At 71.5% G+C, this 53,504-nt stretch carries 68 protein-coding genes (2 of these 68 only partly in view); 4 read left to right on the forward strand and 64 right to left on the reverse strand.

Annotated features, from left to right (window positions below):
- From rplO to J3P30_RS04785, 62 genes are all read right to left on the reverse strand, one after another.
- Positions 1-31, reverse strand: the 5' end (the start) of a protein-coding gene (rplO, locus tag J3P30_RS04480) for a 50S ribosomal protein L15 (protein ID WP_210479760.1). The gene continues 542 nt to the left of window position 1, outside the view; the window shows 31 of its 573 coding nt (coding positions 1-31); it begins with the start codon at positions 29-31; its stop codon lies off the left edge, out of view.
- Positions 31-216: a 50S ribosomal protein L30 gene (gene rpmD / locus J3P30_RS04485; RefSeq protein ID WP_210479761.1), complete on the reverse strand. Its 186-nt coding sequence runs from the start codon at positions 214-216 to the stop codon at positions 31-33. The genes rplO and rpmD overlap by 1 nt, the downstream gene beginning before the upstream one ends.
- On the reverse strand, positions 216-923 hold the full coding sequence (gene rpsE, locus J3P30_RS04490) for a 30S ribosomal protein S5 (RefSeq protein WP_210479762.1): 708 nt from the start codon (positions 921-923) through the stop codon (positions 216-218). Before rpsE ends, rpmD begins: the two co-directional genes overlap by 1 nt.
- Positions 920-1,291, reverse strand: coding sequence for a 50S ribosomal protein L18 (rplR, locus tag J3P30_RS04495; protein ID WP_210479763.1), 372 nt, complete (start codon positions 1,289-1,291; stop codon positions 920-922). The genes rpsE and rplR overlap by 4 nt, the downstream gene beginning before the upstream one ends.
- Positions 1,292-1,293: 2 nt before the next feature.
- Entirely contained in the window at positions 1,294-1,830 is a 537-nt protein-coding gene (rplF, locus tag J3P30_RS04500) for a 50S ribosomal protein L6 (RefSeq protein ID WP_210479764.1), read from the reverse strand.
- Between the two features lie 6 nt (positions 1,831-1,836).
- Positions 1,837-2,235, reverse strand: a complete 399-nt coding sequence (gene rpsH / locus J3P30_RS04505; protein WP_210479765.1) for a 30S ribosomal protein S8 — start codon at positions 2,233-2,235, stop codon at positions 1,837-1,839.
- 148 nt (positions 2,236-2,383) lie between these two features.
- Complete coding sequence (gene rplE, locus J3P30_RS04510; RefSeq protein WP_210479766.1) at positions 2,384-2,986, reverse strand: 50S ribosomal protein L5; 603 nt, start codon at positions 2,984-2,986, stop codon at positions 2,384-2,386.
- The gene (rplX, locus tag J3P30_RS04515) at positions 2,986-3,345 is read right to left on the reverse strand and encodes a 50S ribosomal protein L24 (RefSeq protein WP_210479767.1); all 360 of its coding nucleotides are present in this window, start codon (positions 3,343-3,345) and stop codon (positions 2,986-2,988) included. Before rplX ends, rplE begins: the two co-directional genes overlap by 1 nt.
- Before the next feature lie 3 nt (positions 3,346-3,348).
- A complete protein-coding gene (rplN, locus tag J3P30_RS04520; protein WP_210479768.1) occupies positions 3,349-3,717 on the reverse strand; it encodes a 50S ribosomal protein L14 in 369 nt (122 codons plus the stop codon).
- A gap of 31 nt (positions 3,718-3,748) precedes the next feature.
- Positions 3,749-4,099 (reverse strand): 30S ribosomal protein S17, encoded by a 351-nt coding sequence (rpsQ, locus tag J3P30_RS15355; protein ID WP_210479769.1) that lies wholly within the window; start codon positions 4,097-4,099, stop codon positions 3,749-3,751.
- Positions 4,099-4,428 carry a 50S ribosomal protein L29 gene (gene rpmC, locus J3P30_RS15360; RefSeq protein WP_210479770.1) on the reverse strand — a complete coding sequence of 110 codons (330 nt, stop codon included), beginning with the start codon at positions 4,426-4,428 and terminating at the stop codon, positions 4,099-4,101. Before rpmC ends, rpsQ begins: the two co-directional genes overlap by 1 nt.
- A complete protein-coding gene (gene rplP, locus J3P30_RS04535; protein WP_210479771.1) occupies positions 4,428-4,847 on the reverse strand; it encodes a 50S ribosomal protein L16 in 420 nt (139 codons plus the stop codon). Before rplP ends, rpmC begins: the two co-directional genes overlap by 1 nt.
- A 2-nt stretch (positions 4,848-4,849) precedes the next feature.
- Positions 4,850-5,623 (reverse strand): 30S ribosomal protein S3, encoded by a 774-nt coding sequence (gene rpsC, locus J3P30_RS04540; RefSeq protein ID WP_210479772.1) that lies wholly within the window; start codon positions 5,621-5,623, stop codon positions 4,850-4,852.
- The gene (rplV, locus tag J3P30_RS04545; protein WP_210479773.1) at positions 5,623-6,015 is read right to left on the reverse strand and encodes a 50S ribosomal protein L22; all 393 of its coding nucleotides are present in this window, start codon (positions 6,013-6,015) and stop codon (positions 5,623-5,625) included. Before rplV ends, rpsC begins: the two co-directional genes overlap by 1 nt.
- Before the next feature lie 25 nt (positions 6,016-6,040).
- On the reverse strand, positions 6,041-6,322 hold the full coding sequence (gene rpsS, locus J3P30_RS04550; RefSeq protein ID WP_210479774.1) for a 30S ribosomal protein S19: 282 nt from the start codon (positions 6,320-6,322) through the stop codon (positions 6,041-6,043).
- 12 nt (positions 6,323-6,334) lie between these two features.
- Entirely contained in the window at positions 6,335-7,171 is an 837-nt protein-coding gene (gene rplB, locus J3P30_RS04555) for a 50S ribosomal protein L2 (RefSeq protein ID WP_210479775.1), read from the reverse strand.
- A 19-nt stretch (positions 7,172-7,190) separates the two neighbouring features.
- Positions 7,191-7,490, reverse strand: a complete 300-nt coding sequence (gene rplW, locus J3P30_RS04560) for a 50S ribosomal protein L23 (protein ID WP_210479776.1) — start codon at positions 7,488-7,490, stop codon at positions 7,191-7,193.
- The gene (rplD, locus tag J3P30_RS04565; RefSeq protein WP_210479777.1) at positions 7,487-8,137 is read right to left on the reverse strand and encodes a 50S ribosomal protein L4; all 651 of its coding nucleotides are present in this window, start codon (positions 8,135-8,137) and stop codon (positions 7,487-7,489) included. Before rplD ends, rplW begins: the two co-directional genes overlap by 4 nt.
- Before the next feature lie 5 nt (positions 8,138-8,142).
- Entirely contained in the window at positions 8,143-8,796 is a 654-nt protein-coding gene (gene rplC / locus J3P30_RS04570; RefSeq protein WP_210479778.1) for a 50S ribosomal protein L3, read from the reverse strand.
- 28 nt (positions 8,797-8,824) lie between these two features.
- Positions 8,825-9,133, reverse strand: coding sequence for a 30S ribosomal protein S10 (gene rpsJ, locus J3P30_RS04575; protein WP_210479779.1), 309 nt, complete (start codon positions 9,131-9,133; stop codon positions 8,825-8,827).
- A 1,093-nt stretch (positions 9,134-10,226) separates the two neighbouring features.
- Positions 10,227-11,135 (reverse strand): hypothetical protein, encoded by a 909-nt coding sequence (locus J3P30_RS04580; protein ID WP_210479780.1) that lies wholly within the window; start codon positions 11,133-11,135, stop codon positions 10,227-10,229.
- A gap of 631 nt (positions 11,136-11,766) precedes the next feature.
- Positions 11,767-12,750 (reverse strand): DNA topoisomerase IB, encoded by a 984-nt coding sequence (locus J3P30_RS04585; RefSeq protein WP_210479781.1) that lies wholly within the window; start codon positions 12,748-12,750, stop codon positions 11,767-11,769.
- Complete coding sequence (locus J3P30_RS04590; RefSeq protein WP_210479782.1) at positions 12,750-13,196, reverse strand: hypothetical protein; 447 nt, start codon at positions 13,194-13,196, stop codon at positions 12,750-12,752. Before J3P30_RS04590 ends, J3P30_RS04585 begins: the two co-directional genes overlap by 1 nt.
- 180 nt (positions 13,197-13,376) lie before the next feature.
- Positions 13,377-14,939, reverse strand: coding sequence for a Mur ligase family protein (locus J3P30_RS04595; protein WP_210479783.1), 1,563 nt, complete (start codon positions 14,937-14,939; stop codon positions 13,377-13,379).
- Between the two features lie 236 nt (positions 14,940-15,175).
- The gene (gene tuf, locus J3P30_RS04600) at positions 15,176-16,369 is read right to left on the reverse strand and encodes an elongation factor Tu (RefSeq protein ID WP_210479784.1); all 1,194 of its coding nucleotides are present in this window, start codon (positions 16,367-16,369) and stop codon (positions 15,176-15,178) included.
- Between the two features lie 121 nt (positions 16,370-16,490).
- Complete coding sequence (gene fusA / locus J3P30_RS04605) at positions 16,491-18,605, reverse strand: elongation factor G (RefSeq protein ID WP_210479785.1); 2,115 nt, start codon at positions 18,603-18,605, stop codon at positions 16,491-16,493.
- A 93-nt stretch (positions 18,606-18,698) separates the two neighbouring features.
- Entirely contained in the window at positions 18,699-19,169 is a 471-nt protein-coding gene (gene rpsG, locus J3P30_RS04610; RefSeq protein ID WP_210479786.1) for a 30S ribosomal protein S7, read from the reverse strand.
- Positions 19,169-19,543 (reverse strand): 30S ribosomal protein S12, encoded by a 375-nt coding sequence (gene rpsL, locus J3P30_RS04615; RefSeq protein WP_210479787.1) that lies wholly within the window; start codon positions 19,541-19,543, stop codon positions 19,169-19,171. The genes rpsG and rpsL overlap by 1 nt, the downstream gene beginning before the upstream one ends.
- Positions 19,544-19,821: 278 nt before the next feature.
- Complete coding sequence (locus tag J3P30_RS04620; protein ID WP_210479788.1) at positions 19,822-20,616, reverse strand: alpha/beta fold hydrolase; 795 nt, start codon at positions 20,614-20,616, stop codon at positions 19,822-19,824.
- An 87-nt stretch (positions 20,617-20,703) separates the two neighbouring features.
- The gene (locus J3P30_RS04625; RefSeq protein WP_210479789.1) at positions 20,704-21,804 is read right to left on the reverse strand and encodes a Gfo/Idh/MocA family protein; all 1,101 of its coding nucleotides are present in this window, start codon (positions 21,802-21,804) and stop codon (positions 20,704-20,706) included.
- 210 nt (positions 21,805-22,014) lie between these two features.
- Positions 22,015-22,503 (reverse strand): DUF6121 family protein, encoded by a 489-nt coding sequence (locus tag J3P30_RS04630; RefSeq protein ID WP_210479790.1) that lies wholly within the window; start codon positions 22,501-22,503, stop codon positions 22,015-22,017.
- A 4-nt stretch (positions 22,504-22,507) separates the two neighbouring features.
- Positions 22,508-22,762: a carbon storage regulator CsrA gene (gene csrA / locus J3P30_RS04635; RefSeq protein ID WP_210479791.1), complete on the reverse strand. Its 255-nt coding sequence runs from the start codon at positions 22,760-22,762 to the stop codon at positions 22,508-22,510.
- Positions 22,763-22,771: 9 nt separating this feature from the next.
- Positions 22,772-23,758, reverse strand: coding sequence for a hypothetical protein (locus J3P30_RS04640; protein WP_210479792.1), 987 nt, complete (start codon positions 23,756-23,758; stop codon positions 22,772-22,774).
- Positions 23,733-25,781 carry a flagellar biosynthesis protein FlhA gene (locus tag J3P30_RS04645; RefSeq protein ID WP_210479793.1) on the reverse strand — a complete coding sequence of 683 codons (2,049 nt, stop codon included), beginning with the start codon at positions 25,779-25,781 and terminating at the stop codon, positions 23,733-23,735. The genes J3P30_RS04640 and J3P30_RS04645 overlap by 26 nt, the downstream gene beginning before the upstream one ends.
- A 13-nt stretch (positions 25,782-25,794) precedes the next feature.
- The gene (locus J3P30_RS04650) at positions 25,795-26,877 is read right to left on the reverse strand and encodes a flagellar biosynthesis protein FlhB (RefSeq protein ID WP_210479794.1); all 1,083 of its coding nucleotides are present in this window, start codon (positions 26,875-26,877) and stop codon (positions 25,795-25,797) included.
- Entirely contained in the window at positions 26,877-27,635 is a 759-nt protein-coding gene (locus J3P30_RS04655; protein ID WP_210479795.1) for a flagellar biosynthetic protein FliR, read from the reverse strand. Before J3P30_RS04655 ends, J3P30_RS04650 begins: the two co-directional genes overlap by 1 nt.
- Positions 27,635-27,910: a flagellar biosynthesis protein FliQ gene (gene fliQ / locus J3P30_RS04660; RefSeq protein WP_210479796.1), complete on the reverse strand. Its 276-nt coding sequence runs from the start codon at positions 27,908-27,910 to the stop codon at positions 27,635-27,637. Before fliQ ends, J3P30_RS04655 begins: the two co-directional genes overlap by 1 nt.
- A 2-nt stretch (positions 27,911-27,912) precedes the next feature.
- Entirely contained in the window at positions 27,913-28,704 is a 792-nt protein-coding gene (fliP, locus tag J3P30_RS04665; RefSeq protein ID WP_307807396.1) for a flagellar type III secretion system pore protein FliP, read from the reverse strand.
- A 35-nt stretch (positions 28,705-28,739) separates the two neighbouring features.
- On the reverse strand, positions 28,740-29,222 hold the full coding sequence (fliO, locus tag J3P30_RS04670) for a flagellar biosynthetic protein FliO (protein ID WP_210479798.1): 483 nt from the start codon (positions 29,220-29,222) through the stop codon (positions 28,740-28,742).
- A 6-nt stretch (positions 29,223-29,228) separates the two neighbouring features.
- Entirely contained in the window at positions 29,229-29,933 is a 705-nt protein-coding gene (gene fliN, locus J3P30_RS04675; protein ID WP_210479799.1) for a flagellar motor switch protein FliN, read from the reverse strand.
- The gene (locus J3P30_RS15530) at positions 29,930-30,832 is read right to left on the reverse strand and encodes a FliM/FliN family flagellar motor switch protein (protein WP_307807397.1); all 903 of its coding nucleotides are present in this window, start codon (positions 30,830-30,832) and stop codon (positions 29,930-29,932) included. The genes fliN and J3P30_RS15530 overlap by 4 nt, the downstream gene beginning before the upstream one ends.
- Before the next feature lie 67 nt (positions 30,833-30,899).
- Complete coding sequence (locus J3P30_RS04685; RefSeq protein WP_210479800.1) at positions 30,900-31,799, reverse strand: flagellar motor protein MotB; 900 nt, start codon at positions 31,797-31,799, stop codon at positions 30,900-30,902.
- Positions 31,796-32,593: a motility protein A gene (locus J3P30_RS04690; RefSeq protein ID WP_210479801.1), complete on the reverse strand. Its 798-nt coding sequence runs from the start codon at positions 32,591-32,593 to the stop codon at positions 31,796-31,798. The genes J3P30_RS04685 and J3P30_RS04690 overlap by 4 nt, the downstream gene beginning before the upstream one ends.
- Positions 32,593-32,877, reverse strand: coding sequence for a flagellar FlbD family protein (locus J3P30_RS04695; protein WP_210479802.1), 285 nt, complete (start codon positions 32,875-32,877; stop codon positions 32,593-32,595). The genes J3P30_RS04690 and J3P30_RS04695 overlap by 1 nt, the downstream gene beginning before the upstream one ends.
- 164 nt (positions 32,878-33,041) lie before the next feature.
- Entirely contained in the window at positions 33,042-33,998 is a 957-nt protein-coding gene (locus J3P30_RS04700; protein ID WP_210479803.1) for an SMP-30/gluconolactonase/LRE family protein, read from the reverse strand.
- A 108-nt stretch (positions 33,999-34,106) separates the two neighbouring features.
- On the reverse strand, positions 34,107-35,282 hold the full coding sequence (locus tag J3P30_RS04705) for a flagellar hook protein FlgE (RefSeq protein ID WP_210479804.1): 1,176 nt from the start codon (positions 35,280-35,282) through the stop codon (positions 34,107-34,109).
- A gap of 29 nt (positions 35,283-35,311) precedes the next feature.
- Entirely contained in the window at positions 35,312-35,731 is a 420-nt protein-coding gene (locus J3P30_RS04710; protein WP_210479805.1) for a flagellar hook capping FlgD N-terminal domain-containing protein, read from the reverse strand.
- Between the two features lie 12 nt (positions 35,732-35,743).
- Positions 35,744-37,093: a flagellar hook-length control protein FliK gene (locus J3P30_RS04715; RefSeq protein ID WP_210479806.1), complete on the reverse strand. Its 1,350-nt coding sequence runs from the start codon at positions 37,091-37,093 to the stop codon at positions 35,744-35,746.
- Positions 37,090-37,770 (reverse strand): C40 family peptidase, encoded by a 681-nt coding sequence (locus tag J3P30_RS04720; RefSeq protein ID WP_210479807.1) that lies wholly within the window; start codon positions 37,768-37,770, stop codon positions 37,090-37,092. Before J3P30_RS04720 ends, J3P30_RS04715 begins: the two co-directional genes overlap by 4 nt.
- Positions 37,767-38,195 carry a flagellar FliJ family protein gene (locus J3P30_RS04725; protein WP_210479808.1) on the reverse strand — a complete coding sequence of 143 codons (429 nt, stop codon included), beginning with the start codon at positions 38,193-38,195 and terminating at the stop codon, positions 37,767-37,769. Before J3P30_RS04725 ends, J3P30_RS04720 begins: the two co-directional genes overlap by 4 nt.
- Entirely contained in the window at positions 38,188-39,519 is a 1,332-nt protein-coding gene (locus J3P30_RS04730; RefSeq protein WP_210479809.1) for a FliI/YscN family ATPase, read from the reverse strand. The genes J3P30_RS04725 and J3P30_RS04730 overlap by 8 nt, the downstream gene beginning before the upstream one ends.
- Positions 39,516-40,106 (reverse strand): FliH/SctL family protein, encoded by a 591-nt coding sequence (locus tag J3P30_RS04735; protein WP_210479810.1) that lies wholly within the window; start codon positions 40,104-40,106, stop codon positions 39,516-39,518. The genes J3P30_RS04730 and J3P30_RS04735 overlap by 4 nt, the downstream gene beginning before the upstream one ends.
- Positions 40,096-41,106 (reverse strand): flagellar motor switch protein FliG, encoded by a 1,011-nt coding sequence (fliG, locus tag J3P30_RS04740; protein WP_210479811.1) that lies wholly within the window; start codon positions 41,104-41,106, stop codon positions 40,096-40,098. The genes J3P30_RS04735 and fliG overlap by 11 nt, the downstream gene beginning before the upstream one ends.
- Positions 41,103-42,725, reverse strand: coding sequence for a flagellar basal-body MS-ring/collar protein FliF (gene fliF, locus J3P30_RS04745; RefSeq protein WP_210479812.1), 1,623 nt, complete (start codon positions 42,723-42,725; stop codon positions 41,103-41,105). The genes fliG and fliF overlap by 4 nt, the downstream gene beginning before the upstream one ends.
- Positions 42,725-43,030, reverse strand: a complete 306-nt coding sequence (fliE, locus tag J3P30_RS04750; RefSeq protein ID WP_210479813.1) for a flagellar hook-basal body complex protein FliE — start codon at positions 43,028-43,030, stop codon at positions 42,725-42,727. The genes fliF and fliE overlap by 1 nt, the downstream gene beginning before the upstream one ends.
- Positions 43,030-43,422, reverse strand: a complete 393-nt coding sequence (locus J3P30_RS04755) for a flagellar basal body rod protein FlgC (protein ID WP_210479814.1) — start codon at positions 43,420-43,422, stop codon at positions 43,030-43,032. The genes fliE and J3P30_RS04755 overlap by 1 nt, the downstream gene beginning before the upstream one ends.
- A complete protein-coding gene (locus tag J3P30_RS04760) occupies positions 43,422-43,763 on the reverse strand; it encodes a flagellar basal body rod protein FlgB (protein ID WP_210479815.1) in 342 nt (113 codons plus the stop codon). Before J3P30_RS04760 ends, J3P30_RS04755 begins: the two co-directional genes overlap by 1 nt.
- 146 nt (positions 43,764-43,909) lie before the next feature.
- Positions 43,910-44,179, reverse strand: coding sequence for a hypothetical protein (locus tag J3P30_RS04765; protein ID WP_210479816.1), 270 nt, complete (start codon positions 44,177-44,179; stop codon positions 43,910-43,912).
- Positions 44,172-44,585, reverse strand: a complete 414-nt coding sequence (gene fliS / locus J3P30_RS04770; protein ID WP_210479817.1) for a flagellar export chaperone FliS — start codon at positions 44,583-44,585, stop codon at positions 44,172-44,174. Before fliS ends, J3P30_RS04765 begins: the two co-directional genes overlap by 8 nt.
- A 1-nt stretch (position 44,586) precedes the next feature.
- Positions 44,587-45,969 carry a flagellar filament capping protein FliD gene (gene fliD, locus J3P30_RS15375; protein ID WP_210479818.1) on the reverse strand — a complete coding sequence of 461 codons (1,383 nt, stop codon included), beginning with the start codon at positions 45,967-45,969 and terminating at the stop codon, positions 44,587-44,589.
- A gap of 84 nt (positions 45,970-46,053) precedes the next feature.
- Entirely contained in the window at positions 46,054-47,247 is a 1,194-nt protein-coding gene (locus J3P30_RS04780) for a flagellin (RefSeq protein ID WP_210479819.1), read from the reverse strand.
- 105 nt (positions 47,248-47,352) lie between these two features.
- Entirely contained in the window at positions 47,353-48,171 is an 819-nt protein-coding gene (locus J3P30_RS04785; RefSeq protein WP_210479820.1) for a sigma-70 family RNA polymerase sigma factor, read from the reverse strand.
- 315 nt (positions 48,172-48,486) lie between these two features.
- On the opposite strand from J3P30_RS04785, the gene flgN reads away from it, so the two are divergent.
- Genes flgN through J3P30_RS04805 form a run of 4 tightly spaced genes read left to right on the forward strand, consistent with a single transcriptional unit; the run spans position 48,487 to position 51,707 of the window.
- Positions 48,487-48,972 (forward strand): flagellar export chaperone FlgN, encoded by a 486-nt coding sequence (flgN, locus tag J3P30_RS04790; RefSeq protein ID WP_210479821.1) that lies wholly within the window; start codon positions 48,487-48,489, stop codon positions 48,970-48,972.
- Between the two features lie 4 nt (positions 48,973-48,976).
- Entirely contained in the window at positions 48,977-50,401 is a 1,425-nt protein-coding gene (gene flgK, locus J3P30_RS04795) for a flagellar hook-associated protein FlgK (RefSeq protein ID WP_210479822.1), read from the forward strand.
- A gap of 5 nt (positions 50,402-50,406) precedes the next feature.
- The gene (gene flgL, locus J3P30_RS04800; RefSeq protein ID WP_210479823.1) at positions 50,407-51,306 is read left to right on the forward strand and encodes a flagellar hook-associated protein FlgL; all 900 of its coding nucleotides are present in this window, start codon (positions 50,407-50,409) and stop codon (positions 51,304-51,306) included.
- A 5-nt stretch (positions 51,307-51,311) separates the two neighbouring features.
- Complete coding sequence (locus J3P30_RS04805) at positions 51,312-51,707, forward strand: flagellar assembly protein FliW (RefSeq protein WP_210479824.1); 396 nt, start codon at positions 51,312-51,314, stop codon at positions 51,705-51,707.
- Between the two features lie 171 nt (positions 51,708-51,878).
- On the opposite strand, the gene J3P30_RS04810 is transcribed toward J3P30_RS04805, so the two are convergent.
- Positions 51,879-53,447: a hypothetical protein gene (locus tag J3P30_RS04810; RefSeq protein WP_210479825.1), complete on the reverse strand. Its 1,569-nt coding sequence runs from the start codon at positions 53,445-53,447 to the stop codon at positions 51,879-51,881.
- Positions 53,448-53,496: 49 nt separating this feature from the next.
- Positions 53,497-53,504, reverse strand: the final stretch of a protein-coding gene (locus J3P30_RS04815; protein ID WP_210479826.1) for a type 4a pilus biogenesis protein PilO. Its footprint extends 577 nt past the window's final position; only the last 8 of its 585 coding nucleotides appear in the window; the start codon falls outside the window, past its right edge; it ends in the stop codon at positions 53,497-53,499.

The following is a 53,504-nucleotide window of genomic DNA, read 5'->3' on the forward strand; positions in this document are numbered from 1 at the left end:
CGCCGGTCTCCTGAGTGGTCTCGTCGGCCATCAGTCGATCTCCTCAACCTTCACGAGGTGAGCGACGGTGCGGACGTAGCCGCGGTTCTGCTCGGTGTCCTCGCGCTCGACGCTCTGGCCGATGCGCTTGAGACCGAGCGACCGCAGCGTGTCGCGCTGGTTCTGCTTCTCGCTCACCGTGGACTTGATCTGGGTCACCTTCAGTCGGGCGGCCATCAGGCACCTACCTTCACGTCGGCGGCGTGCGCGGCGGCCTCGGCCTCGGCGCGCTGCAGCTGGGCGGGGATCACCCGGTCGATGTCGAGCCCGCGGCGCGCGGCGACGGAGCGGGGCTCCTCCAGGCGCTTCAGGGCGTCGACCGTCGCGTGCACGATGTTGATCGTGTTGCTCGAGCCGAGGGACTTCGAGAGGACGTCGTGGATGCCGGCGCACTCGAGGACGGCGCGGACCGGGCCACCCGCGATGACGCCGGTACCGGCGGCGGCGGGACGGAGGAGGACCACACCGGCGGCCGCCTCACCCTGCACGGGGTGCGGGATGGTGCTCGCGACGCGGGGGACGCGGAAGAAGTTCTTCTTCGCCTCCTCGACGCCCTTGCTGATGGCGGTCGGAACCTCGCGGGCCTTGCCGTAGCCGACGCCGACGAGTCCGTTGCCGTCGCCGACGATCACCAGGGCGGTGAAGCTGAAGCGGCGGCCGCCCTTGACGACCTTCGACACGCGGTTGATCGTGACGACGCGCTCGAGGAACTGGCTGTCCCGGCCTCCGTCACGGCCGCCACGGTCGTTGCGGGGGCTGCGCTCCCGGCTGCCGCGACGCTGCTCGCGCGGCTCGTTGCGGGTGTCCGTCGACGGAGCGGAGCCCGCCGAGGTCTCGACCAGCGTCTCGCTGGTCTCGTTGTTCGTGCTGCTCACGTCGCTCACAGGCTGAGCCCACCTTCCCGAGCTCCATCCGCGATGGCCGCGACGCGGCCCGCGTACTTGTTTCCTCCACGGTCGAACACGACCGCCTCGATGCCCGCCGACTTCGCACGCTCGGCGAGGAGCTCGCCGACCTTGCGCGCCTTGGCGGTCTTGTCGCCCTCGAACACCCGGAGGTCCGCCTCGAGCGTGGACGCCGACGCGAGGGTGTGGCCCTTCGTGTCGTCGACGACCTGGACGAAGACGTGCCGCGCGGAACGGGTCACGACGAGGCGCGGCCGCTCGGCCGTGCCGGTGATCTTCTTGCGCAGGCGGCTGTGGCGACGGTCGCGCGCAGCCGACTTGCTGGTGCCACGGATGACGGTGGCCATGATTACCTACCTGACTTTCCGGTCTTGCGCCGAACCGCTTCGCCCGCGTAGCGGACGCCCTTGCCCTTGTAGGGCTCCGGCTTGCGGATCTTGCGGATGTTCGCGGCGACCTCGCCCACGGCCTGCTTGTCGATGCCGTTGACGGTGAGCTTGTTGTTGCCGTCCACCTGGAAGCTGATCCCGGCGGGCGGGGTCACGATCACCGGGTGGCTGAAGCCGAGGGCGAACTCGATGTCGGTGCCGCGCGCCATGACGCGGTAGCCGGTGCCGACGACCTCGAGGCTCTTCGAGTAGCCCTGGGTGACGCCGATGATGTTGTTGGCGATCAGGGTGCGCGTGAGGCCGTGCAGCGAGCGCGAGGAGCGCTCGTCGTCCGGACGGGTCACGAGGACCTGGCCGTTCTCGACGGCGACCTCGATGGGACGGGCGACCTCGTGGGTGAGCTCGCCCTTGGGGCCCTTGACGGTGACGGCCGTGCCGTTCACCGTGACGTCCACCCCCGCGGGGATGTCGATGGGGAGTCTTCCGATTCGCGACATGTCAGGTCACCACACGTAGGCGAGGACTTCCCCACCCACGCCCTTCTTCGACGCCTGGCGGTCCGTGAGGAGGCCCGACGAGGTGGACAGGATCGCGACGCCGAGGCCGCCGAGAACCTTCGGGATCTCGTTGCTCTTGGCGTACACGCGGAGGCCGGGCTTCGAGACCCGCTTGATGCCGGCGATGCTTCGCTCACGGTTGGGGCCGTACTTGAGGTCGAGCACGAGCGTCTTGCCGACGCGCGCGTCCTCGACACGCCAGTCGGCGATGTAGCCCTCCGCCTTCAGGATGTCGGCGATGTGGCCCTTGAGCTTCGAGTGAGGCAGGGAGACCTGCTCGTGGTAGGCCGAGTTCGCGTTGCGCAGCCGCGTGAGCAGGTCTGCGACCGGATCGGTCATGGTCATGGAGTGTGTTTCCTTCGTTCACCAGGTTTCGGACACCGTCGTGGCGAGCACTGCGCGGCGGACGACCTGTGGTGGTTGCGGTCCGAGTAGCCGAAGCCCGGAAGGGGCTCCGGCATTCCCGGATCTCGTGACTTTGTCCAGTTGAGGGTCAGGCGCTCTGGTCCTGGTTCCGGAACGGGAAGCCGAGCGCGCGGAGCAGAGCCCGGCCCTCGTCGTCCGTCTTGGCCGTGGTCACGACGGTGATGTCGAAGCCGCGGACGCGGTCGATCCGGTCCTGGTCGATCTCGTGGAACACGCTCTGCTCCTGGAGACCGAAGGTGTAGTTGCCGTTGCCGTCGAACTGCTTGTCCGACAGGCCGCGGAAGTCGCGGATGCGGGGCAGCGCGAGCGAGATCAGGCGGTCCAGGAACTCCCAGGCGCGGTCGCCGCGCAGCGTCACGTGGGCGCCGATCGGCTGACCCTCGCGCAGCTTGAACTGCGCGATGGACTTGCGGGCCTTGGTCACCTGCGGCTGCTGGCCGGTGATCTTGGTGAGGTCCGCAACGGCGCCGTCGATGATCTTGCTGTCGCGCGCGGCGTCGCCGACGCCGGTGTTCACGACGACCTTGACGAGGCCCGGCACCTGGTGCACGTTCGAGTAGCCGAACTGCTCGGTGAGGGCCGCGATGATCTCGCTGCGGTACTTCTGCTTCAGGCGCGGCTGGACCTTGGCGGGCGAACCAGTCTGCGCGGCAGTAGCGGTGTCGGTCATTACAGGTCCTTACCTGACTTCTTGGCGTAGCGGACGCGGACGTTCTTGGTCGCGCCGTCCTTCGTCACCTGCTCGACCCGGTGGCCGACGCGGGTCGGCTTCTTGGTCTCCGGGTCGACGAGGGCCACGTTGGAGATGTGGATGGGCGCCTCGTGGGTCTCGATGCCGCCCGTCTTGCTGCCGCGCTGCGTCTGGCCGACGCGCACGTGCTTGGTGACGAAGTTGACGCCCTCGACGACCACCCGGTTCTGGTCCACGAGGACCTCGATCACGCGCCCCTGCTTGCCGCGGTCACCGCCGCGCTTCTGGCTGGAGCCCGAGATCACCTGGACGAGGTCGCCCTTCTTGATCTTGGCCATGGGTCAGATCACCTCCGGTGCGAGCGACACGATCTTCATGAACTTCTTGTCGCGCAGCTCGCGGCCCACCGGGCCGAAGATGCGCGTGCCGCGCGGGTCGCCGTCGTTCTTGAGGATGACGGCGGCGTTCTCGTCGAACTTGATGTAGGAGCCGTCCTGGCGACGCGTCTCCTTGACGGTGCGCACGACGACGGCCTTGACGACATCGCCCTTCTTGACGTTGCCGCCGGGGATCGCGTCCTTGACCGTGGCGACGATGACGTCACCGAGGCCGGCGTAGCGCCGGCCGGAGCCGCCGAGGACGCGGATCGTGAGCAGCTCCTTGGCGCCGGTGTTGTCGGCGACCTTGAGCCGGGATTCCTGCTGAATCACTTCTTCTCTCCTGCTTCCGCTCGGGCCCGGCCTACTTGGCCTTCTCGAGGATCTCGACGAGGCGCCAGCGCTTCGTGGCCGAGAGCGGCCGCGTCTCGCTGATCACCACGAGGTCCCCGATGCCGGCCGAGCCCTGCTCGTCGTGCGCCTTCACCTTGGAGGTGCGGCGGATGACCTTGCCGTAGAGCGGGTGCTTCACGCGGTCCTCGACCTCGACGACGATGGTCTTCTCCATCTTGTCGCTGACGACGTAGCCGCGGCGCACCTTGCGGTAGCCGCGCTCGCCCTCGGCGCGCACGTCGTGCTCGGCGGACTCGTGGCCCGGCCTCACGTCGGTGGACGCGGACGCGGCAGCCGCGCCCTTCGTCTCTGCCTTCGCCATTACTTGGTCTCCTCAGCGGTCTCAGCAGCCGCATCGGCGGCCGGAGCCTCCGACTTCTTGGTGCGGCTCTTCTTCTCCGCCTTGGCGGGAGCCTCGACAGGCGCCGGGGTGGCGCGGATGCCGAGCTCACGCTCGCGGATCACGGTGTAGATGCGGGCGATGTCCCGCTTGACCGCCCGAAGGCGGCCGTGGCTCTCGAGCTGACCGGTGGCCGACTGGAAGCGCAGGTTGAACAGCTCCTCCTTGGCCTTCTTCAGCTCCTCGACGAGGCGCTCGTCCTCGAAGGTGTCGAGCTCGGTGGGGGCGAGCTCCTTGGATCCGACGGCCATTACGCGTCGCCCTCCTCGCGCTTGATGATGCGTGCCTTCAGGGGCAGCTTGTGGATGGCCCGGGTCAGCGCCTCACGAGCGAGCTGCTCGTTGACGCCGGCGACCTCGAAGAGGACGCGGCCCGGCTTGACGTTGGCGACCCACCACTCGGGGGAGCCCTTGCCGGAGCCCATGCGGGTCTCGGCGGGCTTCTTCGTGAGGGGACGGTCGGGGTAGATGTTGATCCACACCTTGCCGCCACGCTTGATGTGACGCGTCATGGCGATACGAGCGGACTCGATCTGCCGGTTCGTCACGTAGGCGGGCGAGAGGGCCTGGATGCCGAACTCACCGAAGCTCACCTTGGTGCCACCGGTCGCCTGACCGGCGCGGCCCGGGTGGTGCTGCTTGCGGAACTTGACCTTGCGGGGGATCAGCATGATTACGCGCTCGCTCCTTCTGCGGCCGGCGCACCGGCGTCGGTCCGGGGTCCGCGACCGCGGCCACCGCGATCGCGGTCGTCACGGCGCTCCGGACGCTGGGACCGCTGGCTCGCCTGCTCGCGCGCCAGCTCCTTGTTCGTGATGTCGCCCTTGTAGATCCACACCTTCACGCCGATGCGGCCGAACGTCGTCTTGGCCTCGTAGAAGCCGTAGTCGATGTTCGCGCGGAGGGTGTGCAGGGGCACGCGGCCCTCGCGGTAGAACTCGCTGCGGCTCATCTCCGCACCGCCGAGGCGGCCGGACACCTGCACCCGGACGCCCTTGGCGCCGGCGCGCTGGGCGCCCTGGAGGCCCTTGCGCATCGCGCGGCGGAAGGCCACACGAGCGGAGAGCTGCTCCGCGATGCCCTGGGCGACGAGCTGGGCCTCGGCCTCGGGGTTCTTGACCTCGAGGATGTTCAGCTGGATCTGCTTGCCGGTCAGCTTCTCGAGGTCGGCGCGGATGCGCTCGGCCTCGGCGCCGCGGCGGCCGATGACGATGCCCGGGCGCGCCGTGTGGATGTCCACGCGGACGCGGTCGCGGGTGCGCTCGATCTCGATGCGGGCGACGCCCGCACGGTCGAGCGAGTTCTGCAGCATCCGCCGGATCTTGACGTCCTCAGCGACGTAGTCGCTGTACTTCTGACCGGCCTTGGTGCTGTCCGAGAACCAGCGCGACACGTGGTCGGTGGTGATCCCGAGACGGAAACCGTACGGATTGACTTTCTGTCCCATTACTTGCTCGCCTTCTTGGCAGCCTTGCCGGCCGCGACGACGTCGGGCGTGGCCAGGACCACGGTGATGTGGCTGGTGCGCTTGTTGATCCGGAACGCGCGGCCCTGCGCCCGCGGCTGGAACCGCTTGAGCGTGGTGCCCTCGTCGACGAACGCCTTCGAGATCACGAGGTCCTGCTCGTCGAGGAACGTGTTCTCGGCGTCGGCCTTCACTCGGGCGTTCGCGATCGCCGAGGCGACCAGCTTGTAGACCGGCTCGCTCGCGCTCTGCGGCGCGAACTTCAGGATCGCGAGGGCCTCCGTGGCCTGCTTGCCCCGGATGAGGTCGACGACACGACGAGCCTTCTGGGGGGTCACGCGGATGTGTCGCACGCGGGCGATCGACTCCACCATCTCTTCTCCTCCTTCGTCACCGCGACTAGCGGCGACGGCCCTTCTTGTCGTCCTTCTCGTGGCCACGGAAGGTGCGGGTCGGGGCGAACTCGCCGAGCTTGTGCCCGACCATGGTCTCCGTCACGAAGACGGGGATGTGCTTGCGGCCGTCGTGCACCGCGATCGTGTGGCCGAGCATGGCCGGGACGATCATGGAGCGGCGCGACCACGTCTTGATCACGTTCTTGCTGCCCGACTCGTTCGCGACCTGCACCTTGCGGAGCAGGTGGTCGTCGACGAAGGGGCCCTTCTTGAGACTGCGAGGCATGTCCTTCTCCTACTAGCGCTTCTTGCCGACGGTGCGACGACGAACGATGAGCTTGTCGCTCTCCTTGTTGGGGTGCCGGGTGCGGCCCTCGGGCTGACCCCACGGGCTGACCGGGTGGCGACCACCGGAGGTCTTGCCCTCACCACCACCGTGCGGGTGGTCGATCGGGTTCATCGCGACGCCGCGGACGGTCGGGCGGACGCCCTTCCAGCGCTTGCGGCCGGCCTTGCCCCAGTTGATGTTCGACTGCTCGGAGTTGCCGACCTCGCCGATGGAGGCGCGGCAGCGGGCGTCGACGTTGCGGATCTCGCCGCTCGGCAGGCGGAGCTGCGCGTAGGGGCCGTCCTTCGCGACGAGGCGGACGCTGGCGCCGGCGGAGCGGGCCATCTTCGCGCCGCCGCCGGGGCGGAGCTCGATCGCGTGGATCACGGTGCCCACGGGGATGTTGCGGAGCGGCAGGTTGTTGCCCGGCTTGATGTCCGCGGACGGACCGGACTCGACGATGTCGCCCTGGCGGAGGCGGTCCGGCGCGAGGATGTAGCGCTTGGTGCCGTCCACGAAGTGCAGCAGCGCGATGCGCGCGGTGCGGTTCGGGTCGTACTCGATGTGCGCGACCTTGGCGTTCACGCCGTCCTTGTCGTCACGACGGAAGTCGATGACGCGGTACTGGCGCTTGTGGCCACCACCGATGTGACGGGTCGTGATGCGGCCCTGGTTGTTGCGGCCACCGGTCTTGGCGAGCGGCTTGAGCAGCGACTTCTCCGGCGTGGACCGCGTGATCTCAGCGAAGTCCGCGACGGACGAGCCGCGGCGACCCGGGGTCGTGGGCTTGTACTTGCGAATAGCCATGTTCTGGTTCCTCCCGGGCCTAGCCGACAGCCGTGAAGATGTCGATGGTGCCGGACTTGAGCGTGACGATGGCGCGCTTGGTGTCCTTGCGCTTGCCGAGGCCGAACTTCGTCCGGCGCGTCTTGCCCTGGCGATTGATGGTGTTCACCGAGGCGACCTGGACGTTGAAGATCTTCTCGATCGCGAGCTTGATCTCCGTCTTGTTCGACCGGGGGTCGACGACGAAGGTGTACTTGCCCTCGTCGATCAGGCCGTAGCTCTTCTCGGAGACGACGGGCGCGATGATGACGTCGCGCGGGTCCTTGTTGTAGCCGCTCACGCGGTCACCTCCGTGTCGTTCTTGGTCTTCGCCGCGACGAAGGCCTCGTAGGCGGACTTCGTGAAGACGATGTCGTCGGAGACGAGCACGTCGTACGCGTTGAGCTGGTCCCAGGTGAGGACGTGCAGCGACTTGAGGTTGCGCACGCTCTTCCAGGCGACCTCGTCCGCGCGGTCGAGGACCACGAGCACGTTCTTGCCGGGCGCGACGCGGGCGATGAGCTCGGCCGCCGTCTTCGTCGAGGGGGTGTCCCCGCCGACGAGCGAGTCGACGACCTGGAGGCGGCCGCCGCGGGCGCGGTCGGAGAGGGCGCCGAGGAGGGCCGCGGCGATCATCTTCTTGGGGGTGCGCTGCGCGTAGTCGCGCGGCACGGGCCCGTGGACGATGCCACCGCCGCGGTGCTCGGGCTGGCGGATCGAGCCCTGACGGGAGCGGCCGGTGCCCTTCTGCTTGAACGGCTTGACGCCGGAGCCGGAGACCTCGCCCCGGTTCTTGGTCTTGTGCGTGCCCTGGCGAGCCGCGGCGAGCTGGGCCACGACGACCTGGTGCAGCAGCGGCACGTTGGCCGGGACGTCGAAGATCGCGGCGGGCAGGTCGACCGAGCCGGCCGAGGTTCCCGCGGCGGTCTGGATGTCGAGCGAAGCCATGGTCGTCAGGCTCCCTTCACAGCGTTGCGGACGAAGACGAGGCGGCCGCGGGCACCGGGGACGGCGCCCTTGACGAGCAGCAGACCCTTCTCGGCGTCGACGGCCTGGACCTCGAGGTTCAGGACGGTCGTGCGCTCGCCACCCATGCGGCCGGCCATGCGCATCCCCTTGAAGACGCGGCTCGGCGTCGACGACGCACCGATGGAGCCGGGCTTGCGGTGGTTGCGGTGGGCACCGTGGGAGGCGGAGACGCCCTGGAAGTTGTGGCGCTTCATGACACCGGCGGTGCCCTTGCCCTTGCTGGTGCCGACGACGTCGACCTTCGCGCCGGCCTCGAACACGTCGACACCGAGCTCCTGGCCGAGCGTGTACTCGGCGGCGTCAGCGGTGCGGACCTCGGTGAGGTGGCGGCGCGGGGTGACCCCGGCCTTGTCGAAGTGGCCGGCGGCGGGCTTGTTGACCTTGCGCGGGTCGATCGAGCCGGCGGCGAGCTGGACGGCCGCGTAGCCGTCGACCTCGGGGGTGCGGATCTGGGTCACGACGTTCGGGGTGATCTGGATCACGGTGACGGGCACGAGCTTGCCCTGCTCGTTCCAGACCTGGGTCATCCCGAGCTTCGTGCCGAGCAGACCCTTGAAAGTCCTGGTGGCGGTAGACATGCGATTCCTCAGTGATTCGCTCTGGGCGTCAGAGCTTGATCTCGATGTTGACGTCGGCGGGGAGGTCGAGGCGCATGAGCGAGTCGACCGCCTTCGGCGTCGGGTCGATGATGTCGATCAGGCGCTTGTGGGTCCGCATCTCGAAGTGCTCGCGGCTGTCCTTGTACTTGTGCGGCGAGCGGATCACGACGACCACGTTCTTCTCCGTGGGCAGCGGAACCGGTCCGACGACGCTCGCGCCCGCACGGGTCACGGTGTCGACGATCTTGCGCGCCGAGGTGTCGATGACCTCGTGGTCGTACGACTTGAGTCGGATGCGGATCTTCTGTCCGGCCATCTGTCACTCGCTCTCTTGATTCGCTGCGGACCTGGCGGTCCGCGCTGTTTGTCGTTCACGACCCGAGGTCGTGCACTGCTGTCGTTCACGCCCTCGGTCGTGGCGTCGTGTTCGTTCCCTCGGGCCTCGCGGCCCTCCGGAAGCCCGTGCACCTGACGGCACACGGAAGCTCGCAGCACTGTTCTTCTGTCAACGGGCCGGCCGCACCGGATTCCGGCGCACGCGGACGCGCACCGAGATGTTCTGGAGTGGCTGGCCTGCACTCACCGGTCCGCACGCGGCGGAGGGAGCGCCTGTTCTCCTGCCTGCGGCCTAGCCCTCGTCCCGTCCGGGGGAGCTATGCACTGCCTGGCAGTGACCCGGAGCGCGCGCCTCGCACTGCACCCCGGGATGTGGAACTAGAAGAGTTTAGCCTCCGCCCTCGTGACCCTGCAACCCGGGCGTGTCGCGCCCGGTCGCGGCGGTGCTGAGCGGCGGTCGGCTGCCGTCTCCGGTGGCCGTTCCGAGGGGTGCAACCGGCCCTGCGGCACCGTTGTTCCCGTGTCCGCGCCCCCGTTCGTGCCGGTGGGAAGTGGCGGCGGTGGAGGTGGTGAGTGGTGGTGCGGCGAAGTGGCGGCGCCGTCGCGGCGCCGGCGGTGCGGCGGAGTGGCGGCGTCGACGGACGCGGCGAAGGTGGCGGCGTCGGAGTGGCGGCGTCGACGGACGCGGCGAAGGTGGCGGCGTCGGTGGGCGTGGCGTCTCCCGAAGCGATGCTCCCCGTAGCGCCGAGTGCCTCTCCTACCGCCGACCGCTCCCTCGCCCGCCGAGTGCCTCTCCTACCGCCGACCGCTCCCTCGCCCGCCGAGTGCCTCTCCTACCGCCGAGCGATCCCTCACGCGCCGAGTGCACCTCGTGCGGCGGGCGCACTCGGTGATTCGGGGGGCACTCGGAAACCCCGAGTGCGTTTAGCACCCGCCGAGCGCTCCCCTCCATGAGCGCTTCCCGCACCGCCGAATGCCCCTCCTACCGCCGAGCGATCCCGCGCGCGCCGAGTGCACCCAGTGCAGCGGGCGCATTCGGTGGGGCGGGGCGCACTCGTGCACGCCGAGTGCGCTCAGCGCCCGCGAACGCGCGGCACTCCCGCCCTGGCCAGAATCGAGTCGAGCCGTCGGCGGTCACGGAGGTCGTCCCACGTCCACCTCGCGACGTGCTTGCGCACGCGACGGATGTCGTCCTCCCGGTTCTTCTCGTCGATGACGACCTGCTCGGGCGTGCGACCCTTCCGGTACTCGTCGCGCTTGTACTTGACGCTGCCGTCGAACTCGCCGACCACGCCTTCGCTGGTCCACTCGAAGTCCACCACGCCGACACACCGCTGGCTCAGATAGACGGGCGCCTGCAGCCGGGGCGCGACGAACCCGAGCTCCGCGATGACGACCCGAGACCAGGACTCTCCAACTGACTGTGACAGCGGATCGGCGAACCCGAGAACGCGAGCAGCGCGGCGGATGCCTCGGCTCCCCGGTGGCAGCAGGCTAAGCAGCTCCGCGAAGTCGTCCCTCGATCCCGGGTAGCGTGCGAAGACGGCATCCGCCACCACCACGCCTTCGGCGAAGCTCCGGCCGAGCGCGATGTCGAGCGCGGTCCGTGCGGGCGAGGTGCAGAGCAGTCCGTTCACCGGCACGACGTCGACTGCATCGACGGAGACACTGTGACGAGCCACGTCGCCCTTGCTCCTGCCCCCGGCTGTCGGTCCCACGACCACGTGGACGAGTGCGGGCCACGGCCGCAGCGAGGGGAGCCCGAGCATCCGGAGGGCGGACTCGTGCGAGAAGACCAGCGGCCCCTGGAGCGCCGTCGCAGCGGCCCGGATCCGGATCGAGTACCGCTGATCGAGGCCGGCCGTCCGCCAGGTGCCGGCGTCGGCATAGATGCCGCGGCGGAGTCGCTCGAGATCCCCGCCACTTTTCGCACGGCGCTCCGGATGCTCCTCCCCTGTCGCTCGGAGGAGTCGGGTGGTCATCAGCGGCGCGTCGGATTCCACGCGGTGATCTTCTTCGGCTCTCGACGGTGTCAACCGCCGGTCCGCGAGGCGGTGGGCCGCCGGCGCGAGATCCGCGTGTGGAGGAGCGAGCCGGTGGTCGCGCTGCGACGGAGGCGGTGAGGATCGTCTGATCCTCGTCCCCCGGCGTTCAGTATCGCTCAGTGCACCCTGACGCGCCTACTGCACCTCGGGCACGAGGCGCCGTCGGTGCTGCGTGGAGCGCCGGGCGAGGAAGGACGCATCCGGCGAGGAGAGGCGCATCCGGCGAGGAAGGACGCATCCGGCGGGATAGTGGGGGGGCCCGCATGGGCGGGGAAACCCAAGCGGTGAAGATCGCGTTGACGCATCCTTCTGCGGCGCACTCGGTGTTGCTCAGTGCACCCGGGAGCACCCAGTGCACCCCTGCCACAGGCCGCGCCCGGCGTTGCGAGGAGCAATCGGCGGGGAAGGGCGCACTCGACGCCGGGGAGGGCGCACCGGGCGCCCGGGAGGGCGCGGCGCGCTCGGCGCTCGGCGCGGCGCGCTCGACGGAACCCGCGCTCGTCGACGCGCAACCCGCGCTCGACGCAACCCGCGCTCGGCACCGGAGGGGGCGCGGCCGCCGGCGGCGTCAGTCGCCCGGGTAGAGGAGGGCGCGGACCTCGCTCTCCGCCTGCTTCGGGCGGTCCGGGTCGATCGTCTCGCCCTTCTCGTAGTGCTCCACCACCCGGGGGTCCACGTAGCTCGCCCGGGCCACCGTCGGGGTGTTGCCGAGGACCTCGGACGCGTCGCGCATCGCCTTCGCGACCGCCTTCTTGCGCTTCGCCGGGCTCGGCTGCGGTCCCTGCTCGGCGAGGCTCTTCGCCGCCTCCACCGTCCCGTGCAGCGTTCGGAAGTCCTTCGCCGTGAAGTCGCCGCCCGTCCGCTCCCGGACGTAGTCGTTGATGTCGGCCGCCGAGAGCGGATGCCAGCCGCGCTCGTCCTTCCACGCGAGCAGCCGCGCGGTCGGCCCCCGCCGCTTGAGCGATCGGACGACCTTCGCGAGGTCGGCGTCGGGCTCGAGGTCCGAGTCCCATTCCTGCCCGCTCTTGCCGGGGAAGCGCAGCTTCACGACATCGCCGCTGACGGTCACGTGCGAGCCGAGCAGCGTCGAGAGGCCGTGGCTGCCGTGCTCCTTCTCGTACTGCTCGGACCCGACGCGGAGGGAGCCGTTGTCGAGCATCCGGAACGCGGCTGCGAGGGCCCGCTCCTTCGTCGGCCCCTCGGAGTGCAGGTCCTTGGTCACCCGGGCGCGTGCCGTCCGCAGCACCTCGGAGAGCCGCAGGGCGCGGTCGTACTTGACCTTGTCCTTCTTCTCCCGCCAGTACGGGTGGTACATGTACTGCTTGCGCCCGGTCCTGTCGAAGCCGATCGCCTGGATGTGGCCGTTGTCGTACGGCGCGATCCACACGTTCGTCCAGGCCGGCGGGATGCCGAGGGAGTCGAACCGCTCCTTGAGCTCGGGATCCGTGACCGGACGGCCGTCCGTCAGGGAGTGGTAGGAGAAGCCCTTGCCTCTCCGGCGCCGGGTGTACCCGTCCTTCGCCCCGACGATGGAGCGGCGGAGGCGGACCATCAGGCGGCCGCGACGCCCACGGCGGGACGGCGCCGGAACAGGACCAGGTGGGCCAGGGCGAGCGACACGAGCCCGGCGACGCAGAACAGGGCGACGTATACGGCCGCGATGGCCATCACGAACGCGGCCCAGCCGCCCTGGGAGAGCCCGAAGACAACCCAGAAGCCCAGGGTCAGCGCGGCCACGATGAGCGTGACGCCCATCCCGATCAGCAGGCGCACGGTGACGGTGCGGTTCCGCACGAGGACATCGACCAGCACCAGCACCACGGCCCAGATCGCGAACGGGAGCCCCACGAACGTGAGGACGGCCCGGGGGCCGTCGTCGAGGAAGGCGGCTCCCGGCGACGCGGCGGCGCCCAGAGCGAGCAGTCCCGCTCCGAGGAAGAGCAGGACCGCGGTGAGGACGATCGTCGTGAGCGTCCCCGCGAGGACCCGGCCTGGCATGTCGCCGATTCTAGGCGACCCCCCCAAGGGGCAGGCTGTGGCGACGCGATCCGATCGGGAAGGGATCTGAGCCGATCCGGACGCCGGGAGCGCCGGCCCGGACGCCGGGAGCGCCGGTCCGGACGCCGGGAACGCCGTATCAGGACGCCGGGAGCCCGGCCCCGCCCCCGGAGCCGCCGATCAGGACGCGAGATCCCTCGACGGCGCCGCGGCGTAGCCGGCCTCCTGCAGCGCCGACCGCGCCTCGTGCCGTGCCGAGTACGGGGTCCGGACGCCCCGGATGTCGCGGTAGTTCTGGTGGCCGGGGCCCGCCCACAGGATGGAGTCCTCCGGCTTCGCGAGGGACACCGCCAGCCGGATCGCCTGCTTCGGATCGCCGACCTCGTAGAGGGGATGCTCCGGTGCGGCCTCCTTCGCCGCGGCCATCAGCGTGGCGCGGATGCTGTCCGGGTCCTCGAAGCGGGGGTGGTGATCCGTGATCACGAGGACATCGCTGCCCTCGACCGCGGCCCGAGCCATGTCGGCGCGCTTCGTGGTGTCGCGGTCGCCGTCGGCGCCGAACACCATGATCACGCGGCCCGTGGCGACCGCGCGGACGGCGGCGAGCGTCTCGCGGAAGGCGTGCGGGCTGTGCCCGAAGTCCACGTAGATGGAGGGGGCGCCCGGACCGGACACCAGCTCCGTGCGACCGGGCAGGTGCACGGCGATCCCGTCAGGGCCGCCGAGGGCGCCGCGGAGCTCGTCGAACGAGAACCCGGCCTCGACGAGCATCGCGACGGCGAGCCCGGCGTTGGCGGCCATGTGCTGGCCGAGCACGGGGATCCGGGTCGAGAGCACCTCACCGGACGGCGCGACCAGGTCGAAGGCCGTGTGGGTGCGGACCTCCTCGGTGACGCGCACGGTCCAGTCCGCCGGCCCGCGGTCCGCCTGCGCGATGGTGACGGTCGGCACTCCGGACTCGGCGACGACCCGGGCGCCCCAGGGCGTGTCGAGGGACACCACCGCGCGACGGGAGCGGTCGGGCTGGAACAGCACCGCCTTGGCCGCGAAGTAGGTGTCGAGGTCGGGGTAGTCGTCGAGGTGGTCGTGGCTGAGGTTCGTGAAGCCGGCCACGTCGAACAGGACGCCGTCGAGCCGGTGCCGCGAAAGACCCTGGGCGCTGACCTCGATCGCCGCCGCGCGGACGCCGGCCTCGCGCATCCGGGCGATGAGCGCGTGCAGCTCGGTCGCCTCCGGAGTGGTGAGCCCCGCGACCCGGCGCTCGGCGCCGACCTGGCGCTCGGCGGTCGAGCTGAGGCCGGCCGAGACGCCGAGCTGGTCGAGGATGCCCGCGATGAAGTGCGTGGTGGACGTCTTGCCGTTCGTGCCGGTGACGCCGAGCAGCAGCGGGCGGTCGTCGCGGGTGCGGTACACGGCGGCGGCGACCTCGCCAAGGACGCCGCGCGGATCGGCGGCGACGAGGACCGGGACGCCGCTTCCCCGCGCCTGCTCCGCGCCCTCGGCGTCCGTGAGGACGGCGGTCGCGCCGGCCTGGACGGCATCGGCCGCGTACACCGCTCCGTGCTGCCGCACGCCGCGCAGGGCGACGAAGAGGTCGCCCGGCTGGGTGGCCGCGCTGCTGAGGCTGACACCCGTCACGGCGGCGTCGCCCGGATCGCCCTCGAGGCCGAGCGCCGCGGCCAGCTCGGTGAGCGGAAGGGGCTCGACGTGGGCAGGACGGAACGCCTGAGGCAGTGCTGACATCCCCTCCAGGCTACGGGGCCGCGGGAGGGACGCCGTACGCGCCGAGCGCCCGCCGGGGTGCTGCGCCGATCAGGACCGCCTCGCCACGGCACGGCGTGTCCTCCTGAACCGCGCCGGAAACGCGCGGTCCATCCTGAACGGGGCGCGATCTCCTGATCCGCGCAACGGGGAACACGGTTAACGACGGACGGGGCCGGGCCCGAAGGCCCGACCCCGTCGAGTCGCAGTCGCAGGGACTACTTGACGATCTTCGTCACCGTGCCGGCACCGACGGTGCGGCCACCCTCGCGGATCGCGAAGCGGAGACCCTCCTCCATGGCGATCGGCTGGATCAGCTGAACGCTCATCTCGGTGGTGTCACCGGGCATGACCATCTCGGTGCCCTCGGGCAGCGTGATGACGCCCGTGACATCGGTGGTGCGGAAGTAGAACTGCGGACGGTAGTTCGCGTAGAACGGGTTGTGGCGGCCACCCTCGTCCTTGGACAGGATGTACGCGTTCGCCTCGAACTCGGTGTGCGGCGTGACCGAACCCGGCTTCACGACGACCTGGCCGCGCTCGACGTCCTCGCGCTTGGTGCCGCGAAGGAGCAGACCGACGTTCTCGCCCGCGCGCGCCTCGTCGAGGAGCTTGCGGAACATCTCGACACCGGTGACCGTGGTCTTGGTGCTGCCGGGCCGGATGCCGACGATCTCGACCTCCTCGTTCACCTTGAGGACGCCGCGCTCGACACGGCCGGTGACGACGGTTCCACGACCGGTGATCGTGAAGACATCCTCGATCGGCATGAGGAACGGCTTGTCGGTGTCGCGCACCGGCTCCGGCACGAACTCGTCGACCTTCTCCATGAGCTCGGCGACGGTGGCGGCCCAGGTCGGGTCACCCTCGAGCGCCTTGAGCGCGGACACGCGGACGATCGGGGCGTTGTCGCCGTCGAACTCCTGGCTGGAGAGCAGCTCGCGGACCTCGAGCTCGACGAGCTCCAGGATCTCCTCGTCGTCCACGACGTCGGCCTTGTTCAGCGCGACGACGATGTACGGCACGCCGACCTGGCGGGCGAGCAGCACGTGCTCACGCGTCTGAGGCATCGGGCCGTCGGTGGCGGAGACCACGAGGATCGCGCCGTCCATCTGAGCCGCGCCGGTGATCATGTTCTTGATGTAGTCGGCGTGACCGGGGGCGTCCACGTGGGCGTAGTGACGCTTCTCGGTCTGGTACTCGACGTGCGAGATGTTGATCGTGATGCCGCGCTGACGCTCCTCGGGAGCGTTGTCGATCGAGTCGAACGCGCGAGCGGCGTTGAGCTCCGGGTAGCGGTCGTGCAGAACCTTGGTGATCGCCGCCGTGAGCGTGGTCTTGCCGTGGTCGACGTGACCGATCGTTCCGATGTTGACGTGCGGCTTGGTCCGCTCGAACTTGGCCTTGGCCACTGTTTGTCCTCCTTAAGGACGTCTCGTGCAATCCCCCGGATCGCAGGCTGCAAACCGGATGAGACTACAGGGGATTCAGATAGTTATGTTACTCGGGCCCGTGACGACGAACCCCGGGGGGTCAGTCGCCCTTGCTCTTCTGGACGATCTCGTCGGCCACGTTCTTCGGGACCTCGGCGTAGCTGCCGAAGACCATCGAGTACACGGCGCGACCGGAGGTGCGGCTGCGGAGGTCGCCCACGTAGCCGAACATCTCGGACAGCGGCACGAACGCGCGGATCACCTTGACGCCCGTCGCGTCCTCCATGGCCTGGATCTGGCCGCGGCGGGAGTTGAGGTCGCCGATGACGTCGCCCATGTACTCCTCGGGCGTGCGCACCTCGACGTTCATGATCGGCTCGAGCAGCACCGGGTTGGCGCGGCGCGCGGCCTCCTTGAACGCCATCGAGCCGGCGATCTTGAAGGCCATCTCGGAGGAGTCCACCTCGTGGTACTGGCCGTCGACGAGGGTGGCCTTGACGCCCACCGTCGGGTAGCCCGCGAGGACACCGACCTGCATGGCGTCCTGGATGCCGGCGTCGACCGAGGGGATGTACTCGCGGGGCACGCGACCGCCGGTGACGGCGTTCACGAACTCGTACGAGGTCTCGGCGGTCACCTCGAGGGGCTCGATCGTGATCTGCACCTTGGCGAACTGGCCGGAGCCACCCGTCTGCTTCTTGTGCGTGTAGTCGTACTTCTCGACCTTCTTCTTGATGGTCTCGCGGTACGCCACCTGCGGCTTGCCGACGTTGGCCTCGACCTTGAACTCCCGCTTCATGCGGTCGACCAGGATGTCGAGGTGCAGCTCGCCCATGCCCTTGATGATCGTCTGGCCGGTCTCGACGTTCTGCTCGGTGCGGAACGTCGGGTCCTCCTCGGCGAGCTTCTGGATGGCCGTGGAGAGCTTCTCCTGGTCGGCCTTCGTCTTGGGCTCGATCGCAACCTCGATCACCGGGTCCGGGAAGGTCATCGACTCGAGGACGACCTGGTTGTTCGCGTCCGACAGAGTGTCGCCGGTGGTGGTGTCCTTGAGGCCGATCACCGCGTAGATGTGGCCCGCGGTCACCGAGTCGACCGGGTTCTCCTTGTTGGAGTGCATCTGGAAGATCTTGCCGATGCGCTCCTTGCGGCCCTTGGTCGAGTTGACGACCTGGGCGCCGGACTCGAGCTTGCCCGAGTACACGCGGACGTAGGTGAGCCGGCCGAAGAACGGGTGCGACACGACCTTGAACGCGAGGGCCGAGAACGGCTCGTCGGCGTCGGCGTGACGCTCGATGACCTTCTCCTCGTCGCGGACGTCGTGGCCCTCGACGGCGGGGACGTCGAGCGGCGACGGGAGGTAGTCCACGACGGCGTCGAGCATCGGCTGCACGCCGCGGTTCTTGAACGCGGAGCCGCAGAGGACCGGGTAGATCTCGCTCGCGATCGTGAGCTTGCGGATCGCGCCCTTGATCTCCTCGGGCGTGAGCTCCTCGCCGCCGAAGTACTTCTCGAGCAGCGCGTCGTCGGTCTCGGCGACGGTCTCGATGAGCTTGTGGCGGTACTCCTCGGCGCGCTCCTGGAGCTCGGCGGGGATCTCCTGGATCTCGTACGAGGCGCCCATGGTGACGTCACCCTTGGCGTCGCCCGGCCAGACCAGGGCGCGCATGTAGACGAGGTCGATGACGCCGACGAAGGAGCTCTCCGAGCCGATCGGGATCTGCAGCACGAGCGGCTTCGCGCCGAGGCGCTTGATGATCGTGTCGACGGTGAAGTAGAAGTCCGCGCCGAGCTTGTCCATCTTGTTGACGAAGCAGATGCGCGGGACGTTGTACTTGTCGGCCTGGCGCCACACCGTCTCGGACTGGGGCTCGACGCCCTCCTTGCCGTCGAAGACGGCGACGGCACCGTCGAGCACGCGCAGGGAGCGCTCCACCTCGACGGTGAAGTCGACGTGACCCGGGGTGTCGATGATGTTGATCTGGTGGTCGGCCCAGAAGCACGTCGTCGCGGCGGACGTGATGGTGATGCCGCGCTCCTGCTCCTGCGCCATCCAGTCCATCGTGGCGGCGCCGTCGTGCACCTCGCCGATCTTGTGGGTGATGCCCGTGTAGAACAGGATGCGCTCGGTGGTGGTGGTCTTGCCGGCATCGATGTGAGCCATGATGCCGATGTTGCGGACCTTGTTCAGGTCGGTGAGCACGTCGAGTGCCACAGGGGTCCTCCGGGGAAGTTTGAAAGCGAATGCACTAGGAGAAACGGCCGACCGGGGGATCTGATTCCCTCCCGGCCGGCCGTTCCGAGCCGCCTACCAGCGGTAGTGGGCGAAGGCCTTGTTCGACTCGGCCATCTTGTGGGTGTCCTCGCGGCGCTTGACCGCGGCACCGAGGCCGTTCGAGGCGTCGAGGATCTCGTTGGTGAGACGCTCGGTCATGGTCTTCTCGCGGCGCTGCTTGGCGTAGCCGGTGAGCCAGCGCAGGGCGAGGGTGTTGGCGCGGTGCGGCTTCACGTCGACCGGGACCTGGTAGGTCGAGCCGCCGACGCGGCGGGACTTGACCTCGATGGAGGGGCGCACGTTGTCGAGCGCCTTCTTCAGGGTCGTGACAGCGTCCTGGCCGGTCTTCGCGGCGACACCCTCGAGGGCGCCGTAGACGATGCGCTCGGAGAGGCCCTTCTTGCCGTCGAGCAGGATCTTGTTGACCAGCTGGCTGACGACGGGGGCGCCGTACACCGGGTCGGCGACGACGGGACGCTTCGGGGCGGGACCCTTGCGGGGCATTACTTCTTCTCCATCTTCGCGCCGTACCGGCTGCGAGCCTGCTTGCGGTTCTTCACGGCCTGGGTGTCGAGCGCGCCACGGACGATCTTGTAGCGCACGCCGGGGAGGTCCTTCACACGGCCGCCGCGCACGAGCACCATCGAGTGCTCCTGCAGGTTGTGGCCCTCGCCGGGGATGTAGGCGGTCACCTCGACGCCGTTGGACAGCTTGACGCGGGCGACCTTGCGGAGCGCCGAGTTCGGCTTCTTCGGGGTGGTCGTGTACACACGCGTGCACACGCCGCGCTGCTGGGGGTTCGCCTTCAGCGCCGGCGCCTTGGTCTTGGTGACCTTGGGCGAGCGCCCCTTGCGGACCAACTGCTGGATGGTTGGCACTTCTGCTCCTTGTTTCGTACTGCTCGGCTGCCCTGACGCACCGGCATGGCGCGGCTCAGGCTCCTCGGACAACCGGCAATACGGGTGAAACTCATATCGCTGGTGGTGTGGCGGTGGGGGCGGCATCCGATCGAGGACCGGAGGCGATCGCCCAGCGTCGCCGGAGATCGAGAGCGTGCCTCTCGGGCACACACCCCGGAAATGTTAGCCGCCGGACCTGGGCCGGTCAACCTGAGGGGGTGCCTCCGGAGGGTGCCCGGCGGCTCGACTCCCCAGGGTCAACGAGCGGATGCGAGCAGGAATTCCGCGAGGACGTCGACGAGCGCGTCGAGGTCCCATCGGTGGTCCTTGCCGGGCACCTCCACCCGGCGGGCGCCCGGGATGGCGGCGACGATCTCGTCCGCCGCCGGGCCGAAGAAGTCGAGGGTCTCGCTGCCGACGAGTGCCAGCACGGGGACGCCGATCCTCCCCCAGAGCTGCGCGCGGGGCGCCGAGGCGGCGACGGCGAGCGACTCCGAGTCGGGCTCGAGTGCCGCGCTCGGTCCTGTCATCATCGGCCAGCCCGGACTCGCCTTCGCGCCGGCGAGCCACTCGGGCGGCATGTCCTTCATGAAGTACTCGACGGTGGCGTCCTTGTCGCCGGCGCGGATGCGCTCGCGCAGGCCCTCGAGGAACTGCGCCGCATGCGGATTCCCGGCGGGACCGAGTGGTACCTCCCACACCGCCACCGCGGTCACGGGCAGGCCTGCGGCCGCGGCGGCCAGGCTGATGGCGCCGCCGGACGAAGTGCCGAAGAGCGCCGCCCGTCCTCCCGCCGCATCCATCAGCGCCGAGATCGCGTCGATCTCGGCGTCGAGCGTGAACGGCGGCTCGCCCCCGCTCTCGCCCCGGCCCCGCCGGTCGTAGTTGACGACGGTCAGGCCGCGCGCGGCCAGCGCGGACGCGAGCGCGCGGGAGCCGGGGTCGAACGCACGGAACTGGAAGGCCCCCGCGACGAGGATGACCGCCGGCCCCTCGCCCTCGAGGTCGTAGGCGATCCTGGTCCCGTCGCCGGACGTCACGAACTCCGTCATGTGGGCACCGTACACATGATCGAACGGTCCGGGGTCGGCGCTGATGCCCTCCCGCATGGGAGGTGCTCGCTCAGGAGCGTGCCGGCCTCAGGTCACGGTGAGCGGCTGCGACCGGGAGCTCCGGACGATGTCGATGATCTCGTTGTCCCGCAGGCCCTCGTCGAACGTGGGGTAGACGGCGTCCCGCTCCCCGCGCACGTCGGCCATGAACTGCGCGACCAGCTCGTTCCACCCGTATTGGACGGGGTCGTCCGTGTACTCCTCCGGCGGTGTCGGGCCGGCCGTCCAACCGCTGTCCCCGGCCCGCCGATACTCCAGGCTCATCGGCCAGATGACGCCGGACAGATGGAGCGTGCCGTCCGTTCCCGCCACCTCGAGATAGCCAGGGGTGCGCGCTCCTGAGAGGCCGGAAGCGTGCCACAGCGAGCGCACCGTCCCGCCTCCCGCCGTCTCCCACCCCACGATCGCCGTGGCCCTCGTGTCGCCGTCGGCCGCGCGCCACTCAATCGCCTCGCCCGCCTCGACGACCGACTGCTGCCGGAAGTCGTGGACGACGGGGCCGACCGGGACACGTTCGACGGCCGCGTCCGCGAGTCCGGTGACCGACCGGGCCGTTCCCCCGAGCAGCTGCGTCACCTGACCGAGGAAGTGAGGAAGGACGTTGAACAGCAGCCCGCCTCCCTCGCTCACGCTGTGCAGCCAGGAGTACCCGATCATCCGTGGCATCTCGAAGTGGGCGCTCGCCTCCACCTCCGTCGGGTCCCCGATGATCCCGCTCCGGAGCAGATCGCGGGCCTCGGCGACGACCGGCGAGTACCGGCTCGTGGAGCCGTAGGCGTGCCTCACTCCCGAGCGCCGCACGGCGGCGAGCATCTCGCTCGCCTCGGCAGCGGACAGCCCGAGAGGCTTCTCGCACACCACATGGCAGCCGGAATCCGCGGCGAAGGTCGCGATGTCGCGATGAGCGCGTCCGGGAGTCGCCACGACGACGATGTCCGGGCGCAGCTCCTCGATCGCTGCGCGCCAGTCGAGCCGCGCCTCGGGGACGTCCAGTCGCGCGGTCATCGACCGCACAGCGTCCTCGTCGCGGCCGCAGACGGCCGCGACCTCGACGCCGGCTGCGCGGAAGGCCCTGGTGTAGCCCTCCCCCGCCCAGCCGGCACCGACCACGACGACGCGTCGATCCATCGGCGCACTCCCTCGACGAGCGGGCACGGACGGGCGGGGCCATCGCGCGGCGCCGCCCCGGGACGCGCACAGTCAAGCCGCCGGCGCAGCCTCGGTCAAGAGCCGTTCTTCCCCTCGACCGGGGCAGCTCCGCGCGCCGATCGGGTTGGGGGCAGGGGTGCCAGTCGAGCGGGGAAGGAGGAGCAGTTCCGCGGGCTGGAGCGGGTCCGGTCAGGCGTCGGAGGGGTCCTCCCAGGGCCAGCGGGGGCGGCGGGCGCCGCCCTTCTCCGCGCGGCCGATGACGCGGGCGATGAGGGCAGCCGCGCCGGCCAGGAGGGCGGCCGCCACGATGAACGGGCTCGGGGCGTACTCGAGGGGGAAGCCGAGCAGCCAGAACAGCTCGCCCCGGACGAGCGTGTACCCGATGCCGCCGACGAACAGCAGCACGAGGAACACCGCCGCCGCCGTGCCGAAGAAGGCGACCGGGGGCCGCTCGTCGGTACGGACGATGCGCAGCACCAGGAGCGCCAGGGCCACCGCCGCGACGGCCACCATCGAGGGGCCCAGGTAGGGCCCGGCGTCCTGCTGACGGATGACGTCGGTGTCGAGGAGGAGGCTCAGCACGCCCCAGACGGCGATCACGACCGCGATCCAGGCGGCGGTCGTCAGGACCGCGAGGAGGCCGAGCCGGGCGGAAGGCGCACCGGAGGACGCCGTCATGGCGCTAGCCCTCCGCCGGCTCCGCGGGAGGCTGCTTGCTCAGCAGGTCGACGAGGCGCTCGCCCTCGCGGGCCCCGACCCGGGCCGCCTCGGCGTTGGCCGCGGACACCGCGGAGACCACCTCGGCGCGCTGGATGGGCACGCCGCGCGGGGCGTCGAACCCGATGCGGACGCCGTCGCCGCGGATGTCGATGACGGTGATGACGATGTCGTCCCCGATCATCACCCGCTCGCCCTTCTTGCGCGTCAGGACCAGCATCCGGCCAGCCTAACCCACCCGGTCCGACCAGCCCTCGGGCAGGCCGATCTCGGCGACGGCCTCCCTGCCCGTCGTGAACCGTCCGGCGATCGTGGCCATGGCCGCCACGTCGGCGACGGCCCGGACCGCGTTCACCCAGCGGGCGGTGTCGACCGACTTCCGCGAGACGTCCACCACCACCCACACCTGATCGGCGCCGATCCCCGGCAGCGCCGCGATGCGCGCGTCCGCGGGGTCGCCGCTCCCGAGGCCGTAGGCGACGAGCACGACCTGGCCGCTCTGCACGCCGTACGCCCGCGCGGCGAGCGCGCCCCTCCGGTCCTCGACGCGCCGGCGGGTGTGCCCGGTCACCGACCCGCCGTCGCAGACGTGCCCACGTCCCGCGAGGCGTGCGAGCGCGTGCGCCACCTCGAGCGCGTCGTCGCCGAGGCCGGCGACGACGACGAGGTCCCCGGGGGTCGACGGAAGGGCCGGCGGGATGCGCCCCGATGCGCCAGGGAGAGCGGGCGGCTCCGCACCCGCGACCTCCCACACCCCTCGCCGCACGCCCGGGGTCGCTCCCCCGCCGGCGGCGGCGGGAGGGAGGGGCACGGAGCGGGCGGGCGGCACGGGGACGGCCGGGGGCGCGAGGGGGGCCACGGCGGGCGGCACGACATCGGTGCGCAGCGACTCGAGCACGCGCGCGAAGTCGACGCTCTCCGTGGAGACGGGCGGCTCGGCGTGCGGCAGGGCCGCCTCCTGCTCCTCGACGTCGTCCAGGAGCCGGGCGAGCCCGACCCGGGCGGGCACGCCGAACTCGTGCGCCTCGGGCACGGCGATCGGGTCCGGGATCTCCACGGTGACGTCGATCACCCGCTTGGCGAAGAACCCACCCAGGCCGCCGGACAGGGACTCGTCGGTCGCGACGATGCGGGCGCCCGGCCCGTACTCGGCCCGGACCCGCTCCGCCAGCCCCGTCAGGGTCGGCTTCTCAAGCCGGAATCGGATCGAGGGCACGGACCACTCCAACGGTCTCGATGGCGACGTCGGACGTCGTCACCTCCTGGTAGGACAGCACCGGCAGTCCTCCGGTCTGCGGTGCGACGAGGCGCCGCACCGCGGGGCGCAGGGCCGGGGCGCACACGAGCACGGGCGACCATCCGCGCGCCTCGGCGGTCTGGACCGCGGAGCGGAGGGAGCCGAGCACCGCCTCCAGCCGGGTCGCGTCGAAGAGGATCTGCGTGCCCCCCTCGGCGGGCCGCAGCGCCTCGAGCATGGACTGCTCCAGGGGCGGGTCGATCATGAGGACCCGCAGCGTCCGGTCCTCGAGGTGCGTCGCGACGATCGCCGGACCGAGCGCGAGGCGGGCCGCCTCGACGAGCCCCTCGGGATCGGTGGACACGCGGGCCCGCAGCGTGAGGGCCTCGTAGACGCGCGACAGGTCGTTGATCGGCACCCGCTCCGCGAGAAGGCCCTGAAGCACACGGTGCACCTCGGCGAGCGTCATCAGGTTGGGGATCAGCTCGTCGACCGCGGCGGGGCTGACCTGTTTCACGCCCTCGGTCAGCACCCGGACGTCCTCCCGGCTGAGCAGCCGGGCCGCGTTCGCGTGGATCACGGCCGACAGGTGGGTGATGACCACCGAGCCCCGGTCGATCACCGTCGCGCCCGTCAGCTCGGCGCTGTGCCGCATCTCGGCCGGCACCCACTTGCCGGCGAGACCGAACACCGGCTCGACGGTCGGCGTGCCGGGCAGCGCGTCCAGGCTGTCGCCGAGCGCGAGCACGCGCCCGACCGGCGCGGTGCCGCGGCCCACCTCGACGCCGGCGACGCGGAGGACGTAGGTCGACGGGGGCAGGTCGATGCTGTCGCGCGTGCGCACGGGCGGCACGACGATGCCGAGCTCCATCGCCACCCGGCGGCGCAGGCTCTTCACCCGGGCGAGGAGGTCGTCGCTCACCCCCGACACGAGGTCGACGAGGTCGGCCGCGAGCTGGATCTCCAGCGCGTGCACGCGCATCTGCTCGACGAGGTCCTCGGTCGTCTCGGCGGGCGCCGCCGCCGCCGCGGCGGCCTCCGCGTCCGCCGCCCGCTGCTTCGCCTGCTCCCCCGCCTTCACCCGCTGGGCGAGCACGAGCAGGGAGCCGCCGACGAGCACGAACGGCAGGAACGGCATCCCCGGGATGAAGCCCATCGCGATCGCCGCCCCGCCGCTGATGATCAGGGCGAGCCGGGACTGCGCGAGCTGGGAGGAGGCCGTGGCGCCGAGCTCCTCCTGCGCGCCCGAGCGCGTCACGATCATGCCCGTGGCGACCGCCATCAGCAGGGCCGGCACCTGGGTGACGAGGCCGTCCCCGATCGTGAGGAGGCTGTACGTGCCGACGGCGTCCTCGACGCTCTGCCCGTGCTGCAGCATCCCGATCGCGATGCCGCCGACGAGGTTGATGATGATGATCACGATGCCCGCGATCGCGTCGCCCTTGACGAACTTCGAGGCCCCGTCCATCGCGCCGTAGAAGTCGGCCTCCGCGGACACCTCCGCACGGCGGCGCCGTGCCTCCTCCTCGCTGATGAGGCCCGCGTTGAGGTCGGCGTCGATCGCCATCTGCTTTCCGGGCATCGCATCGAGGGTGAAGCGGGCGCCCACCTCGGCGACGCGCTCCGCGCCCTTCGTCACGACGACGAACTGGATGACGACGAGGATCAGGAAGACGACCGCGCCGATGATCAGCGAGCCCCCCACGGCCACGTGGCCGAACGCCTCGATCACCTGTCCCGCGTAGCCCTGACCGAGGACGAGCCGGGTCGACGCGACGTTGAGGCCGAGCCGGAACAGCGTCGCGACGAGCAGCAGCGAGGGGAAGATCGAGAAGTCGAGCGGGCGCTTCGCGAACATCGTGGTGAGCAGGATCACGAGCGCGAACAGGATGTTCACGGTGATCAGCACGTCGAGGAGCCACGTCGGCACCGGGACGACGAGCAGCAGGATGATCGCCACGACCCCGACCGGGATCCCGAGCGCGGTGACCGTCTTCTTCATCGCATCCTTCCTCTCATGCCGGCACCGGCGCGAGTCGGTGGACGCCGAGCGACGCGCCGCGCGCCTTCAGCGACATCACGAACGCGAGCACGCGGGCGACCGCGCTGTAGAGCTCGACGGGGATCTCCTCCCCCACGTCGCACGCGGCGTGCAGCGCGCGGGCCAGCGGGACGTCCTGGACCATCGGCACCCGCGTCGCCGCGGCGCGCTCCCGGATCTTCGCGGCCACCGCCCCGGCGCCCTTCGCGACGACCCGGGGCGCGCTCCTGCCGGGCTCGTACTTCAGCGCGACGGCGACGTGAGTCGGGTTGAGGAGCACGACGTCCGCCCCTCCCACCGCGGCGATCATGCGGTTCCGCGACATCGCGAGCTGCCGCGAGCGGCGCTGGGCTCGCACGAGCGGGTCGCCCTCGGTGTTCTTGGTCTCGTCGCGCAGCTCCTTCTTGGTCATGCGCGTGTGCTTGCGGTTGCGCCGCATGACGACCAGCACGTCGATCAGGGCGAGTCCGATGCCGGCCGCGACCGCCGCCTGGATCAGCGATCCGACCGCACCGGATGCGGTGTCCAGCAGGCTGGAGACGGACATGCCGCCCGCGGTCATGAGCAGCGGGACGAGCCCCTGGATCGCGATCACGAGGACGGCCGCGACGACGGCGGTCTTCAGCAGCGCCTTCGCGCCCTCCCAGAGGGACTGGAGCCCGAAGATCCGCTGGACACCCTTGACGAGGTTGAAGTGCTCGCCGGTCATCCGCAGCTGCTTGGCGTGGATGCCGCCCTGCAGCGCCGCTCCGGCGATCGTGCCGACGAGGACCGCCGCGAACAGCGGCGCGAGGATCGGCACGACCTGCGTGAGCCCGTTTCCGAGCCAGTCGAGCGCGACCAACGGGTTCGGCGAGTCGATGACGGCGCGGAAGCCGGCCACCATGCCGGAGGTGGCGTCCGTGCCGCTTCCGAGCACCGCGGGCAGCGCGAGCGCCCCGGCCGCCATCCCGAGCCACGCGGTGAGGTCCCGCGAGGAGCCGAGCTTCCCCTTCTGGCGCACCTCCTTCATGCGCTTCGGGGTGGCGCGCTCGGTGCGCTCGGAGGAGTCGCTCATCAGCCGCTCACCCCCATCATGCGAAGGGCGTCCTCCACGAGCGCGCCGACGATGCGCGGCAGCGCGAGGAAGACGACGGCGCCGATCAGGAGGGTGATCAGGATCTTGAGCGGGAAGCCGAGCTGGAACGCGTTCATCTGGGGCGCGACCCGGGTGAGGAGCGCGAGGCCGACGTCGGCGAGGAACAGCACGAGCAGGATGGGCCCGGCGATCTGGACGGAGGCGAGGAACATCTGCGTGATGCCGGTCACGAGCGCGGCTGCGGGGTCCGCCATGTCGATGCTGCCGGTGACGGGCAGCGCGTCGAAGGTCCGCACGAGCCCGCCGAGGATGAGCTCGTAGCCCCCGCTCGTGAACAGCAGCGCGAGCGCGACGAGGTGCATCAGCCGCGTGAACTGGGCACCGTTCACGAAGGCGCCGGGGTCGAAGGCCTGCGCGAGGGAGAAGCCCGCGAACAGGTCGATGAGGCCGCCCGCGGACTGGATCGCCGCGAACACGAGGTAGACGAGGAACCCGAGCACCGCGCCGACGAGGATCTGGGCGACGAGCGCGAACAGGAAGGGGCCGGTGTCCATCGGCTCGTAGTCGTCCGTGACCCTCGGCGCCACCACCATGGCCAGGGCGACGGCGAGCATGCCCTTGATCCGCATCGGGAAGCCGTTGTAGGAGAAGGGCGGCGCGATCACGAGGAACGCGATCATGCGCACCCCTGCGAGCATCACCGCCTCCAGCCACCCCAGGTTGACCGCGAGCTGCATCACGAGCTCCCGAGCAGCTGGGGCAGCAGCCGGAACAGGGCGTGCGTGAAGTCGACCGCCTCGGTGATCATCCAGTGACCGCACACGAGGAGAGCGATCGCCACCGCGATCGCCTTGGGCACGAAGGAGAGCGTCACCTCCTGGATCTGGGTGATCGACTGGAAGACGGAGATCGCGAAGCCCACGACGAGGCTCGTGATGAGCAGGGGCGCGCTGAGCTTCGCGGCGAGGAGCAGGGCCTGCATCGCGATGTCGAGGACGGCGTTCTGGTCCATCGCTAGGTCCGGTAGCTCTGCACGAGGGACGTGACGATGAGGCCCCAGCCGTCGACCAGGATGAACAGCAGGATCTTGAAGGGCAGCGAGATCATCACCGGCGGGAGCATCATCATGCCCATCGCCATCAGCCCCGAGGAGACGACCAGGTCGATCACGAGGAACGGCACGAAGACGACCAGGCCGATGATGAACGCCGCCCGCAGCTCCGAGATCATGAACGCCGGGATCAGGGTCACGAGCGGCACGTCGTCCGGGCTCTCCGGGTTGTCCTGCTCGGCCGCCCGGGTCATCAGGGCGATGTCCTCCTCGCGCACGTGGGCGAGCATGAAGCCCCGCAGCGGCTCGGACCCCCGGTCGATCGCCGTCCCGAAGTCGATCGCGCCGGACACGAAGGGCTCGACGGCCACCGTGTTCACGTCGGTGAGCACCGGCCACATGATGAACAGCGACAGGAACAGGGCGAGACCCGCGATCACCTGGTTCGGCGGGATCGTGTTGAGGCCGAGGGCGTTCCGGGTGAGCGCGAGCACCACGAAGATCTTCGTGAACGAGCTCATCATCAGCAGCAGCGCCGGCGCGACCGACAGCAGCGTGATGCCGAGCAGGATGAGGATGGAGCTCGACGGGGTCCCGTCGGGGCCGTTGATCTCGATGGACACGTCGCCCGGCGTGGGAGTCGGGACGACCGGCGGCGTGGGGCCGATCGGGGCGGCGACGGCGAGGTCGGGCACGGCGAGGGCGAGTGCGCCGCCCGCGACCAGCGCGACCCCGAGGACCAGGCCCGCCCGCACCGCTCCCGCTCCTCGACGCCGGGGAGCGGGGAGCCTCACCGAGCCCGCCGCAGCGCCATGGCTGTCTGCCGCCAGGTGTCCGGGGACAGGATCGACCCGGCGACCGTGGACGTCTTCGCACGCGCCTCCTCGGCCTCCCGCACGGAGCGTCGAGTGACCGGCAGCTGGATCGGGGCCCGGACGACGGCGGGCGGAGGGGCGCTGCGGGCATCCTCCAGCGCTCGCTCGAAGGTGGGCAGCGGGATCGGGGTGGTCGTGACCTCCGCCGGCTCGGTCTCGAGCCGGTCGAGCACCGTGATCGTGTGGTCGGTGACGCCGAGGAGGTAGCGGCGGCCGTCCGTCTCGACGACGGCGACGGACGCCTTGGCTCCCACCGCCTGCTTCGCGAGCACGATCACGTGGCGGGTCCGGGCGCGTCCGTTCGCGCCCCCGGAGAGCCACCGGCGGGCGAGCCAGATCACCGCGAGGACCGCACCGAGCGAGACCGCGACGCGGAGGGCGAGGAAGAGGGTGTCCATGGACGCCTAGTCGGCCTCGACGGAGTCGAGGATCTTGGTGATCCGGACCGCGAACTCCTGGTCGACGACGACGATCTCGCCGTGCGCGATGAGCCGGCCGTTGAGCAGGACGTCAGCGGGCGTCCCGACCGACCGGTCGAGCTCGATCACAGCGCCCGGCTCGATCGCGAGGAGCTCGCGGACCGACATCCGGGTCCGCCCGATCTCCACCGCGAGCGTCATCTCGACGTTGCTGATCCGCCCCAGCCGCGAGCCGAGCGACGCGTCCCCCGCCGGGCGGACCGCCGAGCCGCGGACACCGACGGCGAACCAGCCGGCCACGCCGGCCTCGCCCACGAGGTCGAACACCGCGGTGTCGGGAGCGGAGAACAGGGTCGTCGCGTCGCCCTCCCGCGCCTCGCCCAGCATCCCGTCCCCGAGCGTCGCGGCCGCGCGCTCGAGCGCGGGCCGCAGCACGTCGCCGGCGTCGACCACCACGCTGTCGCCGCCCGCCGCCTCCGCGAGGCCCTCGCGGTCGAGGAGGATGAGCGCGAGCTCGGCTGAGCGGGCACCCACGAAGGTCGCCCGGACCGCGCGGGAGAGCTCGCGGGGCGGGATGAGTCCCCCGGCGTGCCGGGTCGCCATGACGGGAGCGCCCGGCAGATGCCGGACGAGGGTCTCGGCGACGGCGGCGCCGACGGTCGTGTCCGCGACGGGAGCGGGGAAGTTCATGAGGCCTCCTGGGACTCGACGATCACGCAGGCCAGCCGGTTCCCGTTGGCGCCGACGGCTGCGCGCGCGACGGGCTGGCCGGCGACCGTGAGGGTGAGCGGGCGGTGCTGGGGGTGGACGAGCCGGATGACGTCCCCCTCGGCGAGGCCGAGCACGGCCCGCGGATTGACGGGGGTCGGATCGAACGACACGGCGACCTCGACAGGGGCGGCGGCGAGATGCGCGCGCAGGTTGGCCTCGCCCTCGACGCGGGTCTGCTGCGGCTCCACGACCCCGACCTGCGGCAGGAGCGCGTCGGCGGGCAGGGCGAGCGTCGCGGACGTCGTCCGGTCGCCGACCTCGATGTCGAAGGAGGCGACGACCATGAGGTCGGTCGTCGCCGCCGCCTGCGCGAACTGCGGGTTGTAGTGGAAGGACTCGACGGACGCGGAGAGCGGCAGCAGCGGCCCCATCGAGTAGCGCAGGTCCTCGAGGGCGTCCTCGGCGAAGCGGCGGACGAGGGCCTGCTCGATCTGCGTGAACGCGCGCTCCCGGGGGGCGACCCTGCCGGAGCCGCCGAGCATCCGGGAGATCCACCCCAGCACCGCGGTCGGCGGGAACTGGAGGACGCCGCGGGCCGGCACTCCCTCGAGAGCGAGGAGCACCATGGCGCTCGTCTCCGGGAGCCGGTCGACGTACTCGTCGTAGGTCTGCAGGGTGGTCCCGGCGAGGGTCACGCGGGAGACGACCCGCACCTTCGCCGTCAGCTGGGTTCCCCATTGACGGGCGAACGTCTCGTAGACGAGCTCCAGCATCCGCGACTGGTCCCGGCTGAGCGCGGCCGGCCGGAAGAAGTCGTAGGGCTCGACCTCGGGCGCGGACCCGCGCACGCTCGCGCCCACCCTCTTCCGAACCCCCACGAGGGCATTATCCGGGGGCGGCTGTCCGGGGCCCGCGATTGCGGAGGGTGTGTTCGAGCGACCGCTCCTAGTGGCCTCCCCCGGCGGTGCTGACCGTCTCGGCGCTGTGGCCCGGCGTCTTCTCCTCGCCGTGGCCCGGCGTCTTCTCCTCGCCGCGACCGGAGTCCTCGCCGGCCTCGCCGGCGACGACGTCGGGGATGAGCGCGCTCACCGCCGGCGACGAGGTCGGCCGCACGACGATGTCGACGCGCCGGTTCGCGTGGTCCGCCTGCGGCACCGCGAGCTGCGTGGGCCGGGTGGAGCCGTAGGACACCGCCGAGATCTGCGGACCCTGCACGCCGCCGGACTCGACGAGGAAGCGCAGGACCGCGGTCGACCGGGCGGCGGACAGCTCCCAGTCGGTCGCGAAGGGCGCCGGCGACCCGTGCGGGTCGGCGTGACCCTCGACCGTGATCTGATTCTGCAGCGGCGCGAGGACCGGCGCGATGCTGCGCAGGACGGCCTCGGCCTCGGGCTTCAGCACCGCGCTGTTGCCGTCGAAGAAGGTGTCCTCGCCGACGAGACCGACCGTGAGCCCGTCCACGTCGATGACCGCCTCGGCGGAGGCGTCCACACCGGCGCCGGCCAGCGCGTCGTCGATGCGCTGCTTGATGTCCTCGAGCTCGTGCACCTGCTGCTGTGCGAGCTGGAGCGGAGTGAAGCCCTCGCCCTGGTCGTCCACCATGTCCGCGGGAACGACGACGCCCTCGGCGGTGTCGACGGTCTCGCTCGCCGTCTGGCCGAAGCCCGTGGCGAGCGAGTTGGCGAGCTTCTCGAACTTCGCCTGATCCACGGTCGACATCGCGTACAGCACGATGAAGAGGCACATCAGGACGGTGACCATGTCGGCGTAGGAGGTCATCCACCGCTCGTCCATGTGGAACTCGCCGCCGTGGCCCCCGCCACGGCGGCGCTTATGGCCGCTCATGCCGCCTGCTCGGCCTTCTCCGGCTTCGCCGCCCTGCCCTTGCCCTGCTGGTGCTCGGGGACGAGGGCGAGCAGCCGCTCACCGAGGAGGCGAGGCTGGCTGCCGGCCTGGAGCGCCATGACGCCCTCGATGAGGATCGTCATCTGCTCGGACTCGAGGTCCGTGAGCTTGCCGAGCCGGCCGCCGATCGGCAGCCAGAGGAAGTTCGCGGACAGCACGCCCCAGAGCGTGGCGACGAAGGCGGCGGCGATGGCGTGGCCCAGTGTCTCCGGGTTCGACAGCTGCTCGAGCACGTGCGTCAGCGAGACGACCGTGCCGATGATGCCGATGGTCGGCGCGAACCCGCCCAGGGAGTTGAAGAACTTGGCGGCGTGACGGCCGCTCCGCTCCCTCGTGGCGGCCTCGTCCTCCATCATGATCCGGAGGTCGTCCGCGTCCACCCCGTCGGCGATGTTCTGGAGGGCGCGCTTCAGGAACGGGTCCTTGATGTTCTCGGACTCGGCCTCCAGCGCGAGGAGGCCGTTGCGGCGCGCGACCTCGGCGAGCTCGACGACCTGGTCGATGACGGCGCGAGGCGGCGTCACCTTGCCGAGGAACGCGCGGGGCAGCGCCTTGAGGGCCTGGATCGCGTCGGGGAGCGTCGTGCTGGCGATGCCGACGGCGAACGTCGCGCCGAACACGAGGATCATCGGGGCCGGCAGGATGAGGGCCGCCGGGCTCGCGCCCTCGAGGAAGATCATCGCGAGGAGGGCACCGAACGCGAGGACGATGCCGAGAAGGGTGGCGGGATCCACTAGCGCACGCCCTTCCGGGCCCTGGTCGTGACGCGGTCCCCCTCGACGACGCCGAGCTGCGCCCGGCGGGGCTCACCGGACTCCTCCGTGAAGCTCGAGGCCAGGGCGATCACGCGGGCGCGGTACCGCGCGATGAGGTCGATGATCTCGTCGACGGACTCGCGGACGATGAAGGTCGTCCCGTCCACGAGCACGACGCTCGTGTCCGGGCTCGCCTGGATCCGCTCGATCAGGTCCGGGTTGACGGCGAACGTGCTCTCGTTGAGGCGCGTCAGCACGATCATGAGTTCCCCCATCCATGGGCGTCACCGCAGCCCCGTCCGTGGGGTCGCGAAAGTCGTGACGAAGGGAACAATCGGCACGCACGCGAGCCGTGTAAGGACGCCCGGATACCCCTTTAGTGGGCACTCCCCGTGACGACACGCCGAGAGCGCACCGGGTACCCGCCTCAGGGACGCTTGATGGACGAGACCGTGAACGGCTCCACCGGGTCCCCGCCCCGCTGGTCGAACTGGCTGTTCACGACGAGGAGGCGGCCTCGGTCGAGAGCCGCGGTCGTCGGGAAGCGGAACGTCGGGTCGGTCGTCTCCGAGACGACCCGGCCCTCGGTGAACCGGCCCTCCAGCCGGACCTCCGTGATGACGCCGGCGCTGTTGCGCACCACGTACAGCGTCCGGCCGCCCTTCAGCTCGAGCCCGTCACCGGCGACCACGGTCGCGCCGTCCAGGTCGATCGGCTGCACGGACGCGTCGGCCGTCGAGACGCGGAGGAGGGTTCCCGTGTCGCTCTGCACCACGATGAGGTAGCGCCCGTCGCGGGTCGCCACGATGCCGTTCGCGTTGAACTGCCCGGCGGGGTCGACGCCCGCGAAGCTCGCGAAGACCTCCAGCTCGCCGCCCTCCGCGACCGCGTCCTCCGGGATCCGGTAGACGACGTCCCGCGGCGAGTCCGTGACGTAGACGTCCCCGTCGCGCGTCACGGCGATGTCGTTGAGGAAGGCGGGGCCGCCCTCGGGGACGGTGTGGCTCGCGAGGAGCTCGCCGGAGTCGCGCTCGTACACGAAGACGGTCCCGGTGGCGCCGCCGGCGACGATGAGCAGGTCCTCGGTGGCCTCGATGCCGACGGCCGTCGTGCGGCCGTCCTCGCCGCCCGGGAGGAAGACCTCGACCGAGTCGGTGTCCCGGACCTCGCCGCGGAACACGTCGCCGGTGCTCGTGCTCGTGACGTAGAAGTACCGGCCGAAGGTGTCGATCCCCTCCGGGAAGACGTCGGTGCCCGGGAGCGGGTACTCGAGCGTGCGGGAGCCCCTGCCCCGGTTCCCGTCGCCGGCGTAGGCCGGGGAGGCGGACAGTACGAGAAGCAGGGCGATCGCGCCGACGGCGGCTCGAACAGCGGTTCTCGACATCGGTCCTCCTGCTCGATCCGGCAGTCCGCCCCGGGCGGGCGCTCAGGGGCACCGTAGGACGGGGCGGCCGCGAGTTCAAGACCGCCGTCCACGAGGTGGGAGCAGGGCCTAGCGCTTCAGGTTGGTGAGCTCCTGCAGCACCTCGTCGGAGGTCGTGATGATCCGGGCGTTCGCCTGGAATCCCCGCTGCGCGACGATGAGGTTGGTGAACTCCTGGGAGAGATCCACGTTGCTCATCTCGAGCGCCCCGCCCGCCAGGGAGCCGAAGCCGTCCGAGCCCGCGACCCCGAGCACCGGGTCGCCCGAGTTGACGGACGCCCGGTAGGAGGAGCCTCCCGCCTTCTCGAGGGCGCTCGGGTTGGTGAACGTGGCGAGCGCGAGGCGCGCGAGCGGCTCGGTGGCACCGTTGCTGAAGGATCCGACGAGGGTGCCGTCCGAGGAGATGTTGAACGACTGGAGGCTTCCTGCCGGCTGGCCGTCCTGGCGCACGATGCCCACGGTCTTGAGCTGGGCGAAGCCCGTGACGCCCGTGAGGTCGAGCGCGACGGAGCCGATCGTCAGGCTGGTGTCGCCGCCGGCGATCCCCCCGGCGAACGTCAGGTTCCCGGTCGCGGAGTCGGTGCCGTCGGTGCCCGACATGTCCCAGCTGCCGTCTTCCGCGTTGAACGTGAACGTCAGCGAGAGCGTGCGCGCGTTTCCGACCTCGTCGTAGACCTGGACGTCGCGCTTGACCTCGGCGCCGTCGGCGGAGTCGGACGGGAGATTGCCGGAGACCGCGGCGAGGTTGGTCTGCTTCGCCGGGCTCACCGTGCCGAGCGGGATGAGGATGGGCCCCACCACGCCGCCCGGGGCGATCTCGCCGTTCACGGCGGTCCAGCCCTGGAGGAGGGCGCCGTCCGCCGTCGTGAGCCGGCCCAGGGAATCCCAGTTGAAGGATCCGGCCCGCGTGTAGAGCCGCTCGCCCCCGGACTGAGCGACGAAGTACCCGTCGCCCGAGATCATCATGTCGGTGTTGCGGCCCGTGGACTGCGTCGATCCCTGGGTGAGGTTCGTGCTGATGCCCGCGACCTGGACGCCGAGCCCCACCTGGGACGGGTTCGTTCCGCCCGCGTCCGGGGTCGCGAGGCTGGCGCCGGTCATCAGCTGCGAGAGCGTGTCCTGGAAGACCACGGACGAGGCCTTGAACGCGGTGGTGTTGACGTTCGCGATGTTGTTGCCCGTGACATCGAGCATCGTCTGGTGGGCGCGGAGTCCGGAGATCCCGGAGTAGAGGGAGCGGAGCATGGCGTGAAGGCCTTTCTTCTAGGAGGACGTCAGGACGCGGACGGGGTGGCGATCGTGGTGAGCTTCGACAGCTCGACCGCCGCGTCGCCGACGGTGACCGTCGGCCGGGCGCCGGCGAACGAGACGCTGGAGGCGACGCCGCTCACGGTCGTGCCGTCCGCTGCGGTGTAGGAGACCCGGGTGCCGATGATGGACGCCGCGGCGATGCGCTGCTGCAGGTCGTACCCGTCCTGCGTCAGCGTCGCGAGGTTCGTGAGCTGCTCCATCGACGCGAGCGACGCGGTCTGCTGGATCATGCCGTTGGTGTCGAGGGGCGAGCTCGGGTCCTGGTTGCGCAGCTGCGTCACGAGGAGCGAGAGGAACATCTCGCCGTCCATCGTCTGCTTGGGGGTTCGGGTGGCCGTTCCCGCGTAGAGCGAGGTTCCTGCGGCGCTCACGGCGTCGGTCATCTTCTCTCCTGCCTAGGCCAGTACATCGAGGACGGATCGGGGGTCGGCCGAGCGCACCGCGCGCGGGCCGGAGGGCACGGGAGCCGGCACGGTGAACGCTTGGAGGGTGCGCTCCGGCTGCTGCTCCCGGCGCTCGTCGCGGGAACCGGCGCCGGAGTCCCCGGCGCCCAGCCCGACGCTGGTCCCCGCGCCCGACTGCGCGAGGTCGCGCCGCAGGTCGGGGAGGATCGCCTTGAGCGCGTCCCGGGCCTGGTCGGTGGGCGCGAAGAGCTCGACGGTCATGCCGTCCGCCGTGACCTGGGCGCGGACGGTGACGGGACCGAGGTTCTCCGGAGCGACCCGGACCGTGATGATGTGCTCGCCCGGCGCGGCGGCCTGCAGGTCCAGGATCGGCGCGGCGAGCTGCTGCGGCAGCGGCGGGGGCGCAGCGGCAGGCGCGGGCGGGGGTGCGGCGACCGGGGCGGGCGCTGGGGTCGCGGGACCGGTGGGGGCCGGGATTCCGGCGACGGGAGCGGCGTCCGGCGGCAGGGCGGGCGGGGCCGTCGTGGCCGGGACCTGCGCGGCGGCTGCGTTCTGCGGGTCCGGGCGACCGGCAGCGTCGAGCGCGGCGGCAGCGGGCGGGAGCCCGGCTCCGGCGGTCAGGATGTCGCCGTCCCGCGCGTGGAGAGCCGGAGCGCCGAGGCGGGCGGCGGGCTGAGCAGCGGGTGCGTTCGGCGCCGGAGCCGCCGGTGCGCTGGTTCCGGCCGCCGCTGTCGTGCCGGGCGTGGTGAACCCGGATTCGGCGACCGTCGGCGCGTCGGCAGCGGCCAGGACGACTGCCCCATCATCGACGGCCGCGCCGGCGTCCGGAAGCTCCCCTGCAGCGGCCGTGCCGGCGCCTCGCAGTGCGGAGACGGGGATGGCGGGGACCGGTGCGGCGGGAGTGACCGATGCGGCCTCGGGAGCGGATGCCGCTCCCGACGCGAACCATCCTCCGGACGCCGTGGCAGTCGCGTCCGCACTCGGAGTGGAAGCGGCGACTGCTGCCGCTCCGGTCGGTACCGCGCCGACGGCCGACGCGCCCTCTGCCGGAACGGGAGCACCCGCCGGCGCGTGCGCGGCGACGAGGAACGGCAGGGCGGCGGGCAGGACGGCTCCGGCCGACCGCAGATCGCCCGGGGCGTCGGGAGACGCGCCGGCATCCGTGTCGACGGGCTCCTCCGGAGGGCGCCCCCCGGCGCCCGATTCTGCCGGCGTGCGCCCGACGGCCTCCTCGAGCGCGGCGCCGAACCCGGCCGCCGACTTCCCCGGCGAGGCGGATCCGGTGCCGGGCCGGGACGCGACGGCTGCGGCGGAGGGAGCCGCGACCGGTACCGGGCTCATGCGAGGCTCCCCGAGAGGAGGGCGGCGCGGGCGGCCATCAGCTGCTGCGCGGTGGACGAGCTGACGGACGTCCCTCCCCCGAGCAGGGCGGAGAGGGAGTCCAGCGAGGACGTGCCCCCGCCGAGCAGCGACGCCGGCGCCGGCGCCGCCTCGGCCGGGACGACGCGGCGGATCGTCGTGATCCCCTCCTCGCCGACCCACAGCTTCTGGACGGACACCGTCCGCCCCTCGTAGGGCGCGTGGATCACGGTGTTGTCGCCGAGGTAGATGGCGATGTGGTCGCCGCCTTCGAGGACGAGGAGGTCGCCGGGCCGCGCCTCGGCGAGGGAGGGCACCTCCGTCCCGATGTCCTCCTGGTCGCGGACGAGACGCGGGACGTCGATGCCGAGGTCGGCGAAGACGCGCTGGACGAGCCCCGAGCAGTCGATGCCGCTCGACGAGGTCCCGCCGAGGACGTAGGGGACGCCGAGGTACTTGTGGGCGGCTGCTGCGACGTCCGCGCCGCTGACGCTGCCGTCCCCGAGCAGCGCCGAGGTTCCGGTCGCCGCCTCGAGCGCCTCCGCGAACGAGGTCGCGCTCGTGCCCGCCGCGGGAGTCGCCGGCGTCCCCTCGAGACGCGAGACGATCTCGGCGATGCGGGACTGGACCGCCTCGACAGAGGCGGGGATCGCGGTCATCGGTCCTCCCCGGGGTTCCGCCTCGCGGGACGGCCCGCCAGCTCGTCGAGCACGGCCTGCTCGCCGCGCAGCTCGGCCGCAATCTGGGCCTCCGCGTGCCGGGTCTCCAGCTTCTCGAGGGCGATGCGCGCGGCACGCGCCTTCTCGTGAGCGGCGGCGGCGCGATCCACCTCGGCCTCGTGCTCGACCTGGAGCGAGCGGAGGTCCGCCAGCATGCTCGAGGTGGATGCGCGGGCGGCGGCGATGGCGTGGAGGGCCTCGATGGAGCCGGCCTCCTCGGGGTGCTCGAGCATCGCCTCGCGGACGCCGGTGCGCTGGGCGGCGAGCTCCGAGGCGCGCGAGCGCGCACGGAGGAGGGCTCCGGCGGCCTGGTCCTCCTGGCGCCGGCGGAGCCGCAGGAGCCCGGCCAGGGAGAAGTCAGCCATGCGCCGCCTCCCTCAGTCGGGCGGCGAGGTCGCCGAGCCGGCGCCACGAGAGCGCGACCGGAGCCGGCTCATCGATGCCCTGCTGGAGGAAGGCCGTGATCTCCGCATCCAGGTCCAGGACCGCGTCGACGAGCGGGCTCGCCCCCCGCGCGTAGGCCCCGACGTCGAGGAGGTCCTGCACGTCGCGCCGGGCGGCGAGGCCCTGCCGGAGCGCCCGCGCGGCGGCGAGCTGCTCGGGCCGGCACACCTTCCCCGCCACGCGCGACACCGAGCTCAGCACGTCGACGCTCGGGAAGTGCCCGGCCGACGCCAGCCGTCGATCCAGGGTGATGTGGCCGTCGAGGATCGAGCGGGCCGTGTCGGCGATCGGCTCGTTGTGGTCGTCGCCGTCGACGAGCACCGTGTACACGCCCGTCACGGATCCGCGCTCGCCCGTGCCCGCGCGCTCGAGCAGCCGCGCGAGAAGGCCGAACACGGAGGGCGGGTAGCCGCGCGTCGCCGGGGGCTCCCCCACCGCCAGGCCGATCTCGCGCTGCGCCATCGCCACACGGGTCAGCGAATCCATCATGAGGACCGCGTGCGCCCCCTCCTCGCGGAACGACTCGGCGATGCGGGTGGCGGTGAAGGCCGCCCGGACGCGCAGCAGGGCCGGCTGGTCCGCGGTCGACACGATGACGACGGACCGGCGCAGGCCGGCCTCGCCGAGGTCGTCCTCCAGGAACTCGCGGACCTCCCGTCCGCGCTCTCCGATGAGCGCGATCACCGAGACCTCAGCGTCGGTGCCGCGCGCGATCATCGACAGCAGCGACGACTTGCCGACGCCGGATCCGGCGAAGAGGCCGATGCGCTGCCCGAGGCCGACGGTGGTGAGGGTGTCGAGCACCCGCACTCCGAGGGGCAGTGCGGCGTCGACACGGGCTCGGTGCAGTGCGGACGGCGGCTCGTTGTCGATGGGGACCGTGCGCGCGGCGCGCAGCGGCCCCAGCCCGTCGATCGGGCGTCCCGTCGCGTCGAGGACGCGGCCGAGGAGGGCGGAGCCGACCGGGACGCGCATGTGAGTGCGGGTGGAGCGGACGGGAGCGCCGGCGGGGATGCCGTCGAGGGGGTCGAGCGGCATCACAGTGAGGCCGCTGCCGTCGACCGCGACGACCTCCGCCCGCGCACCCCGCTCGCCGACCAGCAGGAGATCGCCGATCGCGCCGGGCAGACCCCGGATTTCGGCGCCGACGCCGGCGATGGACGCCACGACGCCCCCGCGCTCGGGGGCGGCCGCGCGGAGCACGTCGTCGAGCGCGGCGGGACGCCGCGTCAGTGCCGCCGTCACCGCAGGACCTGGAGGGCGGCCCGGGCGCGCTCGAGGGCGGCGCCGACGCGGGCGTCGAGCACACCGTCCGGCAGGTCCACGACCGCATCGCCGGGGCGCAGCGAGGGATCCGGCACCACGGTCACGTCCCCGATGGACGGGCCGGCGAGCTCGGCGTCGGCGGGGGCCAGGCGGACGCGCAGCGGCGAGGAGCCGGCCGCGGCCGCGAGGACGCGGCGGACGCGGGCGAGGGGTGCATCGGGGCGCTCGTCCAGCTCGCGGAGCAGGAGGGCTTCGGCGAGCTCGACCGCGGCGGAGAGCAGTGCGGCGTCGGCCTCCGCGAGCACCGGCGCCGTGGCGGCCGCCAGCTGCGCCGCGCCAGCGGAGAGCGCCGCCGCCGCCGACTGGATGCGCGCACGACCGTCGGTGAGCACGCGGTCGTGCTCCGCCTGGCGAGCCGCGCGCTCGCTCTCGAGCGTCGCGGCCGCCTCTCGGCGGCCCGCGGCGTACCCGGCGGCGTGCCCCTGGATCCGCGCGCGCTCCTCGATGCCGCGCGCAGCGTCGTCCCGCAGGACGGGGTAGGCGAGGGGAGCGAAGTCAGTCGACATACTCCTCCTCCTCCGCGCTGCGGTGGACGGTGATCGTGCCGGAGGCCTCGAGGTCGCGGATCGCGCGGACCACCTGGCTGCGCGCCTCGTCGACCTGTCCCTTGAGGACGCGGCCGAGCAGCTGGCTCTCCTCGTCGAGCATCGTGCGGTTGCGCTCGGACATGTTGCCGCGGATCGTGTCGACGACCTGCTGGCTGGCACCCTTCATCGCGATCGCGAGCATCGCCGGGTCGAGACTGCGCAGCACCTGCTGGACGTCCCGCTCCTCGAGGGTGACGATGTCGTCGAAGCCGAGCATCCGCGACCGGACCTGCTCCGCGAGCTCGCCGTCCCGCTCGTCGAGCGCCGCGAGCAGGTCCCGCTCGGTGGCGGCGTCCGACCGCTTGATGATGTCGACGAGCGGCTGGAGCCCGCCCGAGGCCTGCACCTTCTCCTGCGGAAGGACGATCGCCCGCGCGCGCTGCTTCAGCACGGCGGTGACGATGCTGACCGCCTCAGGGGTCGGGGTCCCCATGGTGGCGATGGCCTGGGCGACGTCCACCCGGACGACGGGATCGAGCCGTGCGAGCACGGCGGACGCGAGGTCGGTGCGGAGCCTCGTGAGGACGAACGCGATGGTGTCGGGCAGCTCGCCGTCGAGCAGGGACGAGACCTGGACCGCGTCCGCCCCGTCGAGGAACTCGAAGCTCGACCCCGCCTCGAGGCGCTCCAGGAGTCCCTGGGCGCGGTCCGCGCCGAAGGACGCCTCCAGGAGGCCGGCCGCGAAGTCGCGGCCTCCGCGGGCGTTCGCGGAGCGGCCGGTGCTGCGCTCGCTGAACTCGCGGATCGCCGACTCCGCGGTGCCCGCGTCCACGTTGCGCAGGCGCACGATCTCGGCCGCGATCTCCTCGGCCTCCTGCTCGCTGAACTGCCGCATGACGACGGCGGCGTGCTCCCTGCTGAGGTTCATCAGCACGAGAGCCGCCTTCTGCGTCCCGGTCAGGGTGCGGGGCGAGCTCACACGGCCTGCCGATCATCCATGAGCGCCCGCAGGTAGTCCGCGGTCTTGCCGGGGTCGCTGCCGGCGAGGGCGTTGATGTCCGCCTGGATGCGCTCGAACTCGCTCGGCGCTTGAGAGGCGAGAGGGCCGAGAGGCACGGTCGGGAGGTCGCCGAGCTGGGGCGGGGTGGCCCCGGGCGCGAGGGGCCAGGCGACCGCCGCCGCCGGGTCCAGGCCGGGCGGGCGGCCGTCCCCTGCCGGCGCGACCGGCAGGGCGCCGACGTCCAGGGGCTCCGGGCGGCGGCGGGCGCGCTTGCGGAGGAGCACGAGCGCGACGATGAGCACGACGGTCACCGCCAGGACGAGCGCGGCGATCGTGATGGTCCGCAGCAGGGTCTCCTGCTGCTCGGCCGCCTCGGCCTCCTGCAGTGCCTGCGCTGCCCGGTCGGCGGTCGAGGTCGAGAACGACGCCGCTTCGACGGTGATCTGGTCGCCGCGGTTCGGCTGGATGCCCGCCGCGGCCGACACGAGGTTCGAGATCGTCTGCTCGTTGATGTTCGTCACGGCATCGGAGTTGACGGCGACCGACACCGTCTGCCGGGAGATCGCCCCCGCGGGGATCTCGGTCGTCTCCGTCACCTTGTCGACCGCGTTGTTCCTCGTCTCGGACTCGTTGACGTAGCTGCCGTCGCCCTCGCCGGAGGGGACTGCGATGTTGTCCGGGCCGAGGACGCCGGTGGACGCGTTCCCGCTGCCGCTGTAGGACTCGGTCGTGCTGGTCTCGCTGAGCGCGGGCGCGCCCTCCGGGACCGTGTAGCTCTCCTCGACGCGCTGGGCGGACTCGTTGCTCACGACGGCGTTGACCACGACGGTCGAGTTGCCCGGGCCGACGACCTGGTCGAGCATCGCCTGCACGGTCTGGCGCACGCGCTGCTCGTAGTCGCTCGCCTGCGCCGACGCGTCGCCCACCGTGCCCTCGCCGACGACCGAGAGCAGGGTGCCCCGGGAGTCGACGACGGAGACGTTCTCGGGCAGGAGCCCGTCGACGGCGGCGGAGGTGAGATGCACGATCGCCTGGACCTGCTCCTCCGACAGCGTGCCGGAGGTCTCGAGGAACACCGAGGCGGTCGGGTCGACCTGCTCGGAGACGAAGACGCTCTCCTCCGGGATCGCGAGCTGCACCGAGGCGGCCTTGACGCCGCGGATGGCCGAGATCGTGGAGGACAGCTCGCCCTCGATCGCCCGCTTGTACGTGACGTCCTGCTGGAACTCGCTCGCCGTCACGCCCATGTCGTCGAGGAGTTGGTAGCCGCTCGTGCCCTCGGTCGGCAGGCCCGCGGCCGCCGCCGCGATGCGCTCCTGGTCCACCTTGTCGGCGGGCACGAGGATGGTCGATCCGCCGTCGGCGAGCTGGTAGTCGACGCCGTCCGCCTCGAGCTGATCGACGATCGCGCTGGCGTCCTCGCCGGACAGGCCCGAGAAGAGGGGCGAGTAGCGGGGCTGCGCGATCCACGCCGTGAGCGCCGCGCCGCCCAGGACGAGCACGGCGACGCCGATGAGGGCGAGGGTGCGCTGGGCGATGGTGAACTCGCGGATCGCACCGACCAGACGCGAGAGCGCGGAGGAGACCTGGGTCGGCATCAGGCCTGCATCCTCATGATCTCGTTGAACGCCTCGACGCCCCTGTTGCGGACCGTGGAGACCAGCTCGAGGGTGACCGCGGCCCGGGTCGAGGCGATCGTCGCCTGGTGGATGTCGTTGAGGTCACCGGTGACGGCCGCGACCGCCAGCTGACTCGAGGCCTGCTGGACGTTCTGCAGGTTCTCGACTGCGGACGTGAGCACATCGCCGAACGCAGTGGCGGAGGGGGCCCCCACTCGCGCTGCCGCGGTCGCGGGGAAGGCGGAGGAGACGCCGGAGACGCCGGAGATCCCGGGAACGGGCATCAGGACCTCCCGATCTGCAGCGCGGCCTCGTAGGTGCTCTTCGCGCGGTCCACCACGGCCGCGTTGGCCTCGTAGCCGCGCTGGGCCATGATCAGGCTGCTCATCTGCTGCGAGAGGTCGATGTCCGGCAGCCGGACCATCCCCTCCGCGTCCGCGAGCGGGCTGGTGGGGTCGTAGGCGAGCCGGCCCTCCGCGCTGCCGAGGGTCGTGCCGGCGACGTTCACCCCGCCGTTCCGCTCGTTGGCGCGGGCGATGACGAAGCGCTCCTGGAAGGCGGCGTCAGCGGTCGAGGTCGCCGTGTTGATGTTGGCGAGGTTGTCGGAGATCGCGTCGAGCCACTTGCGGTGGACGGTGAGGGCGGAGCCGGCGATGCCGATGGCGTCGAAGGTCATCAGCTCGTCCTCATCGCCGTGCGCGCGGAGGTGAACTCGCCCTCGACCGCCCGTGCCGCGAACTGGTACCGCAGGACGGTGTCGATGTTGGAGAGCGTCTCGGTGTCAAGGTTGACGTTGTTGCCCTCGGTGTTCGTCGGCTCGAGCGAGAGCTTCGTCGTGATCGCGGCAGTGCCGCCGCCGCGGGCGACGCTCGTCGCGAGCGCGTCCTCGAACTGCACCCGCTTCGCCTGGTAGCCGGGCGTGTTGACGTTCGCGATGTTGTCCGCGATGGCGCGCTGCCGCGCGGACAGACCCGTCAGCGCGGTGGTGAGCGCAGTGGTCGTGAGCGAATCGAACACGTCGTCGTCCTGTCGGAGGTTCAGGAGGCGGCGGCCGATCCGTGGCCGAGGGAACGAGCGATCCGTGCTCTCTGGGTGCTATCGGCCCTCTCGGGTCGAACGGTAAGGACGAGGTTCACCCCCCGATGTGGTCACCCCCGATGTGGTCACGCGACGGTGTCGATGTACGCCGGCCCCTCATCGGGGCGCCGGCTCTGCGGCCGGCGCAGGGTCGCGAGCTCGTCGCGCAGGCGCTGCAGCTGCTCCTCGACCCCTGCGATGGCGGCGAGCTGGGCGGCCACGAGGGCTCGCGCCCGGGGACCGAGCTCCACCGGGAGCGGTGCGAGCCCGGTGGGCGGCGCCCAGTCCTCACGGGCACCGACGGCGAGCCGGCGCTCGAGGTCGTCGAGCACGGCCGGCCACTCGTTCTCAGGCAAGGACCTGGCCGAGGCCCTGGTAGGCGGGAGCGGGCGTCTCGGCGGCCGCCTCGTGCCACGCAGCGCGCAGCGGCTCGAGGAGCGCGATGCACTCCCGGGTGCGGGCGGGGTCCTTGTACACGTTCGCGCTGACCAGGGACCGGCTCACGAACTGGTAGAGCGCGAGCAGGTTCGGCCCGCCCTCCCAGAGGTCCGGCTTCAGGGATGACGTGAGCTCCGCGACGATGTCCTGGGCGTGCAGCAGGTTCTGCGCGGCGACCGTCCAGTTCTGCGCCCCCTGCGCCGCCTCCGCGCGGTGCAGGTCGAGCAGGAGCCGGTCGTAGAGCATCGTGAGCAGCCGGGCCGGGGATGCGGAGAGCACGGCGTCGCGGTTGTAGGCGGCGCGGGCGGCGGCGAGATCGTTCATGTCAACTGCTCTTCGTGAGTGAGCTCAGCTGCGAGGTGAGCCAGGTGGACTGGGATTGGAGGGTGCCGAGGGCCGTCTCGAGCGCGGTGTACGTCTTCTGCAGGGTCTCCCGCCGCAGGGCGAGACGGGTGTCCCATGACGAGATCTGCTCGTTGAGGGTCTTGATCGCCGCATCCTGGCCGGTGATCTTGCCCGTGAGGTAGCCGTCGTACTGGTCGGCCGCCTCGGTGGCAGCCTTCTCGACGCGGCCGGCGATCGTGCTCAACATCGCCGCCGTCGCCTGCGGGTCCTCGGCCAGCGCCTTGCGGAACTTCTCCGCGTCGAAGGCGACCGTGCCGTCGCGCGTGACGCTGATCCCGATGCTGCTCGGCGATGCGCCGGCCACGGGATCGGTCGCCGCCCGGAGCAGCGAGTCCTTGAGCTGGCGGGTCGTGCTGTCCCCGGCGAGCGAACCGCCCTTGACCACCGAGCGGCCGGCGGAGTCGGTCGTGGTGGAGACGGAGGTCTTGCTCGCGATGGAGGAGAAGAGGCTCGCCAGACTGGACACCAGCTTGGCGGCGACGTCGGATGCCGCAGTCGTGTTGCGCGTCACGCCGATGGTGACGGGCGTGGTCTCCACCGCGGACACGGTCACGTCGAGCCCCGGCACCAGGCCGCCGAAGGTGTTGGTCGGCGACGTGATGGTCTGGGCGGCTGCGGTTCCGCCCCAGAGAGTGATCGAGGCGTCTCGTGCGGTGGCCACGATGGCGGCTCCGGTCTCGGTGGAGAGGTCGACGGACGCGCCGCCCGTGCCGATTCCGGCGGCGGTTCCGCGGAAGATCTGGAAGGCGCCGGCTGCCCCGGTCTCGTCGGAGGTGATCTGCAGCCGGTACAGCTGAGTCCCGTCGGCGTCGGTGCCGGCGGCGACCTGGACGGCGCTGACCCCGGCGTCCGCCGCATTGATCGCGCCGGCGACGTCGGCGAGGGAGGTCGACGAGGCCGTCACCTCGGTGGTCGTGCCGTCCTTGGCACGGATCGTGAGGACGGGAGGGGATTCCTGCCACACGGTCATCGCCTTGCTGACCACGCTGTGGCCCTGCGCGGTCTGCCCGACGGTGAAGCTGATGCCCGAGCTGGACGCCTTCGTCGCCGTGGCGGTGACGCTCGTCGCGCTGCTCTTCGCCGTGAAGAGGTCGAGCGACCCGGCCGTCGCGGCGGCCTTCGCGGCGTCGCGGATCAGCGCGGTCGCCGTGTTGAGCGACCGGAGGTCGTTCGCGAAGGTCGTCGTCGTCGTGAGGCGGCCCTTGAGCAGCGTCTGCGGCTGTGCCTCGAGCTGCATGAGCTGCGAGATGATCGTCGTGGTGTCGAGGCCGCTGATGAGCCCGTCGATCCCCAGTGCCGCCATCGTCCCTCCCCTGCCGATCAGTCGAATGAGGTGCGCCGAAGGCGCGGCTCCCTCTCAGGAGCCGCGCCTCCGGCCGGTGATCTGCTAGCCCTGCAGGAGCTGCAGCGCGAGCTGCGGGGCGGAGTTCGCCTGCGCCAGCATCGCGGTGCCGCTCTGGCTCAGGATCTGAGCGCGGGTGTAGTTGACCATCTCCGACGCCATGTCGACGTCGGTGATGCGGCTCTTCGACGCCGACAGGTTCTCGATCGCGACCGAGATGTTGGAGATCGCGTAGTCGAACCGGTTCTGCACGGCACCGAGGTCCGCGCGAGCGGTCGACACCTTCTTGAGCTCGGCGTCGATCTTGTTGATCGCCGTCTGAGCGTCGGTCGCGTTGTCGAAGCTGATCCCGGTCGTGGCGGTCGCCGGGGTTCCGGCCCCACCCAGCTTGGTCTGGGTGTCCGCGTCGGCGGACACGGTGCCGCCGTCGAGCGCCTTGATCGTGATGCCCTTCGGCAGCTTGTCGCCCGTGGTCTCGTAGTCGACGACCGCCGTGAACTTGGCCGCGAACTCCGAGTTGCTGTTGAGCGACTCGGCGAGGCCGGCGTAGCTCGTCGGCGCCGAGCCGAGGGTGACCGTGACCGCGTTCGTCGACGTGCCGTCCGTCGAGGTGGTGCTCGACTGGAACACGAGCTGACCGGTGACGGCGGCGAGGTCGTCCGACGCGATGGCCCACGAGGTGCCACCCGTCGCGGCCCCGGTGCTGAGGTTGGTCGCGGACTGAACGAGGTTCGCACCGCCCAGCGACACCTTGATCTGGCTGTTCTCGTCGCCGCTCGCGCCGACCTGGAACGTGAGCTCCGAGCCGGCGGTGCCGCCGCCGTTGAGGAGCGTCCGGCCGTTGAAGTGGGTGGAGTTGCCGATGCGCTCGAGCTCGGCCACGAGGCTCGTGGCTTCCTTCGTGATCGCGTCGCGCGCGTCCTGCGTGTTCGAGTCGTTGCCCGCCTGGACCGCGAGGTCGCGCAGACGCTGCAGCACGGACTGCGCCTGGCCCAGCGCGCCTTCCGCGGTCTGCACGACCGAGATGCCGTCCTGCGCGTTGCGCGAGGCGACCTGCAGGCCGCCGATCTGCGCCTTCAGACCCTCCGAGATGACGAGGCCGGCGGCGTCGTCAGAGGCACGGTTGATCCGAAGACCGCTGGACAGCTTCTCGAGCGACTTGCCGAGGCTGTTCTGCGTCGCCGTCAGGTTGCGGTACGTGTTGAGCGCACTGACGTTGGTGTTGATCTGCATCCCCATTGCATTTCCTCCATGAGTAGGGTGTTGCGCCGGCCCTTCCGTGGTCCGACACGATCACCTATCGGCTGCGCCGTTCGGCGCGTTAGCGCTCGCCCCGATCGGGGGTCACGACACCGCGGACCTCGCGGGCACCGGCCCTCCGAGCTGCCGGCCCATCGCCGCGGTCGCGTTCTCGGCGAGCCGGGCGAGGTAGGCGCTGCGGCGCGCCGGGGCCACCCGGGAGTGCACCTCCTCGGCCTCCGCCTGCTCGTCCGCGTAGTGGGCGGTGAGGCCGTCCCGCATCAGGCGGACCGCCTCCGCGCGCTGCTGCGAGATCGCCGAGTGGGTCGCGCCCAGCTCCTCGGCGAGCTCCTTGACGGACCGGTCCTCGAAGTAGATCTGCTCGACGATGTACCGCATCCGCTCGGGCAGCGCGGTGACGGCCGCGAGGACGTAGCTCGTCCGCTCGGTCTCCAGCAGGCTGTCCTCGGGGCTCGCGATCTGGGCCGCCACGGTGTCCGCGACGGTCTCGTCGAGCGTCGACACGGTGCGGGAGGCGTCGGAGAGCGCCTCGCTCGCGGCGGCACGGTCCACGCCGAGGGAGGTGGCGACCTCGTCGATCGTTGGGGTGCGCCCGAGGGCGGCCGTCAGCGACTCCTGGACGGCGAGGGACTCCTTGATCCGCCGGCGAGCCGTGCGGGTCGCCCAGTCCGAGGCGCGCATCTCGTCCGCGATCGCGCCCAGGATGCGGCGGCGGGCGAATGCGCCGAAGGGCACCCCGAGGGTCGCGTCGAAGGAGTCCGCGGCGAGCACGAGGCCCATGGCGCCCGCGGAGGCGAGGTCGTCGCGGGAGAGGTGGGTGGCGCGGCCGCACACGTCGTTCACGAGGTATCCCACGATCGCGAGGTTGTCCTCTACGAGCCTGTTGCGCTCGGCACGGTCCACGGAATGCTCCCCCTGCATCGACCGGATCCGCACGAGGTCGGAGCCGCGGGAGCGCTCCCCGTCCGCCTCCCCAGGCGGACACGCATCCCGCGCTCATTGTCCGGAGCGTGCGAGGGGGGCGGATAGACCCCACAAGTGGTCGCGTGGGGCTCCCGGACCGGGGAAGAAGGGACCGCTACCATTCGGCCGCTCAGCAGGGGGAAGGAGCGCGCCGAACTTACCTATCGGCACGAGGTGCCGACTGTGAAAGGAGAAGCGGGAGGAAAAATCCTCTCGCCGGCGCCGGCCGACCGGCGGGAGCAGGAAGGACGGAGCATGAGCGCGAACGAGCTCTCCACGCTCCTGTGGCGGGAGCGGGAGCTCCTGGAGCTGCTGCTGTTCAAGCTCGAGGAGGAGCAGCTGCTGCTGACGGCCGGCAAGGCCAAGTGGCTCCCCTTCGCGACGCGCGAGGTCGAGCAGGTCCTCGCCCGGCTCCGGAAGGCGGGCATCGAGCGCACCGTCGAGTCCGAGTCCGTGGCCGCCGCGTGGGGCGCCCACGAGGGCGCGACCCTGCGGGAGCTGATCCGCGTCGCGCCGAGCGACGCCTGGCGGGACATCCTCTCGTCCCACCTCACGGCCCTCACCGGTCTGACCGCGCAGATCGCCGACATCCGGGACGCGAACCTCACCTACCTGCGCGCCGCATCGCGCTCGACGCAGGAGACCCTGGCGAACCTCGAGCCGCAGCCGGGCGTCTACGACGACCGCGGAGCGACCGCCATGGCGGCGACCGGCGGCCACCTGTTCGACCGGCGGTTCTGACCCGGTGAGCACGTTCGGAGGGATCCAGACCGCCTTCTCCGGCCTCCGCGCCGCGCGGGCGGCCATCGACCTGACCGGCCAGAACGTCGCGAACGCCGGGACCGAGGGCTACACCCGGCAGCGGGTGACCCAGTCGGCCGTCGGACCGTCGGCGGCGTCGTCCAGCGTCTTCCGCACGGGCGTCAACATCGGTCAGGGCGTGCGCATCGACGGGACCGCCCGGCTGAGCGACTCGATCCTCGACACGCGCGTCCGGACGGCGTCCTCGGCGGCAGGGTACTGGTCCGTGACGGCGGCGGCCGTGTCCACCATCGAGGACTCGCTCAACGAGCCCGGCACGAACGGCCTGTCCGCCACGCTCGCCGAGTTCTGGGCCTCCTGGCAGAACCTGTCCAACAACCCCGGGTCGCCGGGCCAGGGGTCGACCGTCGTCACCGAGGCCGGTCAGGTCGCGTCGCGGATCGCCGCGGGCTACACGTATGCCGCGGCCGGCTGGAGCACCGAGCGCGGCGCGACGGTGACGACCGTGGACACGATCAACGACGCCGCCGCCCAGGTGGCGAGACTCAACGACCAGATCCGCCGCACGATCGCCGCCGGCGGGTCCGCCAACGAGCTCCTCGACCAGCGCGACGTGCTCGTCACCCGGCTCTCCGAGCTGGCCGGGGCGACCGTCCGGGACAACGGCGACTCGACCGTCGACGTGGTGGTCGGGGGCAACGCGCTCGTCGCCGGCACCACTTCGCGCACGCTGACGGTCACGGGGGCGACCCGAGTAGAGGATGCCGGGGCGCGGCCCGTGGCGGTCGCGTGGTCCGGAGGCGGGGGCACCGCGGACATCGAGGGCGGACAGCTCGCGGCACGGCTCGCCGTGCTCGCGCCCGCCGACGCCACCGCAAACGGAGGGCCCTGGGCGGAGGCCGCAGCGCTCTACGACCGGCTCGCCGGCTCGCTCGCGGCCGCCGTGAACGACCTGCACTCGACGGGCGTCACGCCGTCCGGGACCACGGGAACCGCCTTCTTCGCGCTCGCGGACGGCGTGCCGCCCGCGCTCGGGCTGTCGGTCCTGCCCACCGACGTCACGGGGATCGCCTCCGCGCGGCCCGGCATGGGCGGGGCGGACGGAGGCATCGCGGACGCGATCGGCCGGCTGAGCGGCTCCCCCGACGGCCCCGACGCGGCCTGGTCCGCCTACGTCGTGCAGATCGGGGTCCTCTCGCGTTCGACGCAGCAGCAGGCCGCCCTCAGCGAGCAGTCGCTCGGCACCGCCGCGGCCGCGCAGGTCTCGCAGGCCGGGGTCGACCTCGACGAGGAGACCGCGAACCTGCTCACCTACCAGCACGCGTACCAGGGCGCCGCCCGGGTCCTCACCGCGATCGACGAGATGCTCGACGTGCTCATCAACAAGACCGGGATCGTCGGAAGGTAGCGCCCATGCTCGGCCGCATCACGAACCAGCAGCTGCTGCTCTCCTCGCAGCGCAGCCTCCAGGCCTCCCGCGCGCAGCTGGCCCAGCTCCAGGAGAGGGTGTCCACCGGCAAGGCGGTCTCGCGGCCCTCGGACGATCCGTCGGCGACCGCGTCCATCCTCCGGGTGCGCGGCGAGCAGCGCGCCGTCCAGCAGTACGCGACCAACATCACGGACGGCCTCGCCTGGCTCGCCACGGTCGACCGCGCACTCTCGGGCAGCGGGAACCTGCTCCGCCAGGCGCGCGACCTCACGGTCCAGGGCGCGAACAGCGGCGCGATGACTCCTGCAGCGCGGGAGGCGATCGCGACGCAGCTCGAGGGCGTGCGGGCGGACCTGCTGCAGCAGGCCAACACGACCTACCTGGGGCGCTCCGTGTTCGCGGGCACCTCGGACGCGGGCGTCGCCTTCGACACGAGCGATCCGGCCGCCCCGTACTCCTACACCGGCACCGCCGGCGCCTCGGTGGCCCGCCGGATCAACGACACCGAGTCGATCCTGGTCGATGCCGACGGGGCCGCCGCGTTCGGGACCGGCGGCGGAAGTCTGTTCGCCCTGATCGACGACATCGTCGCCGACCTCCGCGCGGGGGCCGACGTCTGGGGCAGGATCACGGAGCTCGACACGCACAGGGACAGGATGAGCACCCAGCACGCTCTCGTCGGCGCTCGCTACGCTCGGATGGAGCAGGCGCAGGAGACGAACCTGAGCCAGTCCACGGCCCTCGAGACGCAGCGGTCGGGCATCGAGGACGTGGACCCGGCGAAGGCCATCATCGACCTGCAGGCGCAGGAGCTGACCTACAAGACGGCTCTCGCGGTCACGGCCCGCGCCCTGCAACCGACCCTCCTCGACTACCTCTCGTGAGGACCATGGCTCCCACCCAGCTCGACACCGTCCACCTCACGTTCACGGCGCCGCCGCCCGGCTTCGCGCCCGTGGTCGACTTCACCCTCAGCGCGGTGGACGGCGCGGACGGCCTGTTCACGCTCCGGGATTCCGAGGGGGCCGACCTGCGGCTGTTCCTCGTCGACCCCGGCGTGTTCGTGCCCGACTACGCGCCGAAGCTCGCGGAGGAGCACTACACGCCGCTCGGCGCCGAATCCAGCGAGCAGGTGGACACCCTCGTGGTCGCCACGATGACGGACACCGGCCCGGTGGTGAACCTGTTCGCCCCGATCCTCGTGAACCCGGCGACGAACGCGGCCGCCCAGGTCATCCTGGACGGCACGGACTGGCCGATCCGGGCCCAGCTCGTCGCGCCCTAGATCCGTCGCGCGGCCGATCGGCGCCGTGCGCTCGGCAGGCGGAGTGCTCGCCCTCGACAGGGTCGAGTGCGAGCCCTCAACAGGCAGGATCTCCGCCGACAGGCTCCGCGACGGCGCGTCCTGCTGTTGAGCGCCATTCCGCCTGTTGAGGGCCAGCGCCGGAGGGCGAGGCTAGGACTTCGAGGGGTCGGCGATGCCGGCGCGGGCGCGGTCGTACTCGGCGCGGCGCTCGGCGGACTCCCGCTCGTAGTTCTGCCGGGCCTCGGCGTTGCGCGCCTTGACCTTCTTGCCGCGGGCCGACGTGGCGAGGCCGAACCAGATGGACACCTCGCGGGCGACCACGGCGCTCGCGATCGCCAGCGGGCTCGCTGCGATGCTGCCGATGAAGCCGGGGACGTCGTTCGGGGTGAGCTGCTGGGCGACCGTCAGCAGTCCGCTGCCGAGGTAACCGAAGTACACCGCGACCGCGGCCAGGAAGCCGCCGATGAGCCACCACGCCCACCCGCCCCGGTTCACGATGAGCGAGAGCACGATCATGCCGAGCGCGAAGACGATGATCGGTCCCCAGTAGACGGGGCTCGCCAGGAAACTCGTGAGGGACTCGACGACGCGGTCCCCCGTGGTGTTGAGCGCGATGATGAGCGCGGCCACGCCGGCCCAGACGAGCGCGTAGGCGAGGGCCGCCAGCAGCGACATGAGGATCCCGAAGCCGCGGTTGCCCTTCTTCTTGGGCGGAACCGGGGACTCGAGATACACCGGCACCGGCGCGGGCGGGGCCGCGACGGGCTGCTCCCCCGTCTGCTGCACGGGCGTCGTGGGCGCGGGCACCGGCGGAGCCGCCGGGGTGACGGCCGGCGCCGACACGGCGGGAACCTCACGGCTCTCCTCGGGCCGCGGCTCGTGAATGCTCGTCTCCTCCGGCTTCCGGTCCTGCTGAGCGCGGAGGGCCTCGGCGCGCGCCTGTGCCAGGCGGGGCGCCTCGGTCGTCGGCTGCTCCGCAGGCGACAGCGGCCGGTCCTGCTCGGTGTCGCGGGCCTCCTCGGCGATCGCGGCCTGCTCCGGCCGGCCGTGGTCCTGCTCGCCGGTGTCCGAGCGCGAACCGGCCGGCACGGCGCCGGCGCTGTCCCGGTCCTCGCCTGAGCCGTGCCGCGCGTCGACCGGCGGAAGGGCGTCGGGCAGGATCTCCGCCCCGGGGTCGGGGCGGTCGACGGAGTCGGCCGCTGCGGAATCGGGGCCGGCGACGGTGACGGGGCGCTGACCCTCCTCGGCGACGGCCGGCGGCTCGGCGGTGACCCAGCCGCCGCCCTCGGGACGGGGGTCGAGGCGAGTGTCGGCGGGGACAGCCGCGGCCGGGCCGCCGATGCGGTCCTCGGAGGACGGCTGGTCAGCCGAACCAACGGCGTCGGCCGCGCGGTCGGCATCGGCCGGCCCGGGCCGGACACCGGAGTCCCCGGTCCGGTCCTCGGAGGCGCCAGCCGAGTCGCGGTCCTGGGAGACCGGCACGGCGGCGGCCTCCTCGCGCCGGTCGCCGGAGGCCGGCGGTGCGCCGGCGGCGTCCTCGACCGGTTCGTCGGCACGGTGGGCGGGCCCGGCATCGTCCGCGCTCTCGGCCGGCGCGTGCGGCACCGCCGAGACGCGCACCTCCTCGCGCGAGGTCACCACGGCCGGCTCTCCCACCGCGGCGGGGTCCGCCGTGGGCGCAGGCTCTCCCGTGCGGCGAACAGTGCTGTCGTCACTCATGGTGCCTCCGCGCTCGGTCGAAGGGGCGAGCCCCCGATCGGTCGCCAGTCTAGGGTT

The sequence above is a fragment of the Naasia sp. SYSU D00948 genome (genome assembly GCF_017916515.1).
Taxonomy (GTDB): domain Bacteria; phylum Actinomycetota; class Actinomycetes; order Actinomycetales; family Microbacteriaceae; genus Naasia.

Bases quoted from the DNA above. Each gene is read 5' to 3' on its own strand.
- fliF (WP_210479812.1), bottom strand. From the start codon at position 42,725: ATGCCGACCCAGGTCTCCTCCGCGCTCTCGCGTCTGGTCGGTGCGATC.
- fliD (WP_210479818.1), bottom strand. From the start codon at position 45,969: ATGGCGGCACTGGGGATCGACGGGCTCATCAGCGGCCTCGACACCACG.
- J3P30_RS04700 (WP_210479803.1), bottom strand. From the start codon at position 33,998: ATGTCGAGAACCGCTGTTCGAGCCGCCGTCGGCGCGATCGCCCTGCTT.
- rpsS (WP_210479774.1), bottom strand. From the start codon at position 6,322: ATGCCTCGCAGTCTCAAGAAGGGCCCCTTCGTCGACGACCACCTGCTC.
- J3P30_RS04590 (WP_210479782.1), bottom strand. From the start codon at position 13,196: ATGCCAGGCCGGGTCCTCGCGGGGACGCTCACGACGATCGTCCTCACC.
- rplF (WP_210479764.1), bottom strand. From the start codon at position 1,830: ATGTCGCGAATCGGAAGACTCCCCATCGACATCCCCGCGGGGGTGGAC.
- J3P30_RS04630 (WP_210479790.1), bottom strand. From the start codon at position 22,503: ATGACGGCGTCCTCCGGTGCGCCTTCCGCCCGGCTCGGCCTCCTCGCG.
- J3P30_RS04755 (WP_210479814.1), bottom strand. From the start codon at position 43,422: ATGACCTTCGACGCCATCGGCATCGCCGGCTCCGCCCTCACCGTCCAC.
- J3P30_RS04585 (WP_210479781.1), bottom strand. From the start codon at position 12,750: ATGGTCCGCCTCCGCCGCTCCATCGTCGGGGCGAAGGACGGGTACACC.
- J3P30_RS04650 (WP_210479794.1), bottom strand. From the start codon at position 26,877: ATGAGCGACTCCTCCGAGCGCACCGAGCGCGCCACCCCGAAGCGCATG.
- rplV (WP_210479773.1), bottom strand. From the start codon at position 6,015: ATGGTGGAGTCGATCGCCCGCGTGCGACACATCCGCGTGACCCCCCAG.
- rplD (WP_210479777.1), bottom strand. From the start codon at position 8,137: ATGGCTTCGCTCGACATCCAGACCGCCGCGGGAACCTCGGCCGGCTCG.
- J3P30_RS04620 (WP_210479788.1), bottom strand. From the start codon at position 20,616: ATGACGGAGTTCGTGACGTCCGGCGACGGGACCAGGATCGCCTACGAC.
- J3P30_RS04595 (WP_210479783.1), bottom strand. From the start codon at position 14,939: ATGTCAGCACTGCCTCAGGCGTTCCGTCCTGCCCACGTCGAGCCCCTT.
- J3P30_RS04720 (WP_210479807.1), bottom strand. From the start codon at position 37,770: ATGACCGCGATCCCCGCCTCTGTCGAGGCGGTCCAGTCCCGCATCGCC.
- rpsG (WP_210479786.1), bottom strand. From the start codon at position 19,169: ATGCCCCGCAAGGGTCCCGCCCCGAAGCGTCCCGTCGTCGCCGACCCG.
- fliQ (WP_210479796.1), bottom strand. From the start codon at position 27,910: ATGGACCAGAACGCCGTCCTCGACATCGCGATGCAGGCCCTGCTCCTC.
- rpsJ (WP_210479779.1), bottom strand. From the start codon at position 9,133: ATGGCCGGACAGAAGATCCGCATCCGACTCAAGTCGTACGACCACGAG.
- J3P30_RS04685 (WP_210479800.1), bottom strand. From the start codon at position 31,799: ATGAGCGGCCATAAGCGCCGCCGTGGCGGGGGCCACGGCGGCGAGTTC.
- flgL (WP_210479823.1), top strand. From the start codon at position 50,407: ATGCTCGGCCGCATCACGAACCAGCAGCTGCTGCTCTCCTCGCAGCGC.
- csrA (WP_210479791.1), bottom strand. From the start codon at position 22,762: ATGCTGGTCCTGACGCGCAAGAAGGGCGAGCGGGTGATGATCGGGGAC.
- rplR (WP_210479763.1), bottom strand. From the start codon at position 1,291: ATGGCCACCGTCATCCGTGGCACCAGCAAGTCGGCTGCGCGCGACCGT.
- rplB (WP_210479775.1), bottom strand. From the start codon at position 7,171: ATGGCTATTCGCAAGTACAAGCCCACGACCCCGGGTCGCCGCGGCTCG.
- J3P30_RS04780 (WP_210479819.1), bottom strand. From the start codon at position 47,247: ATGGGGATGCAGATCAACACCAACGTCAGTGCGCTCAACACGTACCGC.
- rpmC (WP_210479770.1), bottom strand. From the start codon at position 4,428: ATGGCCGTCGGATCCAAGGAGCTCGCCCCCACCGAGCTCGACACCTTC.
- rplC (WP_210479778.1), bottom strand. From the start codon at position 8,796: ATGTCTACCGCCACCAGGACTTTCAAGGGTCTGCTCGGCACGAAGCTC.
- J3P30_RS04710 (WP_210479805.1), bottom strand. From the start codon at position 35,731: ATGACCGACGCCGTGAGCGCCGCAGGAACCTCGCTCTACGCGGGAACG.
- J3P30_RS04735 (WP_210479810.1), bottom strand. From the start codon at position 40,106: ATGTCGACTGACTTCGCTCCCCTCGCCTACCCCGTCCTGCGGGACGAC.
- rpsH (WP_210479765.1), bottom strand. From the start codon at position 2,235: ATGACCATGACCGATCCGGTCGCAGACCTGCTCACGCGGCTGCGCAAC.
- J3P30_RS04695 (WP_210479802.1), bottom strand. From the start codon at position 32,877: ATGATCGTGCTGACGCGCCTCAACGAGAGCACGTTCGCCGTCAACCCG.
- flgN (WP_210479821.1), top strand. From the start codon at position 48,487: ATGAGCGCGAACGAGCTCTCCACGCTCCTGTGGCGGGAGCGGGAGCTC.
- J3P30_RS04810 (WP_210479825.1), bottom strand. From the start codon at position 53,447: ATGAGTGACGACAGCACTGTTCGCCGCACGGGAGAGCCTGCGCCCACG.
- J3P30_RS04655 (WP_210479795.1), bottom strand. From the start codon at position 27,635: ATGCAGCTCGCGGTCAACCTGGGGTGGCTGGAGGCGGTGATGCTCGCA.
- J3P30_RS04705 (WP_210479804.1), bottom strand. From the start codon at position 35,282: ATGCTCCGCTCCCTCTACTCCGGGATCTCCGGACTCCGCGCCCACCAG.
- rplP (WP_210479771.1), bottom strand. From the start codon at position 4,847: ATGCTGATCCCCCGCAAGGTCAAGTTCCGCAAGCAGCACCACCCGGGC.
- J3P30_RS04715 (WP_210479806.1), bottom strand. From the start codon at position 37,093: ATGAGCCCGGTACCGGTCGCGGCTCCCTCCGCCGCAGCCGTCGCGTCC.
- J3P30_RS04625 (WP_210479789.1), bottom strand. From the start codon at position 21,804: ATGGATCGACGCGTCGTCGTGGTCGGTGCCGGCTGGGCGGGGGAGGGC.
- fliE (WP_210479813.1), bottom strand. From the start codon at position 43,030: ATGCCCGTTCCCGGGATCTCCGGCGTCTCCGGCGTCTCCTCCGCCTTC.
- rpsQ (WP_210479769.1), bottom strand. From the start codon at position 4,099: ATGGCGAAGGCAGAGACGAAGGGCGCGGCTGCCGCGTCCGCGTCCACC.
- fliO (WP_210479798.1), bottom strand. From the start codon at position 29,222: ATGGACACCCTCTTCCTCGCCCTCCGCGTCGCGGTCTCGCTCGGTGCG.
- J3P30_RS04645 (WP_210479793.1), bottom strand. From the start codon at position 25,781: ATGAAGAAGACGGTCACCGCGCTCGGGATCCCGGTCGGGGTCGTGGCG.
- rplE (WP_210479766.1), bottom strand. From the start codon at position 2,986: ATGACCGACACCGCTACTGCCGCGCAGACTGGTTCGCCCGCCAAGGTC.
- J3P30_RS04805 (WP_210479824.1), top strand. From the start codon at position 51,312: ATGGCTCCCACCCAGCTCGACACCGTCCACCTCACGTTCACGGCGCCG.
- rpmD (WP_210479761.1), bottom strand. From the start codon at position 216: ATGGCCGCCCGACTGAAGGTGACCCAGATCAAGTCCACGGTGAGCGAG.
- rpsC (WP_210479772.1), bottom strand. From the start codon at position 5,623: ATGGGACAGAAAGTCAATCCGTACGGTTTCCGTCTCGGGATCACCACC.
- rplX (WP_210479767.1), bottom strand. From the start codon at position 3,345: ATGGCCAAGATCAAGAAGGGCGACCTCGTCCAGGTGATCTCGGGCTCC.
- J3P30_RS04725 (WP_210479808.1), bottom strand. From the start codon at position 38,195: ATGGCTGACTTCTCCCTGGCCGGGCTCCTGCGGCTCCGCCGGCGCCAG.
- fliN (WP_210479799.1), bottom strand. From the start codon at position 29,933: ATGAACTTCCCCGCTCCCGTCGCGGACACGACCGTCGGCGCCGCCGTC.
- J3P30_RS04580 (WP_210479780.1), bottom strand. From the start codon at position 11,135: ATGACCACCCGACTCCTCCGAGCGACAGGGGAGGAGCATCCGGAGCGC.
- fliS (WP_210479817.1), bottom strand. From the start codon at position 44,585: ATGAACGATCTCGCCGCCGCCCGCGCCGCCTACAACCGCGACGCCGTG.